The sequence below is a fragment of the Arthrobacter sp. JB02-1C genome, from assembly GCF_057748045.1.
The window spans coordinates 2,992,583-3,048,459 of the sequence record NZ_CM173235.1; the positions used below are offsets into that span (position 1 = coordinate 2,992,583).

Sequence of the window (55,877 nt, forward strand, 5' to 3'; positions counted from 1 at the left end):
TCTCCATTTTCATCTTTTTCGGGCTAACGTGAAGTCATGAGCATCGATCCGCGTGTCGCGCTTCAGTCCCTCACTTCTGCCCTGGAGGAGCACTTGGCTGCTGCCGCAACCCGGCGGGGAGACGGGGATCCCGCGGTGGAAGCAGCCTTTTTTGCCGTTGCCGATGCCTTTGAAGTCTACGACGATTCCCTTTACGACGCCTACGGCGAAGTGACGCCGCTTGAAGTCATCGACGACGATGAGGACGACGAAAGCGAAGACGTCGACGATGAGGAAGACCTCGAACTCTTGCAGGACTAGGCCCGGAATCGGGAGGCTGCTGCCTTCCATCCCGGGCAGGATCGGCACCTCCACACTGCCTGACTGACGTCGGCCTGACCGCTGCGAAGGTGCCTGCCGTCCGTCCCTTCCGTCTCCGGCAGCGGGCGCTTCCCGTCCCCGGCAACGGCTCGGGAAGAATGTCACACCCCCTTGGGAGACTGAGGGTATGGGAATCGGTGCAGCTCTCATCGTTCGTCCGGCTGGTGGGCCGGGCGGTGATGCGGGCCGGGTTCCGGCGCTGGCGGGGGTTCGTCCCGCCGGTGGGCCGGGCGGGGTCCCGGCGCTGGAGGACGTGCTGGGGTTGTTACGGGAAGTGTCGGCCTCGGCGGTCGCGGAGACGGCGTTGCTGGGTTTCGCGGACGCGGCCGTGTTCGCTGGCCGGGTCGAGGAGATCTCCCGGGCCGTGGAATACCTGCAGGTCGTCGCGGCCGCAGCCGTGGACCGGTCCCGGAAGGAAGCCCCGGACGCGCTGCCGGCCGCCGGGGACGGCTACCGCAAGACCGGGGAGTTCCTGCGGGACCGGTTGCAGATCACCGCCGCCGAGGCCCACCGGCGCCTGTCCCTGACCCGGGCCGTGCTGCCACGCACCGGGTTCACCGGTGAACCGCTGCCGCCGGCGCATGAGGAACTCGCCGCGGCCCTCGCCGCCGGGACCGTCCCGTCCCGGTCCGCGACCATCATCACCCTGGCCCTGGACCGCGTCCGGCCGCTCTGCGACCCGGACACCCGTGCCCGGATGGAACACACCCTGACCAGCACCGCCATCGAACACGACCCCGACTTCCTGGCCCGGATCGCCCGGCGCTGGACCGACGCCATCGACCAGGACGGCGCCGAACCGGCCGAAGAGGCCCTCCGCCAACGCCAGGGCGCATTCCTCCGCCGCCCCCGCCACGGGCTCCAGCACCTGGAAATCTTCGCCACCACCGAACAATTCGAACACCTCCTGACCGTGATGAACACCGCCACCAACCCCCGCACCACCCCTGCCCCGGGTGGGGCCACGGGTGCGGCCGCGGGTGCGGCGGCGGGTGCGGCCGGCACGGTGTCACCGGACGCGGCCCCGGGCGGGGCCGCGGGTGGGGCCGGAAGCAGCGGCAGCGGGAACGACTCCGTCGGCGCGGTCGCCGGGTCCCTGGACTGGCGGTCACGGCCGCAGCGGCTCCTCGACGGCCTGATCGGTGCCTGCAAAGTCGCCCTGGCCTCCGGCGGGCTGCCCGCCACCGGCGGCCTCCGGCCCCAGATCATGGTCACCATCGACTACCGCGACCTCCTGGCCCGCCTCGACCGCGACCACAGCACCACCAGCACCACCCCTGGCCTCTTCCCCGGCCCCGCCACCGCGTCAGGTGACCGCGACCGCGGGACCGGGCCCGGACTAGGTTTCACCGGCACCGGGACCCTGGCGTTCACCGGCCCCGTCACCGCCGCCACCATCCGCAAAATCGCCTGCGACGCCGACATCATCCCCGTCCTGCTCGGCACCGACAGCCGGATCCTGGACATCGGCCGCACCAGCCGCCTCTTCCCACCCCACCTCCGCAAAGCCATCACCGCCCGCGACCAGGGCTGCGCCTTCCCCGGCTGCCCCATCCCCGCCCCCTGGTGCGAAGCCCACCACATCACCTACTGGTCCCGCGGCGGACCCACGTCCGCCGAGAACGGAGTCCTGCTCTGCTCCCACCACCACCATCTGATCCACAAGGAAGCCTGGACCATCCAACCCTGCGCCGGCATCCCCTGGTTCATCCCGCCACCCCACCTCGACCCCCGCCAACACCCCCAACGAAACCACTACTTCAGATCGTGAACTGGGGTTAACCTCTGTTGGTGGACACCTGAAGTAGCGGGATCCTCGGATTCTGCGGGAAGGTGTTCTTGTGAGCACGACAAGACGTAAATTCACTCCGGAGTATCGACGGGAGGCGGCGCGGCTCGTTATTGATACCGACAGAGCGATCGCGCCGGTGGCCAGGGAACTCGGGCTGGGAGAGCAGTTACTGGGCCGGTGGGTTGCGCAGGAGCGGGCCCGGCTGGCGGCCCCCGAGGAATTCGCAGCGGCCGAGACGGACAAATCGGAGCTGGAGCGTTTGCGCCGGGAAAACGCGCAGTTGAGGATGGACAACGAGTTCCTGGGAAAAGCCGCAGCCTTCTTCGCCTCCAAGCAGCAGAATCGGAATGTTTCGAGCTGATGGAGGCTGAGAAGGCTAACTATCCCGTCCAGCGTATGGCCCGGCTTTTGCGGGTTTCCCGGTCCGGGTTCTACGCCTGGCTTCGACGTTCCCGGTCAGAGCCCTCGGCGCGGAGTGCGGAGCGAGCGAAGCTGGATGTGAGGGTCCGGGACGCTCACACGAGGTCGTACGGGACCTACGGGGCGCCGCGGATCCACGCCGAACTGCCCCGCAACGGGGCCGGTGTTGACCGGAAGACCGTGGCCGCGTCCCTGCGCCGGCAAAGCCTGGAAGGGATCTCCCCGCGGCGGTTCCGGCCGGTAGCGCCGATCGGTGAGGCCCGGGTCCATTCGATCCCGGATCTGGTGGCAAGGAAGTGGGATACAGGGACCCTGGACGCAGTGTGGATCTCGGACATCACGTATCTTCGCACCGGCGAGGGGTGGCTGTATTTGTGTGCGGTCAGGGACGGCTGCTCGCGGCGGGTGATCGGCTGGGCGATGGACTCGATCCAGACGGCCAGCCTGGTCGAACGCGCGCTCCGCATGGCCCACATCCTGCGCGGCGGAGGCCCGGAGGGGGTCGTGTTCCACGCCGATCGCGGCACCCAATTCACTTCCACCCAGCTCAACGACGTCTGCGCCGGCCTGGGCATCCGCCAATCCGTCGGACGCACCGGGGTCTGCTGGGATAACGCCATGCAGGAATCATTCTGGTCCACTCTCAAGACCGAGTTCTACGACCGCCGCCGCTGGGCAACCAGACACGAGGCAATCCGCGCGACCGGCCGCTGGATCGAGGAGTTCTACAACCGTGCCCGGCTCCATTCAGCACTCGGCTACACCGCACCCGTGGAACACGAACGATTCCTCACCACAACAAAACCTCAGCCGGCACAAGCCGCCTGACCAACTGTCCACGATTTGCGGGCAACCCCAGAACCCCGCAGCGTGGAGGGGGAGTGCGCCTGGGGAAGGGGATTGAGCCCCGGGCCGGCAGCGGGGGCACCGGGGGATCAGCAAGCGCGGTCGCAGCAACACCGGGGAAGTTGGGGAGCCTGAAGCTGGAATCGCCCTACCCGGCGCCAGGGGTGGCGGCCGGATGGTTGGCCCGGGCCCGACTGGTGATTCCGGTCAGGCCGGGTTGGAGACGTCTTCCAAGGCCGAGGCGATCTCCGGCGGCAGCGCGGTCTGTGCCGCATCCATGATTTCTTTGAGTTGCACCGGTGTCCTGGCGCCGACCACCGCGGTGGCAACGCCGTGCTGCGAAAGCAGCCAGCTAAGGGACACGTCCAGGGCGGTACGGCCCAGGCCCTTGGCGGCGATCGCCACCGCTTCGACGACGCTGGAGGCGGCACCTTCGAGGTACGGTTCCACGTAGCTGGCCAGCCGTTGGTGCGCGGCCCGCGAATCAGCGGGCACGTGCCCCCGGTACTTGCCGGTCAGCACGCCGCGGCCCAGGGGCGCCCAGGCCATCAGGCCCAAGCCGGCGTCCTCGAGCGCGGGAATCAGCTCAGCCTCGGGCTGGCGCCGCACCAGCGAGTACTCGGCCTGGCATGCCACCAGCGGGAAGCCCGCGAGTGCGGCTGCCTTTGCCGTTTGCCAGCCGTTGAAATTGGACACACCGGCATAGCGCGCCCGCCCGGAGCGTACCGCGAGGTCGAGGGCGGACAGGGTTTCCTCCAGCGGGACGTTCGGGTCCCAGGCCTGCGCGAACCAGATATCGACATAGTCCGTGCCCAGCCGAGCCAGGCTGGCATCGAGGCCGCCGAGCATGCCGCTGCGGGAAGTATCCACGCTGTGCCGTCCGCCCGACGTCGTCACGCCCGCCTTCGTCGAGATCACCACCTCGGAACGCGCGACGACGTCGCCCAGCATGTCCCCGAGCATCGCCTCCGCCCGTCCGCCCGCGTATGACGCGGCAGTATCGATCAGGGTGCCGCCGCCGTCGACAAACGCGTGGAGCAGGGCCGCAGCATCCTGCTCGTCGGTCTCACCGGCCCACGACATGGTGCCAAGGGACAAGGACGAGACTCGCAACCCACTGTTGCCGACATAACGCTGCTGCATGCCAGCAAGCTTACGGTGCTGGGGAAACTTCATAACGTAGGGTCTATAAACGTGAACTGGATAGAAGCGGCCTTTCTGGGCCTTGTGCAAGGGCTGACCGAATTCCTCCCGATCTCCTCAAGCGCGCACCTGCGGATCGTCGGAGCCTTCCTCCCGGACGCAGCGGACCCCGGGGCGGCCTTCACCGCGATCACCCAGCTCGGCACCGAAACGGCCGTGATCGTCTATTTCTGGCGTGACATCGTCCGGATCGTCAAAGCCTGGTTCGGTTCGCTGACCGGCAGGGTGTCACGGCAGGATCCGGACGCCCGGATGGGATGGCTGGTGATCCTGGGCAGCCTCCCGATCATCATCCTCGGCCTGCTGTTCCAGGACCAGATCGAATCGGTGCTCCGCAGCCTCTGGGTCGTCGCCACCACCCTGATCGTGTTCGGCATGATCCTGGCGGTGGCCGACGCGATCGGCCGGCAGGAACGGGACCTGACCCGACTCACGTACAAGCACGGCATCTACTTTGGCCTCGCCCAGGCCATGGCGCTCATACCGGGAGTATCCCGCTCCGGCGGCACGATCACCGCCGGCCTGCTCATGGGCTACACCCGGGAGGCCGCAGCACGCTATTCCTTCCTGCTGGCGATCCCCGCGGTCTTCGGCAGCGGCCTCTACCAGCTCTACAAGGTTGTTTCCAAGGAGGGCATCACCGGCCCGTACGGGCTGCCGGAGACCGCCCTCGCCACCGTGATCGCGTTCGTGGTGGGCTACATCATCATCGGCTGGTTCCTCCGTTACGTCTCCACCCGCAGTTACCGGCTCTTCGTCTGGTACCGCATCTTCCTGGGTCTCGCGCTGTACCTGTTGCTCGGTTTCAATGTCGTCAGCGCCTAGCACTAGGCTTGACCTGTGAAATCCTGGACCTCCCGCCCCGTTCCCCAACTCCCGGGCAGCATGCCTGCGCTGCGCCTCTTCGACAGCGTCCGGCGCGACTTCGTTACCGTGGAAGCAACCGGGAACCAGTCAATGTATGTCTGCGGCATCACCCCGTACGACGCCACGCACATGGGGCACGCGGCCAGTTACGTCGCCTTCGACCTGCTCAACCGGGCCTGGCGCGACGGCCGCCAGCAGGTCGCCTACGTCCAGAACGTCACCGACGTCGATGACCCGCTGCTGGAGCGCGCGACGGCCACGGGCGTGGATTGGCGGGACCTCGCGGCCAGCCAGATCGAACTTTTCCAGACGGATATGGAAGCGTTGAACGTCCTGGCGCCGGACCACTACGTCGGCGCGGTGGAGGAAATCCCGCGGATCGTGCCGGCGATTGAACTGCTACTCCAGCGCGGGCTCGCGTACGCCGTTGCCGGCACCGGCGGGGAGCCCGACGGCGACATCTACTACGACGTCGAAGCGGCCGGCAAGCACTCCGCCGACGCCCGCGATGCCTGGACCCTGGGGTCCATTTCCGGGCTCTCCGACGCCGAAATGCTCGAGCTGTTCGCCGAGCGCGGCGGCGATCCGGGCCGCGCCGGTAAACGCCAGGCCCTCGACCCGCTGCTGTGGCGGGTCGCCCGGGCGGGTGAACCGAGCTGGCCGGGCGGCGAACTCGGCGACGGCCGGCCCGGCTGGCACATCGAGTGCACCGTCATCGCCCAGCAGTACCTGCCCGCGCCCTTCACGGTGCAGGGCGGCGGCTCCGACCTCATCTTCCCGCACCACGAGATGGGCGCCGGACATGCGTACTCCCTCGCCGGAAAGCCGCTGGCCAAATACTTCGCGCACGCCGGCATGGTGGGCCTGGACGGCGAAAAAATGAGCAAGTCCAAGGGCAACCTGGTGCTGGTCTCGAAACTGCGGGCCGCCGGGGAAGAACCGGCTGCCATTCGGCTGGCCATCCTGGCCAACCATTATCGCAGCGACTGGTCCTGGACCGAGGAGGGCTTCGCCGCGGCCAAGGAACGCCTCCGCACCTGGCGCACGGCCGTGGACCGCGCCCCGGAAGGCTCGGCGGCTCGGCTGCTGGAACAGTTGCGGGCTGCCCTCTCCGCCGATCTCGATGCCCCGGCCGCCATCGCAGCCGTGGACGCCTGGGCGGCCGCAGCGCTGGCATCCGGGCAGTCCGCCGGTTCCGCCGCGGACTCGGCCCTGGTGAGCGACGCCGTCGACGCCCTGCTCGGCGTCGAACTCTAGCGCACTACCGGCCACCGGAACACCCGGAATCGTCCCGGCGCCGGCCCCGCAGCCGGGCGCCGGGACGCTCCCTTAAGGCTTGTCCTTGCCCCGGCGCTTGAGGTAGCGCTCGAATTCCCGCGCAATCGATTCGCCGCTGGCCTCGGGCAGGTCGGCGGTGTCCTTGGCTTCCTCCAGCTGCCGCACATAGGCCGCTATTTCGGGGTCCTCGGTGGCGAGCTCATCCACGCCCCGCTCCCAGGCATCCGCGTCCTCGACCAGTTCCTGGGTGTCCAGCGGCACCTGCAGCAACTCCTCGATCCGGTGCAGCAAAGCCAGCTGCGCCTTTGGCGAGGGCGCCTGGGCAACGTAGTGCGGCACGGCGGCCCACAGGGAGATCGTGGGCAGCCCGGCCAGCAGGGCCACCTCGCCGAGGACGCCGACGATCCCCACCGGACCTTCATACTGCGAAGCTTCCAGATCCATCCGCTCCCGCAACGCAACGTCGTCCGTGGAGGCGCTGACCGGGATAGGGCGGCTGTGCGGCACGTCGGCCAGCAGCGCACCCACCAGGATGACGTAGTCCACCTTCAGGGCCTCGGCATGGACCAGCAGTTCCGCCGTGTACGCACGCCACTTATAGGACGGCTCGGTGCCCTGCACGATGATGACGTCGACATTCGAGCCTGGGACGCTCGCCTTGTAGATCCGGGTGGAGGGCCACTTGATCTTCCGCTCACCCGAGGCGGTGCGGCGGATCGTGGGCCGGGTGAACTGGAAGTCGTAATACTCGTCGGCATCGATCGAACCGGCCTTCTTGCCGCCCCACAGCTTGTTCAGGTAGCGCAGGGCATCGCTGGCGGCCTCGCCGGCGTCGTTCCACCCCTCGAACGCACCAAGCATCACCGTCACGCGTTGGCCTTCCGCGACGGGCTGCAATAACCGCTCGGGCTCGAGCGTGGCGCCCGTTTCCGTGGAGTCTGACTCGAAGCTGTTCATGAGTTCACCCTACGTCCAAGTCCCGGGGGAGCGCAGGCAGGGAACCGCAGCAAGTCCCCGGAAATTCGCCGACGGCGTAGCGCACGCCGGACAGTTCGGGCCACACCGTAGACTGGGACGCATGCGATCCCCAGCCTCCCAGCCCCTGCTTAAAGCCGCACTCTGGGACATGGACGGCACCATCGTGGACACCGAGCCGTACTGGATCGAAGCCGAGTATGCCCTGGTGGCCGCCCACGGCGGTAACTGGTCCGAGCAGCAGTCCCTGCAGCTTGTCGGGCAGTCCTTGGTCTACTCGGCCGGCATCCTGCAGGAAACCGGCGTGGACCTGGGAACCCGGGAAATCATTGACACGCTCACGGCCCACGTTGTCCACCGCGTCCGTGAGTCGGTGCCCTGGCGGCCCGGCGCCCGGGAGTTGCTGGACGAACTTCATGCCGCCGGCGTCCGCTGCGCCCTCGTGACCATGTCCGAGGCGCCTTTGGCCCGCGAGATCGTCAGCAGCCTGCCCCGACCGTATTTTGAATTCGTAGTCACCGGCGACACCGTCACGCAGGGCAAGCCGCATCCCGAGGCCTACCTGACGGCTGTTGAGCTGTTACAGCAGCAGGATCCGGAACTCGACGTACGGCATTGCGTGGCGCTGGAGGACTCCGCCCCCGGCGTGGCTGCCGCGGTGGCTTCCGGCGTTCCGACGGTGGCGATCCCGCACATTGCCCCGCTGCCGGACGACCCGCGCCGCGCCACCTGGGTCACGCTTGCCGGACGCACGGTCGCCGACCTTCAAGACGTCATCACCGGCAGGTACGAAGCCGCCAACGCGGGTGAACTGGAACCCGCCGGCGAGCTCGAACCCGCCGGCGAGCTCGAAGCCGCCAGCGTCGGAAGCCGCAACCTTGGCTGACCGGCAGGGTCCCGAGCCGGCCGGGGAGGAGCGTCCCTTTTCGCTGCGCGGCGGGATCCCGCTGGGCCGGATCGCCGGCATTCCGGTGGTGCTCGCCTATTCGTGGTTCGCGATCGCCGCCTTCACGGTGGTGGTCTACGGGCCGGTGCTGGCGCACAACAGTCCGCGGCTGGGCGGCGCTGCCTATCTCGTGGCCTTTGCCTATGCCGTGCTGTTGCTGATCTCGGTGCTGGTCCATGAGCTGGCCCATGCCCTCAGCGCACGGTTCTATCGCTGGCCCACCCGCAAAATCGTCCTTAATCTCTGGGGCGGCCACACCCAGTTCGAAGATTTCACCGCTTCGCCGGGCCGCTCCGTGATCGTGGCCCTGGCCGGGCCCGCCGCGAACCTGCTCCTCGCCGCCGCGGGCTGGCTGCTGCTGGCCGGCGGCCAGCTGACCGGAGTGGCGGACACGCTCGCCAACATCTTCGTCTGGGCGAACCTGCTCATCGGCATCTTCAACGTCCTGCCCGGGCTTCCGCTGGACGGCGGCCGGCTGGTCGAATCCGCGGTGTGGAAGGCCACCGGAAACCGCGAGAAGGGCACCATCGCCGCGGGCTGGGCCGGCAGGGTCATCGTGATCGCGATCGCCGTGTGGTTTGTGGCGCTGCCCCTGCTCAGCGGCAACCGGCCGGACACCTCGCTCATGCTCATTACGGTGATGGTGGGCGGCTTCCTCTGGCTCGGGGCAACCGCCTCCATCCAGCAGGCCCGGTACCGCAGCCGGCTGCACCTGGTCGACGCGGCTGCCCTGGCGGAGCCCGCGCTCGGCCTCCCGGCGTCGGCGACCGTGGCCGACGTCTTGCGGTATTCGCCGGCCGGAGCCCCGGCAGTGGTGCTGTACGGGCCGGACGGGCGGCCGGCCGCCGTCGTTGATCCGACCGCGGCAGCGGCTGTGCCCGCCGCCGTGGCCCCGTCCACGCCGGCGTCGGCCGTCGCCTACCCCCTGACCGCGGGCGCCTACGTCAAGGCAACCGACCGCGGCGCCGAATTGCTGGCCTACCTCGCCCAGCTCGAGGGGTCCGACTATGCGGTCGTCGACGACGCCGGCACGGTCACCGGGCTGCTGCGCCAACTGACCGTGCTAAACGCCCTCACCGGCAAGGGCGCCCGCGGCATGGCCGGGTCCGGGCGCCGGCCGAGCGCCGGAAGCAGGACCTGAACGGGTAGAGTTACCTGCCGGTCGTGATTTATCCGGCCCACGACCACGGGCCGACGCGATTACGCGGGCACCCACGTTTTACAGGAGCGAGGAACTTTCCATGAGCAGCGACACTGCCGCCAGCGCAACCCCCGGCGGCGACGGCTCCGCATCCCCTGACACTGCTGCGCCTGATACCGCTGCGCCTGACACTTCGACGCCGGTCGCCGCGACGCCCGCACCGGTTGGCGCGAACCGCCGCCGCGGCCCGTTCCGGGAGGGCGAACGCGTCCAACTGACCGATGAGCGCGGCCGGATGAACACCATCAGCCTCGAAGCCGGCGGCGCCTTCCATACCCACCGCGGCTTCCTCAATCACGACGACATCATCGGCAAGCCGGACGGTTCGGTGGTGGTGAACAACGTCGGGCAGCAGTACCAGACGTTGCGGCCGCTGCTCTCCGACTTCGTCCTGTCCATGCCCCGCGGCGCCGCGGTGGTGTACCCGAAGGACGCCGCCCAGATTGTCACGATGGCGGACATCTTCCCGGGCGCCCGCGTGGTGGAGGCAGGAGTCGGGTCCGGCGCGCTGTCCATCTCGCTGCTGCGCGCGGTGGGCGACAACGGCTACCTGCACTCCTTCGAACGCCGCGAGGAATTCGCGACCATTGCCCGCGGAAACGTCGAGACGATTTTCGGCGGCCCGCATCCTGCCTGGCGGATCAGCCTGGGCGACTTCCAGGACGAAGTGGTCAGGACCGAGGCGCCGGCCTCCGTGGACCGGGTGGTGCTGGACATGCTGGCCCCCTGGGAGTGCCTCGACGCCGTCGCCACCGTGCTGGCCCCCGGCGGCGTCTGGATCAACTACGTGGCGACCGTGACGCAGCTTTCCCGGACCGCCGAAGCCATCCGCGCCGACGGCCGGTTCACCGAACCGGACGGCTGGGAATCGATGGTCCGCGGCTGGCACCTCGAAGGCCTCGCCGTCCGCCCCGACCACCGGATGGTGGCCCACACAGGGTTCCTCCTGGTGACCCGACGGCTGGCCGACGGCGTCACCGGCATCTCGGTGAAGCGCCGGCCGTCAAAGACGGATTTCGACGCCGAAGACGTCAACGCGTGGACCCCCGGGGCCGTCGGCGAACGGGCCGTCTCCGACAAGAAACTGCGCCGGGCAGCGCGCGACGCCATGGCCGGAACGAACGTCGTGGACAACCCCGAGGTCACGAACTAGTCCGCATTTCGGAAGTCTTCAGCAGTACGCGACATCTTGGGGCTATCGTCTTAATAGAGGTACTGAAGGGGCTGATGCACGATGGAGACTCCGAACAACAACCACGGCCGTACGCCGTCGGAGGACGAGGCGGTGTCGGCACCGTCCGCGAACCGGCCAGGTCGGGCGGAACCGGCCGACGTCGAGCGCTACGCCGACAGTGAGCTGTCCGTGTCCGAACGCCAGGTGAACATCCTGCGCGACAAGCTCCGCCACATCGACCGCCAGCTTTCGGCCGCCACGCAGAACAACTCCAAGCTGGTGGCGATGCTGGAAACCGCCAAGGCGGAGATCCTGCGGCTCAAGACCGCTCTTGAGCAGGAGGGCCAGCCGCCGTACAGCTTCGGCACCGTCCTGCAGCTGAATCCGAAGCGGCAGCCGGCCGCCGGCAGCAGCGGGCAGGCCGCCACGGAGGAATCCGTGGATATCTTCAACGCCGGCCGCAAGATGCGCGTGGGGCTCAGCCCGCTGGTCAACATCAACCAGCTCAGCGCCGGCCAGGAGGTGCTCCTGAACGAGGCGCTCCTGGTGGTCGCCGGGCTCGGCTACGAGCGCGCCGGGGACCTCGTGACCCTCAAGGAACTGCTCGGCGCGGACCGTGCCCTCGTGGTGGGACGCGCGGACGAGGAACGCGTGATCCGGCTTTCCGGGGCCCTGCTCGCGCAGAAGCTGCGGGTCGGCGACGCGCTGTCCATCGATTCCCGCACGGGCTACGCCCTGGAGAAGATTCCGCGCTCCGAAGTCGAAAACCTTGTCCTGGAGGAAGTCCCGGACATCACCTACCAGGACATCGGCGGGCTTGGCCCGCAGATCGAACAGATCCGGGACGCCGTCGAACTGCCGTTCCTGCACCCCGACCTGTACCGGGAGCACGGCCTGAAGGCCCCCAAAGGCATCCTGCTGTACGGCCCCCCGGGCTGCGGCAAGACCCTCATCGCCAAGGCGGTGGCCAACTCCCTGGCCGCCCGTGCCGCGGAGCGTGCCGGCAAGACGGACATGAAGAGCTACTTCCTCAACATCAAGGGCCCGGAGCTGCTGGACAAGTACGTCGGCGAAACCGAACGGCACATCCGCCTGATCTTCGCCCGGGCCCGGGAAAAGGCTTCCCAGGGGAGCCCCGTCGTGGTCTTCTTCGACGAGATGGACTCACTGTTCCGCACCCGTGGCACCGGCATCTCCTCGGACGTCGAAACCACGATCGTTCCGCAGTTGCTGAGCGAGATCGACGGCGTGGAGCGGCTCGAAAACGTGATCGTGATCGGCGCCTCCAACCGCGAGGACATGATCGATCCGGCCATCCTGCGGCCGGGCCGGCTGGACGTGAAGGTCAAAATCCAGCGGCCCGACGCGGAAGCGGCAGCCGACATCTTCAACAAATACATCACCACGGATCTGCCGTTTCACGAGTCGGACATCGCCGAACACGACGGCGACGTGCAGGCGACGGTGGATGCGATGATCCAGCGGACTGTGGAAGCGATGTACTCCACCGAGAAGTCCAACGAATATCTCGAGGTGACCTACGCCAACGGGGACACCGAGATGCTCTACTTCAAGGACTTCAACTCCGGCGCCGTGGTGCAAAACGTGGTGGACCGGGCCAAGAAATCCGCCATCAAGGACCTCCTCACCACCGGGCAAAAGGGGCTGCGGATCGACCACCTGCTGCGCGCCGTGGTCGACGAGTTCCGCGAGCATGAGGACATGCCCAACACCACGAACCCGGACGACTGGGCCCGCATCTCGGGGAAGAAGGGCGAACGCATCACCTACATCCGGACCATCGTCCAGGGCAAAGCCGGCCAGGAACCCGGAAAGGCCATCGAAACCATGCCCAGCACAGGCCAGTACCTATGACCCCGGGCCCGTCAGCAGCATCCGAAGGGCTGCCCGTCGGCGGCGCGATGCGGGTGATGGGCTCCGAAACCGAGTACGGAATCCACGCGCCCTCAGCCCCGGGTGCGAACGCCACGATGATGTCCGCCCGGGTGATCCAGGCCTACGCCCAGGTGACCCGGCAGCGCGCCGCCGGCGGCGCCGAGACCCGCTGGGACTACACGGATGAGGAGCCGTTGCATGATGCCCGCGGCTGGACCCTTGAACGGAGCGCCGCCTCACCCGAACAGCTCACGGACCGGGCGCCGGTGCTGGACGCTGAAGCGGTCGCCCTCGCGTACGGCCGGGCGGAACTGGACCACGACGGCGAGGACGAGTCCGGCACGCTGCTGATGAATATGGTGCTGGGCAACGGGGCACGGCTCTACGTGGACCACGCCCACCCGGAATACTCCAGCCCCGAGGTCACCAACCCGCGCGACGCAGTGGCCTGGGACGCCGCCGGCGACGTCGTGGCCCTCGCGGCGGTCCGCCGGCTGGCTGCCGATCCGGACCTGCCCCCGATCAACCTGTACAAGAACAACACCGACAACAAGTCGGTGTCGTACGGCTCGCACGAGAACTACCTGATGCCCCGCTCGGTGCCGTTCGGTGAAATCGCCCGGGGACTGACGCCGTTCTTCGTGACCCGGCAAATCATGTGCGGCGCCGGCCGCGTCGGCCTGGGCCAGGACAGTTCGCGGCCCGGCTACCAGATCAGCCAGCGCGCTGATTTCTTCGAAACCGAGGTGGGACTGGAGACCACCATCCGCAGGCCGATCATCAACACCAGGGACGAACCGCACGCCACCGCGGACAGGTACCGCCGGCTGCACGTGATCATCGGCGACGCCAACCTCAGCCAGGCCTCGAACTTCCTCAAGTTCGGCAGCACCGCTTTGGTGCTGAGCCTGATCGAGGCCGGGCTGGCGCCCCGGGTGGAACTCCACGAACCGGTGGCGGCACTCCAAACGGTCAGTCACGACACCGCGCTCACCGCGACCCTCCGCCTGCTCGACGGCCGGCTCGTTACTGCCCTGGACCTGCAGTGGATGTACTTCGAGGCCGCCGCGAAGCTCGCGCAGGACACCGGCGTCGCAGACGCTGTCGACGGGGACGGCCACACCCATGCCGTGCTGGAACAGTGGTCCACGACGCTGACCGAGCTGGACAGCGACCGGGCCGCGGCCGCCACCTCGGTGGAGTGGCTGGCCAAACTTTCCCTGTTGGAGGGCTACCGGCAGCGCGACGGGCTGCAATGGTCCGATGCCCGGCTGGGGCTGATAGATCTGCAGTGGGCGGATATCCGCCCCGAAAAGGGCCTGTACTACCGGATGCTGGCCAGGGACCGGATGCAGCGGATTGTCGAGGACGCGGCCATCGAGCGGGCCGTGACCCAGCCGCCGTCGGACACCCGGGCGTACTTCCGCGGGCATTGCGTCAGCCAGTTCGGCACCGACCTGGTCGGGGCCAGCTGGGACTCCGTAATCTTCGACCTGCCCGGCCGCGGCAAGCTCCAACGCGTACCCACCCGTGAGCCGCTGCGGGGGACGGAGGCGCTCACCGGCGCTCTTTTCGCCCGGCACCGCGAGGCGGCACCGTTCCTGGCCGAGCTTCTGGGACCGGCCCCCGGTTCCTAGCCGCAAAGACCAGACGCCGTGGCGCCGGCGTGGCAATATGGCTTTAAGGATGTCCCCTGCAGGATGGGACGGACAGTACTACCAGGAGAAGGAGAAAGCGATGGCAGGCCAGGAGCAGCAGCAGCCGCAGTCCCGGGATACCGAGGTGGAGGAGGACGTCCCGGCCCCGCCCGCAGCGCCCGAGGCCCAGGCCTCTGACGCCACTCAGGGCGTGGATGACCTGCTCGACGAGATCGACGGCGTGCTCGAGTCAAACGCCGAGGAGTTCGTCCGGGCCTTCGTCCAAAAGGGCGGCCAGTAGGCCCACGCCCTGCCGGGGTGCGGAATTACCGGAGGAGAACCGGAACTGAGGAGACTCTGTTTGAGCAGACACAGGCTGAGGGCCGGAAGTCGTTGACCCACTACGTTGAGGGAGTGCATCAGTGCAGGAAACATCAGCCAGCCAGGTAGCAGCGAACGCGACGTCCTCGTTTACCGAGCACCTGCAGCGGTCCCGGCCCGAACTGCTGCCGTACAACGCCCTGCACGCCGGACTGCCGGCCGCCGGTCCCGCCGCGGGGCCGGTCCAGGCGCCCCACGCCACCACCATCGTCGCCATGACGTACGCCGGGGGAGTCCTGATGGCCGGCGACCGCCGCGCGACCATGGGCAACGTCATCGCGAGCCGGCACATCGAAAAGGTTTTCCCCGCGGACCAGTTTTCGGTGCTGGGCATCGCCGGAACTGCCGGGATCGCCCTGGACATCACGCGGCTGTTCCAGGTGGAGCTGGAGCACTACGAAAAGATCGAAGGCACCCAGCTCAGCCTGGACGGCAAGGCCAACCGGCTCGGTGCCATGATTCGTGGAAACCTGCCCATGGCGATGCAGGGACTCGCCGTCGTTCCGCTTTTCGCCGGCTTCGACCGGCCGGCCGGAGTGGGCAGGCTGTTTTCCTATGACGTCACCGGCGGCCGGTACGAGGAACAAGAACACCACACCGTGGGATCCGGCTCGATGTTCGCCCGCGGAGCACTGAAAAAGCTCTGGCGGCCGGGGCTGTCCGACGCCGAAGCCGTCCGGGTCGCCGTGGAAGCACTCTACGACGCCGCCGACGACGACTCCGCCACCGGCGGACCGGACCCGGTCCGGCAGCTGTGGCCGGTGGTCTTTACGGTCAGCCGGGCCGGCGCCGCCCGGGTTCCCGAGCGTGAACTCGCCGCCGTGGCGGGCGCCATCATCGAATCACGGGCCGTAGCCCAGCGGGAGGCCTGAGATGACCCAGCAGTTCTATGTGTCGCCGGAACAGCTGATGAAGGACCGGGCGGACTTCGCCCGGAAAGGCATCGCGCGGGGCCGCTCGGTGGTGGTGGTCAGCTGCCGGGACGGGATCGCCCTGGTCGCGGAGAACCCGTCCCCGTCACTGCATAAGATCGGCGAGATTTACGACAAGATCGCTTTCGCCGCCGTCGGCAAATACAACGAGTTCGAAAGCCTGCGGCAGGCCGGCATCCGCTACGCCGACGTCCGCGGCTACTCCTATGACCGGGAGGACGTCACTGCCCGCGGGCTGGCGAGCGTCTACGCGCAGAGCCTGGGCGCCGTCTTCACCGCGGAGCAGAAGCCGTTTGAAGTTGAACTGGCCGTCACCGAGGTGGGGGACAGGCCGGAAACCGACCACCTGTACCGGCTGACCTTTGACGGCTCGATTGCGGATGAACAAGGGTTCGTGGTGATGGGCGGTCTCGCGGACAAGGTTTCCGAGGCCGTCGCCGCGGGCTGGCGCAGCGACCTGGACTTCGCCGGCGCGATCCGGCTCGCCCTGGCCGGCCTGGTCGCCGACAAGGAATCCGACGCGCTGCCCGCATCGGCCGTGGAAGTCGCCGTGCTGGACCGGGACTCGGAAAGCACCCGCGGCACCCGCCGGGCCTTCCGCCGCCTGGACGACGCCGAGATCGTGGCCCTGCTGGCCGAGGAGAACTGACATGGATAAGCGCATTTTCGGCATCGAAACCGAATTCGGAATTTCCTACTCGAGCCCGGAGTCCCGCCCGCTGGCCCCGGAGGAAGTGGCGCGCTACCTCTTCCGCAAGGTTGTCAGCTGGGGACGGTCCTCCAACGTGTTCCTCACCAACGGCTCCCGGCTGTACCTCGACGTCGGCTCGCACCCGGAATACGCCACCGCCGAATGCGACGACCTGGCCCAGCTCATCGCCCACGACCGGGCGGGGGAGCTGATCCTCGACGACCTCGTGGACGAGGCCCAGGACCGGCTCGCTGCCGAGGGGTTCAACGGCACGGTCTACCTGTTCAAGAACAACACCGACTCCGCCGGGAACTCCTACGGCAGCCACGAGAACTACCTGATTCCGCGCCGCGGCGAGTTTTCCCGGCTGGCTGAAATCCTGATCCCCTTCCTGGTGACCCGGCAGCTGATCGCCGGGGCGGGGAAGATCCTGAAAACCCCGCACGGTGCCACGTTCGCCTTCTCCCAACGCGCAGACCACATCTGGGAAGGCGTTTCCTCGGCCACCACGCGCTCCAGGCCCATCATCAACACCCGCGACGAGCCGCACGCCGACGCCGAGTTCTACCGGCGCCTGCACGTCATCGTCGGGGACTCGAACATGTCCGAAACGACGACCCTGCTGAAAATCGGCACCGTGGACTTGATCCTGCGGATGATCGAGGCCGGCGTGATCATGCGCGACATGCGGATGGAAAATCCGATCCGCAGTATCCGGGAGATATCGCATGACCTGACCGGCCGGGCGCTGGTACGCCTGGCCAACGGCAGGCAGCTGACCGCGCTGGAGATCCAGCGCGAGTACCTGGCCAAGGTTACCGAGTTCGTGGCGGACCGCGGCGCCCACAACCCGCATGTCCCGCTCATCCTGGACCTGTGGGAACGAACGCTCGACGCCATCGAAAGCGGCAACACCGGCACGATCGACACCGAGGTGGACTGGGCCATCAAGAAGAAGCTGATGGACAGTTACCGGGAACGCCAGGGCCTAGAACTCGACGCGCCCCGGATCGCCCAGTTGGACCTGACGTACCACGACATATCGCGCAGCCGCGGCCTGTTCTACCTGCTGCAGTCCCGTGGCCTGGCACGGCGGCTGGTCGACGATACCGCCGTCAAGGATGCCGTTGACGCTCCGCCGCAGACCACCAGGGCAAAACTCCGCGGCGACTTCGTCCGACGGGCGCAGGAATTGGGCCGCGACTACACCGTCGACTGGGTGCATCTGAAGCTCAATGACCGCGCACATCAGACCATCCTGTGCAAGGACCCGTTCCGCAGCGTCGACGACCGGGTGGATGCCCTGCTGGACTCCATGGGCTGATACCCAGCTTTCCGCGTTACGCTGGGGGAGGTGCCGTTTCCCGGCTACCGCATGCTTTGCCGCTGTCAGTTCTCCGGTGAAGCGCCCATCCTGCCCCGACGAAAGTTCTTACGTGCGCCGACTATTAGCAATTCTCCTGCCCGGACTGCTGCTGCTTACCGCCTGCGGCGGCCAGCCTGCTGCCGCTCCGGAACCCACCAGCCAGTCCGCCGGTGAAACCGCGAAACTGGACTCGCTGAAAATCACCGAAAACGGCGATAAGAAGGCTCCCGGCGTTGAGTTCACGAAACCGCTGGATGTCACCCAGCCGACCGTCAAGGTGGTCAACGAGGGCAGCGGCGACCGGCTCAAGGCCAACCAGGTCGCCGAAATCTCGATCGTGGCCTTCAACGGCAAGGACGGTTCCACCGTCGAGGACACCTTTCCCAAGGATCCCGAGAAGCTCGAACTGAACGACGAGCTAAAGACCGGCAGCGCGATCATCTACAACGCGTTCGTCGGCGCCAAGGTCGGTTCGCACCTGGCCCTGGCCGTTCCCGGCCAGGCTGCCAGCGCCCAAGGCGGCGAAGCCCAGCCTTCGCAGCTGCTCGTCATCAAAATCCTGGCCTCCAAGGACGCCGCGCCTGTCCTGGATAAGCCCGAAGGCGACGCCGTTACCCCGCCGGCCGGCCTGCCGACCGTGAAGGACAATGACAAGGGCGTCCCGGAGATCTCCGTCGCCGACGTGGCCGCACCCAAGGCCCTGATCTCGCAGGACCTGATCAAGGGCAAGGGCCAGACTCTCAAGGAAACCGACACCATCACGGTGAACTACGTGGGCGTGGCGCTGGCGACCGGCAAGGTCTTTGACTCCAGCTTCGACAGCGGCAAGAAGGCAACCTTTCCGCTGACCGGCGTGATCAAGGGCTGGACCCAGGGCCTCACAGGCAAGACCGTCGGCTCCCGCGTCCTTCTGGTGGTTCCTAAGGACCTCGCCTACGGCGACCAGGGCCAGGGCGACGCCAAGGGCGACCTCGTTTTCGTCGTGGACATCCTCGGCGTCAAGTAACGTACCCACTCCCAAGCCACCAAACAAAGGAGAAATCATGTCATTTGGACAACGCAACCTCGACCGTGAAAAGCCGGAAATCGACTTCCCCCAGGGCGACGTTCCCACCGAACTGGTCATCACCGACCTGATCGAGGGCGACGGCGCCGAGGCCAAGGCCGGCGACACCGTTTCCACCCACTACGTCGGCGTCGCCTGGTCCACCGGCGAGGAATTCGACGCGTCCTGGGGCCGCGGCGCACCGCTGGACTTCCGGGTCGGCGTCGGACAGGTCATCCAGGGCTGGGACCAGGGCCTGCTGGGCATGAAGGTCGGCGGCCGCCGCCGGCTGGAGATCCCCTCCGAACTCGCCTACGGTTCGCGCGGCGCCGGTGGAGCGATCGGCCCGAACGAGGCCCTGATCTTCGTCGTCGATTTGGTCGCGGTGCGTTAATCCCCACCGGCTCCCTGCCCTCACCGGCGTGGGGTCACCCACCGAAGCGCGGTAACAATTGGAACCCTGTTCCAGCTGTTGCCGCGCTTTCGCCGTTTCCGCCCGGGACTTTAGTACCCTAGCGGAGTGTCCGCCTCACGTACTGAACGCCTCCTGAACCTCCTCATCGCGCTGCTCAACACCAAGTACGGCCTGCGCCGCAGCGAACTGCGCCAGAAGGTCTACCGCGACACCACTAGCTCCGAGGCCGCGTTCGGCCGGATGTTCGAGCGGGACAAGGGCGAGCTGCGCGCGTTCGGCTTCGAGGTCGAGACGGTCACGGACAAGGGCTGGGGCTCGGATGATCCGGCCACCACCCGGTACCGGGTCGGGAAGGAATCCAACCGGCTTCCCGACGTCAGCCTCACCCCGGCCGAGTGCACCGTCCTGATCCTCGCCGCACAGCTGTGGGAACAGGCAGCCCTGGGTTCCGCCGCCCGCAACGCCGTACGGAAGCTGCAGGCCGGCGGACTGGCCGACGCCGAACTTCCCCCCGGAGTCCAGCCCCGGATCCGGCCCGCCGGCCAGGCCTTCGAGGACCTCGTGGCCGCCATCCACTCCCAGCACCCGGTGACCTTCAGCTACCTGGCCGGCAGCACCGGGCAGGAGGAACTGCGCACGGTCGAGCCGTGGGGTTTGGGCAGCCGCTTCGGCCAGTGGTACCTCGTCGGCCACGACCGCGCCCGGGCCGCCAAACGGTACTTCCGGCTCTCCCGCTTCACCTCCGCCGTCACCGTGCTCGACCGGGAAACGTTTGCGCCGCCGTCGGCCTTCAACGTCCGGGAACAGCTGGCCGTCCTGCCCGAACTCCCGGTGCGGCACGCCGTCATTGAGGTGGCCCCCGGCGCGCTGCTGGGACTGCGCAAACGCGCCGAGCCTTTCCGCACCGGTGACGACGCAGCGGACGACGCCGGTACGCCAGCGGCGGCCGGAACGGCCCCCGTTCCCCTCGGGCAGGACCTGGACCGGCTCACGATCCCGTACCGGGACGCCGAGACGTTCGCCGAAGAACTGGCCTCCTACGGACCCAAGGCCGTCGTCGTAGCCCCGCCCGCGCTGCGTGCCGCCGTCCGGCGGCGGCTGGCGGCCGCCGCCGCCTTCGCCGCAGCCCCCGTTCCCGCGGTCGACTTTCCGCGGCCGGGTCCGGCCACCCGGCCCCGCCCCCGCACCTCCGAAGACCAACTCAAGCGGATGCTGCAATTGGTCCCCTTCCTGGTCCACCACCAGGGCCTGCACATCAGTGAGGTCGCCGCGCGGTTCGGCGTCAGCCGCGAAGAGCTCGAAGCCGATCTCCGCATCCTGATCTGCTCCGGGCTGCCCGAGGGCTACCCGGACGACCTCCTGGACATCCGCTGGGACGACGACCACGTCTTCATCATCCAGGACCTCGACCTGAACCGCCCGGTCAGGTTCACGGTGGACGAGGCCTGCGCGCTGCTGACCGGCCTGGAAGCCCTCAACGGTCTGCCCGGCATAGCCGAGGGGGGCACCCTGGAGTCAGTGACCCTCAAACTGATGGCAGCCGCCGGGGAAGAGGGCCTCAAGGCCGCCGCGGTGTCCGGCCCCGAAGTGGCCCCGGAAGACTCCGCCGCCCTCGAAACGGCCCGCGACGCCATCCGCGACGGCGCCCAGCTGCGGCTCCACTACCTCGCCCCGCAGCGCGACGCCGTCACCGAGCGGGACATCGACCCGCACCGGCTCTATTCGCTGGACAACACCTGGTACCTGGAGGCCTACTGCCACTCGGCGCAGGGCCTGCGGAACTTCCGGCTGGACCGGATCCAGTCCTTGGTACCAAACGGACATCCGGTGGCCTCCACTTCCAGGCCAGCCGACGGGTTCCCGGTGAAGCTGTTTACCCCCAACGACGACGACGCCGTCGTGGTCGTGGAACTGACCAGGCAGGGCGCCGGCCTGGCGGATGAGTACTACGCCGAGCGGACCGCCGCCCTGCCGGACGGGAACCTGCTGGCCGAAGTCCGCTTCGGCAGTCCGGACTGGCTGCCCGGGTTCGCCGCGCAGCACGGCGGCGCTGTCCGAATCCTGCGCCCCGCCGAACTGGCCGAAGCCAGCCGCGTCTGGCTGGCCGCAGCCCTGTCCCGGTACGAGGACCCGGCGGCGCGGCAGCTAGACTGATCAGCATGCCTTGGTGGTCCTGGATCGTAATCTGGATAGCGCTCATCGCGCTGTCGGCCTTGTTCGTCGGCGTGCTTGGCGTCCGGCTGTTCCGCCAGTTCATGGCCACGGCCCGGGAACTTGGGGAGGCTGGGGAGCGGTTTTCGAACTTCGCGTCTGCGCCGCTCACCTCCGGTTCAACGGCTGTTCATGTGGCCCACGTAGGCTCAGGCGTCGATAGCGGGAGCGTCGAAGCGGGACCCGGCAAGGCGCCCGGCTCCGCCGTTTTTGCCGACCCGGGAGCGATGCGACATGATTATGACGCATCCAAAGCGGCCCGGCAGGAAGCCCGGCGGCTGCGTCGGATCCGGCGCAAGGCCGAGCGCGGACAGCGTCAGGCGCTGCGCGACATCGATCTCCCGTAGACGTAGGATGTACTCAAACGAAAGGACCACCCGGCATGAGGCTTGAAGGCTGGCATCTCATCATCATCATCGTCCTGGCCCTGGTGCTTTTTGCTGCACCGAAGCTGCCGGGAATGGCCCGCAGCCTGGGCCAGTCGATGCGGATTTTCAAATCCGAGGTCCGCGAAATGAAGAAGGACGGCAGTCCCGAGGCGAAAGAAGACCCGGACGCCGTCGAGGGTAAGGTAGTGAACCACCCCCGGACCGCAGGCACCGAAAGCCGTCCGAGCGAGGAAACTGACGTCCCGCCGCCGAACCGCGCCTAGAACTACATGGCAGTGACCATGAGCCGCCGATCGAACCCCGAAGGCCGGATGGCCCTCCTCGATCACTTCAAGGAACTTCGCAACAGACTCTTCAAGTCTGCGATTGCCGTCGTCCTCGGAACCGTGGTGGGCTTCCTCGTCTACCAGCCCATGCTGGCGGCGTTGATCAAACCGATCCGCGACCTGAACGAGCATCAGGGCCGGCAAGCTTCGCTGAACTTCGACGGGGTCGCGAGCTCCTTCGACCTGATGATCCAGGTGTCCGTGTTCCTCGGCCTGATCGTCGCAAGCCCGGTGTGGCTGTACCAGCTGTGGGCGTTCATTGTGCCGGGACTCCACAAGAAGGAGCGGCGGCTGGCACTGTCCTTCGTGGCGGCCGCCGTGCCGCTGTTCGTCGGCGGCGTCCTTCTCGCCTGGCTGGTACTGCCCAACGCGGTGCGGGTCCTCACGGACTTCACCCCGTCGGGCGGCTCCAACTACATCAGCGCCCAGGTCTACCTTTCCTTCGTGCTGCGCCTGCTCCTTGCCTTCGGTATCGCGTTCCTGCTGCCGGTCGTGCTGTTCGGCCTGAACCTCGCCGGCTTGATCAAGGGCCGTCAGCTGCTCAAAAGCTGGCGGATCACGGTTTTCCTGGTCTGCCTCTTCGCTGCGATGGCTGCCCCGGGCGCCGATGCGATGAGCATGTTCTACCTCGCCGTACCGATGCTGCTGCTGTTCTTCGCGGCGATCGGTCTGTGCCTGCTTAACGACCGCCGCCGGGAGAAGCGTGCCGTGAAGGTGGCCGCCGAAACCGAGGCCACCGCAGACCTGGCCACCCCCAGCTCCGAACTGGAAAATCTCTAGCCCCCGGCGCACTAGGCTGGAAGCATGTCCTCGATACCCGGGCCGGAGTCGCCGTCCGAACGCTACCGCGCCAGCGCCGAGCGTGCCGCTGAAGCCAAGACCTATCTGGGCGGCTTTACCCGCACCCTTGCGTTTGACCTCGACCCGTTCCAGCGCGAGGCGTGCCTCTCGCTGCAGGCGGGCCGGGGCGTGCTGGTGGCCGCTCCGACCGGCGCCGGCAAGACGATCGTGGGGGAGTTTGCCATCTACCTGGCCCTTCAGCGCGGGCTGAAGGCCTTTTACACCACACCGATCAAGGCGTTGAGCAACCAGAAATACACCGAGCTGGCGGAGAAGTACGGCGCGGCCCAGGTGGGTCTGCTGACCGGCGACACCAGCATCAACGGGGAAGCCCCGGTGGTAGTGATGACCACCGAAGTCCTCCGCAACATGTTGTACGCCGGCTCCGGAACCCTGGACGATCTGGGCTATGTGGTGATGGATGAGGTGCATTATCTGGCGGACCGGTTCCGCGGCGCCGTCTGGGAAGAGGTCATCATCCACCTGCCCAGTGAGGTACAGGTGGCGTCGCTGAGCGCCACCGTGTCGAACGCCGAGGAGTTCGGCGCCTGGCTGGACACCGTGCGCGGCCAGACCGACGTCATCGTCTCCGAACACCGGCCGGTCCCGCTCTGGCAGCATGTCATGGTGGGCCGCAAGATCGTTGACCTCTTCGCCGGGGACACCACCTTCGACGAGATCGCGCCGGCCGGCGAAGACAACGCTGCCAGCACAGCGGCCAGCACGCCTGGCAGCATAGCTGCCGGTACTGCGGCCAGCACCGCTGCCGGTACCGTCTCCGAACGGGCCGGCTATGAAGTCAACCCGGAACTGCTGTCGATGGCCCGGGCCGAGAGCCAGATGAACTTCCGCGGCCGCTTTGGCCACGGCGGCCGAAACCAGCGGCGGCAAAACCACCAGCGCAGCCAGCGGGACGAAGCTCCGCAGAGCGGGCCGCGCAGCCCGGTCCGCAAGGCCAGCCGCCCGCAGGTCATCGCAAGCCTGGACCGGATGGATCTGCTGCCCGCCATCACCTTCATTTTCTCCCGGGCCGGCTGTGACGCCGCCGTGGCGCAGTGTGTCTCCGCCGGGCTCTGGTTGACCACCGAGCAGGAGCAGCTCATCATCGCGCGCCGGGTCGACGAGGCGGCCCAGGAAATCCCGGCCGATGACCTGGACGTGCTCGGCTTTTGGGGCTGGCGCGACGGGCTACTCCGCGGCCTCGCCGCGCACCATGCCGGCATGCTCCCCACCTTCAAGGAGGTGGTGGAAAAGCTTTTTGTGGACGGATTGGTCAAGGCTGTCTTCGCCACCGAGACCCTGGCACTGGGCGTCAACATGCCCGCCCGCTGTGTGGTGCTGGAAAAGCTCGACAAGTTCAACGGCGAGGCGCACGTGAACATCACGGCGGGGGAGTACACCCAGCTGACGGGACGGGCGGGCCGCCGCGGGATCGACGTCGAGGGCCACGCCGTGGTGCTGTGGCAGCCGGGGACCGACCCGGCGGCCGTCGCGGGCCTCGCCTCCCGGCGGACCTATCCGCTGAACTCCAGCTTCCGGCCCACGTACAACATGTCGATCAACCTGGTAGCCCAGTTCGGCCGGCCGCGGGCCCGCGAGATCCTGGAATCGTCGTTCGCCCAGTTCCAGGCGGACCGTTCCGTGGTGGGGCTGGCCAAACAGGTCCGCAGCAGGGAAGAGTCGCTCGTCGGCTTCAGCAAGGCCATGACCTGCCATCTGGGCGACTTCACCGAGTACGCAAGGCTGCGCCGGGCCTTGTCCGACGCGGAGCACAACGCCGCCAAGGGGACCTCCCGGGCCCGGAAGTCGCTGACCGAGGACTCCCTGAGCAGGCTGCTGCCCGGCGACGTCGTGGACGTGCCGTCCGGGCGGGCGCCGGGCCTCGCCGTCGTCCTCAGCTCCGATCACCACTCCCGTGAACCGCGCCCGGCCGTGATGACCCTGGACAATCAACTGCGCCGCATCGGCCTGCACGACGTCGAAGGCCCCATTGCCCCGGTTACCCGGATCCGGATCCCGAAGTCCTTCAACGCGAAGGTCCCCAAATCCCGCCGGGACCTCGCTTCGTCGGTCCGGAACGCCATGCGGGACGGCCGCCCGCCCGCTCCACCGAGCCGAAACGAGGACTTCGGCAGGGCCGCCGCGCTGCCTAACCAGGAGAAAAAGATTGCCGACCTGCGCCGTCAGCTCCGCGCACACCCCTGCCATGGCTGCAGCGACCGAGAGGAACACGTCCGCTGGTCGGAGCGCTGGTGGAAACTGCGGCTGGAGACCGACAACCTGATCCGCCAGATCCAGGGCCGCACCAACACGATCGCGAAAACGTTTGACCGGGTCTGCGGCGTGCTCTCCAGCTACGGCTACCTCGAAACCACTGAGTCGGGGGCGCTCACCATCAGCCCGGACGGCCAGCGGCTGCGCCGGATCTACGGCGAAAAGGACTTGCTGATTTCGCAATCGCTGCGTCTGGGGGCGTTCAGCGACCTCGACGCCGCCGAGGTCGCCGCGTTGGCCAGCGTGCTGGTCTACCAGGCCAAGCGCGAGGAGCGCGGTCTCCGGCCCAAAATGCCCAGCGTTTCGCTGGAATCCGCCGTCGACACGGTGGTGCGCGAATGGTCGGCGCTGGAGGACGTGGAAGAGGCGAACAAACTGCCGCTGACCGGCGAACCGGAGCTGGGCATCGTCTGGCCGATCTTCAAATGGGCCAAGGGCAGGCACCTGCAGGAGGTGCTCAGCGGCACGGACCTGGCCGCCGGGGACTTCGTCCGCTGGGTCAAACAGGTCATCGACCTGTTGGATCAGCTGGCCAAAATCCCCGAGCTGGAACCCCGCATCAGCCGGCTTTGTGCCGACGCGATACGCCTGATCAAACGCGGCGTCGTCGCCTACTCGGCTGTCGCCTGAGCCCGCACTGACCGGCGGCCACCCGCCAAACCCCGCCCGCACGGGCCCACCCGTACGGGCCCACCCGCACCGACCCGCGGCCGTCCCACACCGCAAGGAGTTCCCATCATGACTGCTTCCCCGTCCCAGCCGCCGCGCAAGGTGACCCTCTACCGCAACGGCTCCGTCTACACCGCCGCGGACCCGTTCGCGACGGCCATGCTGATTGACGGCGACACGGTCGCCTGGGTCGGCTCGGAACACGCCGCCACCTCGATCGCCGACTCCACCATGGAGGTCATCGACCTGCAGGGCGGCCTGTTGACGCCCGGCTTCGTCGACTCCCACGCGCACCTGACGGAAACCGGCATCGCACTGAACTCGCTGCAGCTGGCGGAGGTCCACTCCGCTGCGGAGCTGCTCGACGCCGTGGCCCGCTACTGCGCCGCCGGTTCCGGCGACGGCGGCACCGTGCTAGGACACGGGTGGGACGAGACCCGGTGGAACAACCCTGCGCTGCCGAGCCGGGATGAGCTGGAACGGGCGGCGGGCGGCCGCCAGGTCTACCTGTCCCGGGTGGACGTGCATTCCGCTCTGGTTTCGGCCTCGCTGGCGGCCGGCGCCGGACTCCAGGACCTTGACGGCTACGGCCCGGACGGCCAGGTGAAGCGGGCAGCCCACGCCGCCGCCCGGCAGTCCGCCCGCCGGCTGCCGGCTGAGTCGTTGCGCGGCTACCAGCGGGCGGCATTGACCGAGGCGGCCCAAAACGGCTACGTCGCGCTGGCGGAAATGGCAGCCCCGGACATCGGCGGCATCGATGACCTGCGCTGCGCTGCCGCGTGGAACTCCGGGGACCGCGGCGAGGCGGTGGCGGAGATCCTGCCCTACTGGGGCCAGCTGGCCGGATCGGCGGAAGAAGCGCAAGCCATCCTGGACAACCTGGGCGTCCCGGTGCTGGGCCTGGCCGGGGACCTGAACATGGACGGTTCGATCGGTTCACGCACCGCAGCGCTGCGCGGCGACTACACCGATGCGCCGGGGGAGCGCGGCAGCCAGTATCTCTCCGTGGACGAGGCGGCCGCCCACCTCGCGGCCTGCTCGGTGCTGGGCCTCCAGGCGGGTTTCCACGTGATCGGCGACGCCGGGCTCGACGCTGCGCTGGCCGCCCTCGACATTGCCGCCGCCGCGGTCGGGGAACAGCGGATCCGGGCCGCGGGCCACCGGCTGGAACACGTCGAACTCGCCGACGCCGACGCCATCGGCCGGCTGGCCAAGTACGCGGTAACCGTCAGCGCGCAGCCCGTCTTCGACGCGCTCTGGGGCGGCCCGGACAGTCTCTACGCCCGGCGCCTCGGGTCCCGCCAGGCCGCCATGAACCCCTTCGGCTCGTTCTACTCGGCCGGGGTTCCGGTGTGCTTCGGCAGCGACACCCCGGTCACGCCGCTCCGCCCGTGGTCCAGCGTCCGGGCCTGCCTGGAGCACCACAACCCGGCGGAACGAATCTCCGCCCGGGCCGCCTTCCTGGGCCATACGAGGGCCGGCTGGCGGGCCGCCCGCTACCGCAACCCGATGGCGGGACAGCTCGTGCCGGGCGCACCTGCCAGCTTCGCGGTCTGGGAAGTCGAAGAGCTGATGGTCCAGGTGGCCGACGGCCGCGTCCAGTCCTGGAGCACCGATCCCCGGGCGCGTACACCGCTGCTGCCGGCGCTGGACACCGGCAAGGATCCGGTCTGCCTCCAGACGGTCCGGGACGGCGTCGAACTCTTCTCCAACGGCTCGCTGGGACACTAGCCCGCCGGGTGCCGGTGCCTGACTGGCTATACTGGGAAGCTGTGCCTGTCATCGGCTAATGCCGCGTTGCCCGGCCCTTCGACCGCCCCCTTCAAGGAAAGGCCTCGCTGTGCGTGTCCTCACGATCATCCCGACCTATAACGAGCTGGAATCGCTGCCCAAGACCCTTGGGCGACTGCGCAGTGCCGTCCCCGCCTCCGACGTGCTGGTGGTTGACGACAACAGCCCGGACGGCACGGGAGCGCTGGCGGACAGCATCGCAGCGGAGGACAGCCAGGTCCACGTCCTGCACCGCGAAGGCAAGGCCGGCCTGGGTGCGGCCTACATTGCCGGGTTCAAGTGGGGCCTCGAAGCCGGGTACGACATCCTCGTCGAGATGGATGCCGACGGCTCCCACAAGCCGGAACAGTTGCCGCAGCTGATCGAGGCGGTCGAACAAGGTGCCGACCTGGCCATGGGTTCCCGTTGGGTTCCGGGCGGCAGCGTCGTGAACTGGCCGCTGTACCGCCAGGCGATCTCCCGCGTCGGCAGCACCTACGCGCGGATGATGCTGGGCGTCAAGATCAAGGACGTCACCGGTGGATTCCGGGCTTTCCGCCGGAGCACGCTCGAGAAGCTCAACCTCGATTCCGTGGATTCGGTGGGTTACGGCTTCCAGGTGGACCTCGCCTGGCGTGTGGCCAAGCTGGGACTGAACATCGTGGAGCGTCCGATCACCTTCGTCGAGCGCGAACTCGGGGCGTCGAAAATGAGCGGCAACATTGTGGTCGAAGCGATGATCAACGTCACCAGGTGGGGGCTCGCCGCCCGCTGGAACACCCTCAGCCGCAAACTGGGACGGAAATAGCGCCCGCCCGGGCCTAGCAATCTACGACTAAACCGGACAGCAAAGGGCCGGGCCGGCATACCCCTTTAGGGAATGCCGGCCCGGCCCTGGTGCGTCGGTGGGTTCCCGGTGCCTAGGCGGAGCGCCGCTCGCCGCGGCGTTCGCGCAGAATCGTGAGCCGGTCCTCGAGGATCTGCTCCAGCTCCGGCAGCGAACGGCGTTCCAGCAGCATGTCCCAGTGCGTTCGCACTGCCTTTTCGTTGCTGACCGGGCGTTCGCCGTCGACCAGCAGGGCTTCCTTGCCCGTTTTCGAAACCCAGACCGGGGGGATCTCCGCCTCGGAGGAGAACGTCACGAATACCTGCTCGCCGTCGGCGCAACGGTACTCAACCCGCTGGCGGGGAGCCGGTTCGACGCCGGACTCGGTCTCCATGCTCTGTGCGCCAAGGCGCATACCCCGCAGGCTGCGATCGCTCATCTTTTCTCCCTCATGATCGGTTCGCAGGGCCAGGCCCTGCGCTAGCCGGGGGCCTCTGGGACCTCGCCGGACTACTGTGTGCTTTGCGTTTCCCCCACTGCTGAATCGGCACTGGGTATAACGCGCAGCGAAGCGTAATTGTTCCGGCGGCCTAAACCGACCGGACAAATACTCAACTATACGCGGCGTAAGCGCTCAACGTAAAGCCGGCCGCCGGCGAGACCGGTCAAAGTCCGGCAACAGAGGAGGGGAGGCCCCCGCAGACTGATCTGCGGAGGCCTCCCCCCGGAAAGACCTGCGGCTGCTAGCCGACCGGCTGTCCGGGAAGGTTCCCGGCGTCGTCGGTGCGCGGGTCGGGGTTCGTCCCGCCCAGCACGTTGCCGATACCCTTGAGCGCCTCACCCACCTCGCTGGGGATAATCCACAGCTTGTTGGACGTACCCTCGGCGAGCTTGGGCAGGGTCTGCAGGTACTGGTAGGCAAGAAGCTTCTGGTCCGGGTTGCCCTTGTGGATGGCATCGAAGACCTTTTGGATAGCCTGGGCCTCGCCGTCGGCGCGCAGGATCGCGGCCTGGGCGTCGCCTTCGGCCTTGAGGATGGAGGACTGGCGCTGGCCTTCGGCGGTGAGGATGGCCGACTGCTTGGTGCCCTCAGCGGTGAGGATCGCGGCGCGCCGGTCCCGCTCGGCCCGCATCTGCTTCTCCATCGAGTCCTGGATGGAGTGCGGCGGATCGATCGCCTTGAGCTCCACGCGGGAGACGCGGATGCCCCAGCGGCCGGTGGCCTCATCAAGCACCCCGCGCAGCTGGCCGTTGATCTGGTCCCGGGAGGTCAGGGCCTCCTCAAGGTTCAGGCCGCCCACCACGTTGCGCAAGGTGGTGGTGGTCAGCTGTTCGACGGCCTGGATGTAGTTGGCAATCTCATAGGTCGCGGCGCGCGCGTCCGTCACCTGGAAGTAGACCACGGTGTCGATCGAGACGACCAGGTTGTCCTCGGTAATGACCGGCTGCGGCGGGAAAGACACGACCTGTTCGCGCAGGTCCAGCAGGGGCAGCAGCCGGTCGACGAAGGGAATCAGGATGGTGAGTCCGGGGTTCAGCGTCCGCTGGTACTTGCCGAGCCGTTCCACCACGCCGGCCCGGGCCTGCGGAACGATCCGGACCGAACGGACCAGCACGATTATTACGAACGCAACGAGTACCAGCAGCACTATTGCGACTGCGATATCCATACATCACCTTTTCCCCAGTTGTGTGGTTCTACTGCTTGCCGGCAGTGAGCCTGCCGCCGCCCTGCCGCCGGCGGCAGCAGGAAAAATGGGTATCCGCTCGGGCAGCCGCTATTGGGCGGTTGCGCCGGGCTGTGTCGCCGCATCGGGCTGCGGTACGACGACGGCGGTGGCGCCGTCGATCGCTTGGACCACCGCATGCTGCCCGGGCGTCAGGACGCCGGCATCCGAGCGGGCGCTCCAGACATCGCCGCCGATCTTGACCAGGCCGCCGTTGGCATTGACCGGCTCCACCACCAGGGCGGATTCACCGATCAGGCGTTCGATGTTGCTGCGCTGGTCCGCCGGGCTGCTGCGCAGGTGCCGGAGCGCGACGGGCCGGACGAACCCGATCATCAGCAGCGAGACCACGCTGAACACGACGATCTGAAGCCACAGGTCGGCGCCGGCCAAAGCGGAGATCAACCCGGCAAGGGTGCCGCCGCCGAGCATGATGAAGAACAGGTCAAGGGTCAGCATCTCCACCACGGCAAACACCAGGAACAGGGTGAGCCACAGTGCCCACCAGTTGTCGGCCAGCCATTCAAACATCGTTTCCCCTTTGATGCGCGGTCCGGAGCGCAGTCGGGCCCCGCGACGTGTTTCCATCCTAAGCCGGGTGGCGGGGGTGTGGGCTGGCTGCCGGAGCCCTCAGCGGAACGTGGCCAAGTCGTTACTTTGCGCCGGGCCGGCTGGCTTCGTCGGGCCCGCTCGCTTCGACAGGCAGCGGCTCGAACACGCTGATCCGGAACCGGGCCGAGACCGCGGCAGGGGTCGGCAGCGCCGCCGCCTTGGCGGCCAGGGCACCGCGGTCCAGGTGGTGCCCGGCCGGGCCCATCAGGGCGAGGTTGACGACGTCGGCGGCCCCCAGGCTGAGGGTGAGGTCCAGTTCCTGGCCGGGGTGGGGGCGGAAGTGCGGGGCGAGGGCGGCGGCCAGGCGTTCGTCCTTGGCCGGTTCGATGCCGAGCATTCCGGTTTGCCCGGCGACCTCCGCGAGGTGCCCCGGACGGGGTGTGACGACCAGCAGCCGGCCGCCCGGGCGCAGTACCCGGGCGAACTCCGCGGCGTTGCGCGGGGCGAAGACGACGGTGACGACGTCGGCGGTGCGGTCCGCCAGGGGCAGCTGCTGCCAGACGTCACAGACCAGGTTGATGGCTTCGGGGTTCAGGCCGGCGGCGCGGCGCAGCGCGTACTTCGATATGTCGAGGCCGACGGCTGCCGCCGGCACCCGGTCCAGCAAGGCCCGGAGGTAGTGCCCGGTGCCGGTGCCGGCTTCCAGCACGACAGATTCCGGGCCGGTGAGGAACGGTGCGGCGACGGCGGCGAGCGCATCCGCCAACGGCCGGTAATGGCCGGCGGCCAGAAAGTCGAAGCGGGCCGCAACCATGTCCGCGGTGTCCGCCTCGAAGACCGTGCCTTTCCCAGTCAGCAGATTGAAGTAGCCCTGCTTGGCGGCGTCGAAGCTGTGCCCGGACCGGCAGCTCAGGGTGCGGCCGCCGGCGCCTGACTGCAGCGGGCTCCGGCAGACCGGGCAGAGGAGGGCAGCAAGGGCGGCGTCGAGCATAGGGTCCATCGTAGGCCCGCAAGGCTCCGGCGCCGGCCCAACGGCCCCGCGCCGGCCGGGCCGCCGGGGGCAGGCGCGGGCAGGCGCCACCACGGGCAGGCGCGGGGCGCGCCGTGCAAGTGTGAGCTGCCTCACCGGCTGCCCGGCAGCGGCTAGGCTCGCACTCGTGAAACCAGAACACCTTCCGCTGCTCAAGTCTGTCTCCGCCCCCGCCGTGCACCCCGACGGCACGCGCGCCGTTGTCTCGGTGCTCCGCCCCGACTTCGACGCCGACGCTTACGTGGGCCAGCTGTGGGAGGTGCCGGTCGCGGCAGGTCTGCAGCCGCGGCTGCTGACCCGGGGCTTCCGTGACACCGCCCCGGCATTTTCCCCGGACGGCCGGGTCCTGGCGTTTCTCCGGGCCGAGCCTGGCGGAAAACCCCAGCTGCACATCGTCGAGGGTTCCGGCGGTGAACCCGTCGCGGTGACGGATGCGCCGCTGGGGGTCGGGGAGTTCACCTGGTCGCCCGATTCGGGCAGTCTTGCCTATTGCGCCCGCACGCCCGAAGCGGGCCGGTACGGCACCCTCGACGGGGTCGGCGCGGGGGCCGAGGACGCGCGGCTGATCACCGACTACCAGTACCGGATGAACGGCGTCGGGTACACCGCGGACAAACCCCAGCAGCTCTACGTCGTCGCCGTCCCGGGACTCGACGAGGAACCCGGGGTGCGGCCGGCCGGGCGGGCCCGCCAAACAGACGGAAACGCCGACGCCGCCAACCACGCCCGTGCCGGCCGGCTGCCGGAAGCGCGGCAACTGACCACGGCAGCCACCGACCATTCCAGCCCCAGCTTCGGGACCGACGGCCGCACGCTGCTGTTCGTTGCGGCCCTGCACGCCGGCAGTGACAGCGACCTGGCCACCGGCATCCACCGGATCCGCCTTGGGGCACACGCCGGCACGGTCGAGGAGGGGACCGGGCCCGAGGACGTGACGCCTGCCAACGTCGGTACGCTGTCGGTTTCGCACCTGCGGCACAGCCGGGACGGCCGGTGGGTGTATTTTGCCGCCCAGGAGATCGGCGCATCGGGGCGGGACTTCGTGGCCCGGAACACGGCCCTGTACGTGATGCCGGTCGACGGCGGTGACGCCGTCCGGCTGAGCGACCCCGAGAGCATGGACCTTGGCGGGAACCCGCTGGAGGCCACCGGCACCGACGGGGTGCTGGCCTTGAACAACGCCCGGGGCGCCGTGCAGTTGCTGGAGTTCGGTCCCGCCGGGTTGCGCGCTGTCCTGCTCGACGGCGACCGGGTGGTCACCGGCGCCGCGGAAAACGGCGGGACCATCCTGTTGAGCTTCACCGATGCGCAGACCTCCGGGGACGTGGCCGTGCTCGAAGCCGGCCGCTTCCGGACACTCAGTGATTTCTCCGCTCCACTGCGCGCCGAGGCGGGGGTCTTCGCCGCCGAGGAGCTCACCTTCCCGTCGGCTGACGGCTACCCGGTTCACGGCTGGCTGGTACGGCCCGCCGGCGAAGGACCGTACCCCGTGCTGCTGAACATCCACGGCGGGCCGTTCGCCCAGTACACCGGCGCACTCTTTGACGAAGCCCAGGTCTATGCGGCCGCGGGCTACGCCGTGCTGATGTGCAATCCGCGCGGCTCCGCCGGCTACGGCCAGGCGCACGGCCGCGCGATCAAGGAACGGATGGGAACGGTGGACCTGCAGGATGTCCTCGCCTTCCTTGACGGGGCGCTGGACAAGTTCGAGGAACTCGATGCCGACGCCCTCGGCATCATGGGCGGCTCCTACGGCGGCTACTTGACGGCGTGGACCATCAGCCACGATCACCGCTTCAAGGCGTCCATCGTGGAACGTGGCTTCCTTGATCCGGTCAGTTTCACGGGCTCCTCGGACATCGGCTGGTTCTTCGGCGGCGAATACACCGGGGCGGCCGCGGAGCAGATGACCGCCCAAAGCCCGATGGCCAAGGTGGACCAGGTCCGCACCCCAACCCTGGTCATCCACAGCGAGGAGGACCTGCGCTGCCCACTGGAGCAGGGCCAGCGGTATTACACCGCGCTCAAACAGCTTGGCGTCGAGGCTGCCTTCCTGGTCTTCCCGGGGGAGAACCACGAACTGTCCCGCTCCGGCACCCCGCACCACCGCAAGCAACGCTTCGACCATATCCTTCAGTGGTGGTCGCGGCATCTTCCGACCGCCGACAACCCCGCCCCCGCAGGGTAGCTCGACGCTGCCGGGCGCGCTTCCCCGCGGCTGCGGCTCAACCGGCCACGAAACCCAGTTCCTGGCCGGCATGGCTGGTGTCCGGCTGGGCCCAGCGGGAGGAGTATTCGGCGTTGCTGCTCAGCGAACGCAGTTCGGCCCGGTCCAGGTAGAGGATGCCGTGCAGGTGATCGGTCTCATGCTGCACGATGCGCGCCTGCCAGCCGGTAAAGTCGCGGTGCTGGGCGGTGCCGTCGATCCCGGTGAAATCCAACCGGACGGCTTCCGGCCGGAGCACGGCTGCCTGTAAGCCATTCAGTGACAGGCAGCCCTCGTAAAAGATCTTCCGGGCGGCGCCCAGCGTCTCGTACCGCGGATTGAACATGGTAAAGAAGGGCAGCGGTTCGCGGCCGCGGACCGCGGCAACCTCGGCGTCCACCTCGAACCTGTCTTCGAGCACGGCGATCTGCAGCGGAATCCCCAGCTGGGGCGCCGCGAGCCCGACGCCGGGCGCCTTGTGCATGACGCGGCGCATCAGATCGATCAGGCGGCCAAGATCGGCGTCGTCGAGCTGGCCGGCGTAGGGCAGCGCCTGCTGGCGCAGCACCGGGTGGCCGGCCTGCACGATCGGCGGCAGGACACCGGCGGTCAGGATCTGCTCCACGGTTTCCCGGATGGTGGTTACGCTCATGGCGGCGGTAGGGGCTCGGCGGGCGGCGTCGCTGCTGTCGGAGGACATGGGTCCAGACTACTGGCGTCCGCACGCGGAGGTGACAAAGGTGTAGATCGTGCCGCGCAGCTGCGCGCCCGCGTCGACCTTCAGCTCACCGTCCCGGCCGGCGACCGTGACGCGCAGCGGGATCAGGGTGCCGACCTTGTCGTCCGCGACCGCGTGCGCGTCGCAGCGAGCTGGCCTGATGCCCAGCCGCACCTCGCGTTCGGGGCCGGTGGCATCGATGCGGAGCCCATGCGGCCATGCCGCCGCAGGGTCCTCTTCCAGCAGCGGCGTCCCGCCCACACTGTCGATTGTCAGGAATCCGGCAGGCCCAGTCGGGTTCCTGGGGCTGATGACGAGGTTCAGGAAGGCGGTCCGTCCGTCGGCAGAAACGTCGAGTCCGGGACGGAACCGCAGGTCAGCGATCCGGGCCACCGACTGTGCCACACAGAGCTCGGCGTTGTTGCGCGGCAGGACGCCGAAAGGGTCCGCTGCCGGCACCGTGACCGGGGCGGCGCCGCCTGCCCCGGGTGCGAGCCGGACTTCGACGGCGGCTGCCGGCCCGGCTGCGGGCTCCCCTGACGCGGGCTCCCCGGACCCTGCCGTGGCACCTGCAGTGTCGGCGCCGGCGGTGTCGGCGGTGCTGTCACAGGACGCGGCGGGCAGCGCGGCGGGAAGGCTCTTGGCCTGGCCCGGCGGCAGGTCGGTTCCGCCGCCGGGGGAGGCCCAGCCGGCTCCAGCGGCAAAGAACGGACTCGTCAGTCGGGCCGCCAGGACCGTGACCGTTCCGCCGGTCGTGTTGGTCAGCTGGATCTCGATGATGTGCTTGCTGTAGTTGTCGCGGAACTGGTTGATCTGCGCAGTTACCGGCCCCGGCGTGCCGGTTTCCGGCGCCGGCGACCCGGCCGGGGGAACGGTGCCGCCGGGTTCCGGACTGTGGCTGCCGGGCCCGGAGCTGCAGCCGGCTGCCGCCAGCAGCAGGACCAGCACCACCGCGGACCTGCGAAGGTGCGGAAAACGGCTCGGGACCGGGCTGCCCATGCGGTCAGTCTAAGCCGCGGGCCCGGGCGCAGGAACGGCCGGCACCGACGCCCGGTGGTTCGACTACGCTGAGGTCCATGACGTCACCCACGCCCCTGGACCGTGTCCTGGGCCTGCTCCGGGCCATTGAATCCGGCGGCGGCGCCGAGGTTCTGAGCCCTTTCTTCGCCGAGGACTACGTCCTGGTTGAGGCGCCGCACCTGCTGGCCCCGGAAGGCGCGACCCGCTCCCGGGCCGAGGTCCTTGCCGGCGCCGAGCACAGCAGCGAGATCGTTTCCGGGCAACGTTTCGAGGTGCGGCGCAGCACGTGCGAGGGTACCCGGGTGGTCCTGGAAGCCGAGTGGTCGGCAACCGTGCAGATGGACCTGCCGTATTGGAACAGGGGAGAGAGCATCCGGGCCCTGACCGCGTCAGTCTTCGAGCTGCGGGACGGTCTGATCACGAGCCAGCACAACTACGACTGCTACCTAACTCCTCCGACTGCTACTCAACGTTAACGCCGCGCCAGGCGTAACCCCGCTGCTGGTCCGTGCTGAAGCTACTGCATCGTGAAGCGGCGGGCTATCAACCCGTTGACGCCGGGGATCGACGCTGCTGCGGCCACGGCGCCGTTGCGGGCGGCCAGCATCCTCCCGTTGAGCGGCCGGCCCAACGCCATATTGACTTCCGACTGCCGCACCGCCCGCACCGCCTCCCGGCGCCGGGCGCGGTCGAAGTCTGCCAGGCCGGCCCGGTTCCCGGCGATGACCGCCGGCACCAGTGGCGCCAGTGCAAGCGCATCCAGCCAGCCCAGGTTCATGCCCTGGCCGCCGATCGGGCTGATCTCGTGCGCCGCGTCCCCGATCAGGACGCCCCGGCCGGTCACCATCCGCCGGGCCAGCCGGGAACGCACGCCGAAGCCGCTGAGCATGGTGTTGCTGTCGACGTCGAGGCGATGACCGGTCCGGCGCCGGACCTCGCCGGCCAGCCAGGCCGCGGTCCCGTCCTGGCTTGCCGGACCGAGCCGAACCACCCAGCGGCGCCGGCGCTCCGGCAGCGGGAACGACTCCACGATCCCGGCGCCGGCCAAAAAGAGCGCGGCGACCGGTCCGAAACCGCTGCCGTCGGCGAAATCGCCCATCAGATACCGGTCCGGGTAGTCCTTGCGGCGCAGTGCCGGGCCAAGCGCGGCGCGGGCCACGGACCGCACACCGTCGGCGGCAATCACCAGGGCCGCAGCCGTGCTCACCGTCCGCCCTCCCCGGCGGGAGTGGACCGTCATCCGGGCGCCCTCGTCGAGCAGTCCCGTCACCCGGACACCACGCTGCAGGGCGGTCGGGTCCAACTCGCGAACCCGGCGCTCCAGGACGGCTTCGGTGCAAGCCTGGGGCAGCGACAGCACGAACGGGTACCGCCTCGAGACCCGGGCAAAGGACAGTTCGGCCACCGCAGCACCGCCGCTGACGGCCACGCCGCGCCGGATCGGGACGCCGAGGCGCACCAGCTCCTGATCCACTCCGATCCGCCGCAGGGCTTCGAGGGCCGGCGGGTGAATGCCGATCGCCCGTGAGTGCGGCGCCGGTGCCGCACGCTGTTCGAGCACCGCAACCTCGACTCCCTGTTGCAGCAGCAAAGCGGCCATGTAGAGCCCCACCGGGCCGCCGCCAATGATGACGACGTCGGTCATCCGCCGGCCCCGGTCCGGGGTTGGACCGGTCCGCCGCCAGTGGGGAGCGGCGCCTTCTCCAGCACGAGCAGGTTGCGGAAGGGCCGTCCGGGCAGCACGGTCCAGCCCGGGGGAGCGGCGCCGCGCAGTTCCGCGGTGGTGTAGCTGCGCCGGATCGAGGTCAGCCCGTCCTGCCGGATGTACGAGCCGCGGAACGGCAGCGCCACGGCGCTAAACAAGGCATAGGCCGCTGCGCTGCGCCGGAGGTCGTTGTGGATGACAGTGCCGGTGCTCAGCGCAGCAGACTCGCTAAGGAAGCCGGTCAGCTCTTCGGGGGCCAGGTGGTGCAGCACATGATTGGACACCACGACGTCGAACGTCGCGCCGGCGGCCAGCAGTTCCGCTGCGGCCTGCCGCCGGAAGGTGACCCCGGCGCCGTCCCGCCGGGTGGCAGCGAACGCGGCTGCCCGGGGGTCAGGGTCGATGGCCGTGACCGTCAGGTGCAGTCCGTCGCGTCTCGCCCAGCGGGCCAGCAACACCGGGACGTCACCGCCGCCGCACCCGACGTCGAGCAGGGTTCCGGAACCGGCCGAGGCAAGCAAGGGCCGCAACCGCCGGCGGTAGACGCCCCGCCAGCCGGCCACGGCACGGTTGACGACGGCGAACTGGGCATAGGTCCTGGCCAGCCGGGCCGGGTCACAATCAGGCCGGTCCATCTCTTCGACGGCGGTCACCGCCCGGCTTGCCAGCACGAACGTCGCCGCGCTCAGGCCAGTGCAGTTTCCGGCCGGGGCACGCGGCCCGGCCGCGCAGCGCCGCCTTTGGCGCCGGCCGGGGCCGCGACCTTGGTGAGCAGTGCGGTCTCGACGGTCAGGCCCGGCCCGAACGCCATCGAGCAGATCCGCTCTGGACCGCCGCTGCCGGGGGCCGCGGCGGCCGGGAGGTCAAGGATGTGCCGGAGCACGAACAGGACGGTCGCGCTGCTCATGTTGCCGTAGTTGCGCAGCGTCTCGCGGGCCGGCAGGAGTTGTTCGTCACTGAGTTCCAGCCGTGCCTGGACCTTGTCCAGGATGCTGCGGCCGCCGGGGTGGATGGCCCAGTGCCTGATGTCCCGGTAGGGCACGCCGGCGAGCGCGGGGTCCCTGGACAGCAGCGGTTCGAGGGCGCCCACGACGTGGTCGTCGATGATGTGCGGGACGTAGGTGCCGAGCACCATTTCAAAGCCTGCATCACCGATGTTCCAGGCCATGGCTTCTTCGCCGACCGGAGTCAGGACCGTCTCGAAGTGGTCGAGGCGCAGCAAGGCGGGCTGGTCCGGGAACTCCCGGGCGCTGATCACGGCGGCGGCAGCCCCGTCGGCGAACAGCGCCGATCCCATGATGGTGTCGGGGTTGTTGGACGTCCGGACGTGGAGCGAGCAGAGTTCCGCGCAGACGACAAGGACCACCGCGTCCGGGTCGGCGTCGCAGAACGACTTGGCCGCCCGCAGCGCCGGGAACGCGGCGTAGCAACCCATGAAGCCCAGGTGGTAGCGCTGGACGGCGGGGTCCAGGCCGAGCGCCCGCACAATCTTGTAGTCCGGTCCGGGGTTGAAGAACCCGGTGCAGGACACCGTGACCAGATGGGTGATGTTTTCCGGAACGAGGCTAGCGCACGCCGCCACGGCCCGCTCTGCTGCCTCGATGAACAGCTTGCTGGCCTCGGTGGCGAAGATGTCGTTGCGGACCTTGGTGCTGGGGCTGAGCAGCAGGCCGGTGCCGGCGTCGAAGAACCGGGGATTCTCGGTGCGGGTCCGCGTCGTCAGCTCATCAAGGGCCGTATATCGGGAGTCGATGGCGGCCGAGTCGAAGCAGGTCTGCACCAGCCGGGCGCCGAGCCGGCCCAGCCCCGGCTGGGCGGCGAAGACGTCCCGGGCCTCGGCCTGGATCAGCACGGTGGGCGGGACAGCAGTTTCCAGGGAGCTCAGGTAGACCGTCATGGTTCATTCTCAGCGAGGCAGGCGCGGATGACAATGGAAGGCCGCGCCGCACGGCGGCGTCCGTGGCCACGGCCGTACCGGGGCGGGGTTCATCTAAGCTGGTCACAGCCGCCGCAACAGAGGGAGTCACGATGAGCATGCCCACCGGGGTGCCGACGGAAGCCGCGCCGCAGGCGCCTGCACTGCATGTGGCCGACACCCACGAACTGATCCGGGTGCAGGGCGCGCGGGAGAACAACCTCAAGGACATCAGCGTTGAAATCCCCAAACGCAGGCTGACCGTGTTCACCGGGGTCTCCGGCTCCGGCAAGAGCTCGCTCGTCTTCGCCACGATTGCCGCCGAGTCGCAGCGCATGATCAATGAAACCTACAGCGCCTTTGTGCAGGGATTCATGCCGACGCTGTCCCGGCCGGACGTCGACCTGCTCGAGGGACTGACGACGGCGATCATCGTGGACCAGGAACGCATGGGTGCCAACCCCCGGTCCACTGTCGGCACCGCGACCGACGCGAACGCGATGCTGCGCATCCTCTTCAGCCGGCTCGGTTCCCCGCACATCGGTTCGCCCAATGCCTACTCCTTCAACGTTCCATCCGTGAAGGCCAGCGGCGCAATCACCGTCGAACGCGGCGCGGGCAAGACGAAAACCGAGAAGGCAACCTTCAACCGCCTGGGCGGCATGTGTCCACGCTGCGAGGGCATGGGTTCGGTGACGGACTTTGATCTGACGGCCCTGTACGACAGCAGCAAATCGCTGTCCGCCGGCGGCCTCACCATCCCCGGCTACAGCATGGACGGGTGGTACGGCCGCATCTTCAGCGGCGCAGGCTTCGACATGGACAAGCCGATTGGGAAATTCAGCAAGAAGGAAATGCACGACCTGCTCTACAAGGAGCCGACCAAAATCAAGGTCGAGGGCATCAACCTCACCTACGAGGGCGTGATCCCGAGGATTCAGAAGTCCATGCTGTCGAAGGACCCGGACGCCATGCAGCCGCACATCCGCGCCTTCGTGGACCGGGCCATCACGTTCACCAGCTGCCCGGAATGCGGCGGCACCCGGCTCAGCCAGGAGGCGCTGTCCTCCAGTATCAAAGGCAAGAACATCGCCGACCTGTGCGCGATGCAAATCAGCGACCTTGCCGTCTGGGTGCGCGAACTGCACGAACCTTCGGTGGCGCCGCTGCTGCGCGGGTTGCAGCACCTGCTTGACTCCTTCGCCGCCATCGGGCTCGGGTACCTGTCCCTCGACCGGCCCGCCGGCACTCTCTCGGGCGGTGAGGCGCAGCGGACGAAGATGATCCGCCATCTGGGTTCCTCGCTCACGGACATCACCTACGTGTTCGATGAACCGACGATTGGCCTGCATCCGCATGACATCGAGCGGATGAACGGCCTGTTGCTGCAGTTGCGGGACAAAGGCAACACGGTGCTGGTCGTCGAACACAAACCCGAGACCATCGCGATCGCCGACCACGTCGTGGACCTGGGGCCCGGCGCCGGGTCCGGCGGCGGGGAAGTGGTGTTCGAAGGTACCGTCGAAGATCTCCGCGGCAGCGGCACCAGCACCGGCCGGCACCTGGACGACCGGGCCGCCCTGAAAGACGCGGTGCGGTCTTCCGCCGGCGCGCTGGAGGTCCGCCACGCCTCCACGCACAACCTCCGCGACGTCGACGTCGATATCCCGCTGGGCGTGCTGTGCGTGCTCACGGGCGTGGCCGGTTCGGGGAAGAGCTCGCTGATCAACGGCTCCGTGGTGGGCCGTGAGGGCGTCGTGGTGGTTGACCAGGGCGCAATCCGGGGATCGCGGCGCAGCAATCCGGCCACCTACAGCGGGCTGCTGGAGCCGATACGGAAGGCCTTCGCGAAGGCCAACGGCGTCAAGCCGGCGCTGTTCAGCTCCAATTCCGAGGGCGCGTGCCCCACCTGCAACGGCGCCGGGGTGATCTACACCGATCTTGGGGTGATGGCCACGGTGGAATCGACCTGCGAGGAATGCGACGGCAAACGGTTCCAGGCGTCGGTGCTCGGCTACCTGCTGGGCGGCCGGAACATCGCAGAGGTGCTTGCCATGTCGGTGACGGAGGCCGAGGAGTTCTTCAGCGGCGCGGAGGCGAAGACCCCGGCCGCGCACAAGGTCCTGGCCCGGCTTGCCGACGTCGGACTCGGCTACCTCACCCTCGGCCAGCCGCTGACGACTCTCTCCGGCGGCGAACGCCAGCGGCTCAAACTGGCCACCCAGATGGCCGAAAAAGGCGACGTGTATGTCCTGGACGAGCCCACCACCGGCCTGCACCTCGCCGACGTCGCCCAGCTGCTCGCGCTGCTGGACCGACTCGTCGACGCGGGCAAGTCGGTCATCGTCATCGAGCACCACCAGGCGGTGATGGCCCATGCGGACTGGATCATCGACCTGGGGCCCGGCGCCGGCCACGAAGGCGGCCGGATCGTGTTTGAGGGCACGCCCCGGGAGCTGGTCGCTTCCCGGTCGACCCTCACCGGCCAACACCTGGCGGCTTACGTCGGGGGCCCTGACGGGATGTCCCGGTGGTGACGGTTCCGCCGTCGATCCCTGCAGCGCTGCGCTCCTGTGCAACGTTCAAACTTTCCGAGGAAGCAACTATTAGGGGAGACTGATGCCCATGGATGCAGCCGACCTTTTTGCACCAATTCCGAAACCTTCGAGCCGGGAAGTTGAAGCGGTGATGCGGGCCGCCGATACCCTTTTAGGTGTCGTTGCCCGCTCTGTAGCCGAGGTCGAGGACGTGGTGAACACCCCGCAACTGCGGGTTCTGGTTCTCATCCACACCCGCGGGCCGCAGAACCTCGGGGGAGTAGCCGGCGAACTCGGGGTCCATGCCTCCAACGCAACCCGGATCTGCGACCGGCTGGTGGCTGCTGAACTGCTGGAGCGGCGGGAGGACCCGGCAGACCGGCGGTATGTCAGGCTCGAGTTGAGCGCGAAAGGAAGAGCGCTCGTTGACTCCGTGCTGGACCACCGGCGGCAGGCCATCGCCGAGGTCATTTCCAGGATGCCAACGGGCCGGCGCCCCGCATTGGCTGCGGCACTCGAGGCGTTCGCGGCAGCCGCCGGCGGCCAGGGCACCGCCGACGGTCGCTTCACGTTGGGAGCCAAAGCCTGAAGTGAACGGAATCCGCCGCAGCAGACGCTGTCTTCGGCGACCTCCACAGCTTGCGCATACGCAATAGTTACTCGTCATCTTATGGTGCCTTTTGCCGGAGCCGAATGACGGGCTGCATGCGTTCACAGCGGCGTGATGCCCCACTCGCCGGTATGCGACTGTCCGGGCTCAAGGGTGATGAGGTTCTCGCCGGAGTTGAACGCATCAGGGGCGCAGGTCATCGGTTCAACTCCAAGGCCAGTGCGTCGGCGCTCTGACTGGGGGAGGGTGTCCCCGGTGAAGATCTCCAAATATGGGTAGGACCCGTCCACCCAGAGTTCAACTCCTCCCGACTGGTCCGGGCGCAGCAGCCTTACCCGGGCACGACCATCCTCGTCACGGACCAGGTCGGTAAAAGCAACATCGATCTGGCGGCCTCCCAGCTGCTGCAGCTCCCGCAAGTCGTATTCCGTACCGTCCACCCGCTGATGTCCGGTGGGGATGCCGCGCCCGTCAACCGGCAGGAACACCCGACCCGGCACCTGGACCAGTGCGGCGTCAATCGCCCCTGGACTCCGTACTCCGGTGCTGAGGTAGGGATGCGCCCCGGTTCCTAACGGGCAGGGTGAGGTGCCTCGATTCACCACCGTGGTCCGGACGGTCAATCCGCTTGTATCCAGTTGGTAGTGCAAGCTGCACTGAAGGACCCAGGACCACCCCTGACAGGGGTGCAAGGTGTACGTGAACCGCGCAGCATCTGTGGACTGCTCCAGGACATCCCAGTTCCGCCAGCGCGTCAGCCCGTGGATGGCGCCGCCCTTGTCCGGCTCGCTCAGGTCAACCTGCAGCCGTTGTCCGCGCCATTCATAACTGCCGCCCTTGATCCGGTTCGGCCAGGGGATCAAGGACTGTCCCCGCGCGCCCGTGCACATCTCATCCGGTCCGTAGCCGTCCAGCAGTGGGCGACCGTCTACCAGGTAGTCCCGGAGAGCGCCGCCGACTTCGGTCAGCAGCACCTTTTGCGGGCCTGAGGAAATTTCGTACTGCTGGCCCGACGGGAGGCCGCGGACGGTCCCCGCGTCCCCGTAATCCGGCCCGTCACTCATGGCTGTGGCTCCCGCCGGTACTGGCGGCGAGGTCGAGGACGACTTTGACATCATCCGGGCGGCCCTTGAAGGCCTCGCCGAAGTCCGCCAGCGGTACGCGGCGGCTGATGAGCCGCCCGAGCCAGGCAGGGTCCGCCTTGGCAAGTGCCTGGGCGCCGGCGTCGTAATGGCGACGGTTCGCGTTGACGCTGCCAAACACCACGCCGTTCATGAGGACTTGTTCGCGGTTGAGTGCGCCGACATCGACGGAGGTCTGCTTTCCAGTTCCGGAGACGCCGGTCAGGCACGTAATCGCGTCCTGGGCCCTGCACTTGAGTGCGTCCAGGACCACCGGTGTGATTCCGGTGCATTCAACCAGTACGTCGGGTTTGATACCTGAGTCGGGAAGGGCCTCACTGTGGTAGGTGGCGCCCAGGTCCTTGACGAGCTGGGGCTTGGGGCCGTCCTTGACAATGTCAAAGACGTGGACGTCCAGGCCCTGCTGAACTCCGAGCAGGGCCGCGAGCAGGCCGACCGGACCGGCCCCGGTAACGACGGCGGTATGGGGGTCAAAAAATGCGCGTTGCCCGATCCGGTTAATTTGTTCCCAGGCCTTGGCGACGATGGTGGTTGGCTCCAGCAGAACGCCTACATCCTCCAGTGCCGGGTCGAGTTTGACCATTGCATGTGTGTCTGCCCGCCAGCGCTCCCGCGCGAAGCCATCACGACCCTTGATCCCGTGTTCCGTATAGTTCCCGTTGAGGCACATGTCCCATTCACCAGCCGCGCACGCCTTGCAGGGCTCAGGGTCCGGCCTGCGGACGATACCCACCACCAGGTCACCTTTCGCGAGTCCCGATCCGGCGGGGGCCTCCAGCACCCTGCCGAGGTTCTCGTGCCCCAGCACCAGGTACTCCTGGCCCGGCGGCGCTTCCCCATACTCCGCGGCGATGATCTCACTGTCGGTTCCACAAAGGCCCACTGCGAGTGCCTCCACCAGCACCTCTCCCTCGCCGGCCTGCGGGTCCTGAACATCCCGCAGCTGGAGTGAGTCCCTTTTCCCCGGTGTAACGACCAGAGCGCGCATCGTGCCTCCCTTTAGTCATGGTCACCTTTGGCCAGTCTCCCGCCTTATTTGCGTACGCGCAACGGTGCTTAAGGCTGCGGCGGCAGTGAGAGAGTCGGTGGTCAGGTTGCGCCGGCAGGAGTAGCAGAAGCTTCTCCGGCGGGACCGGATGCACCGGGCCGGTCGCCTCGGTCAGGAGCACCATGCCGTTGCGACTATGCAAGAGAGTCATCATGTGTTTGGATCCGGGATGACCGCCGCCAGCCATACGCCGTCCTCCGCGCAATGACAGGGGCCGGGGGAGCGGTGGTAGCCGCATGCACCATCGGCTTGCCGGAGAGTGCCGAGCAGAAGAGAAATTACGACTACCGCTAAGAGTGGAGCTCCGCAATCTGGACCCGGGGGTGCGAAAAAGGAACCTGGGGTCGATCGTGGAACTTGAAACTGACCCGTGCCCCAAAGGATGCAAGAAGCTGGCCGGTGAACTAAACGCCTGGCGGATCCGGACCGGGGATTTCCGCGTGCTCGACGAGATTCAGGACCCCATACTGACCGTCACCGTCGTGCGCGTCGCGCACCGCCGCGAGGTCTACAAAAAATGATCCGCAGCCGAGCCCTGCGGCGAGGCTAAAGACAAGCCGGAAACCCGTCGCCATACGGACAACACGCAACCGAAAAATCAGCTGTCCAAGAGCGGTTCCAAAGCGCCGATAATCTACATTATGTCAAGTAGGACTCTGAGGAACGCCTCAGATCAGCGACACCGGCCCCCTATTGTGAGCGATGGCGCGTTGTTGTCGTCGCCGACGGTCCCGCCCGCGGCGACGAACCGGGTGCCGGTGCTGACGTCTTCGACGAGCTAACGCGCGGGCAGTCCCTGGGCAAGTTTGCGCCAGTTGGTCAGCTTGGCCTCGGCGATCTGTTCGCCCGTGAGTATGTCCATAGCCGGAGAGCCTACCCAGGTCAGGCCAATGTGGATACGGCCGCGTCCCGCTCGGGGCTGGCTGGGCGTGGCCGCAATGGGTCCAGGAGGAAATATGCGGCGGTGGCAAAGACCGAACCGCCGATGCACAGCAGCGTCACCAGGATGGGCCCGGCGAATCCCGGGAGCAAGGAACTCACGTTCACGACGACCGGGAACCACAGCGCAGCCCAGAGCACGACGCTGATCCAGCAGGCCCAGCGCCCGCCCTTGCGGAGCAGGAGGAAGGCGCAGGCACCAAGAACGGCGGCGAGCAGGCCGGCCGATATTCCGATGACCGGGCCCCGCAGCACGTCGCCATCAATCGTTTGCCCGTGGGCTCTGAGAGTCGCCGCCGTTTGGGCAAAGCGGACCGAACCCGCAATCACGATGGCGGAACCGCCCAGGAAGAACATTAGATGGAGCGTCTGCATGGCCCCGTACAGCGCGGCACTGCTCCCCCGCCTCCGATCCCCCGTCATGCTCCGACAGTACGCCGCCACAGCTCGACCGTCGATCATCCGGGCGGCGGCGCCGCGTCGGCCTACTTCCCCCTGTGCCCCAGCGCGCGTGGTTGATGGCGCCACGTTCGACCACTAGCGTTGCGTGACGTGGACACGACCTTCAGTGCTGAGTTGTTCGTGGCGTGGCCCTGCGCCCTTCTACTGGTTGGCCCTGCCCGCGGACGTCGGTGACTACGTCCGCGCCGAGGCCGCGATGGCCAGCTACGGCTGGGGCGCCATCCCGGTCTCCGTCCGCATCGGCGGCACCGAATGGGAGACCTCACTGCTGCCGCGCAACGGAGAGTACGTGCTGCCGGTCAAGAAGGACGTCCGCACGCGGGAGCGGTTCGGCGACGGTGACACGGTGACGGTCGCCATGAGTGTGGCTCCCCGTGGCGGGCGGGCGGCCAACGGCACCGGCCCGACCGTATAAGGCGTGAATACCGCCGCCCCTAACCGTCGAACGCCACCTCCGATGTCTTGACGACCGCCGCGGTCCGCCCGGGAGCCGCCTGGCTCTCCCAGTAGAGGTTGGTGTGCGCAATCACCAGCTCCGGCGGCGGCGCACCCCAGGCCGTGAGGTCCTCGGTGCTGTGGGCGTCGGCCACGAGGGTGACATCGTAGCCGCGCACAAACGCGCCGTGGATCGTAGACCGGATGCATTCGTCCGTCTGCGCCCCTGCGACCAGGAGGCGCCCCACGCCCGCGGCGGCAAGGACCTCTTCAAGGTCGGTAGCCTCAAAGGAGTCGCCGTAGGACTTGTGCACCAGCGGTTCCGGTTCCTGCCGGGCCAGCTCCGGGACGTACTCCCACGCCTCACTCCCCCGTTCCAACTGGGTGTCGGAATGCTGGACCCAGACAATCGGCACCGCGGCGCCGCGGGCCTTGTCCACCAGCTCGGCGATGTTTGCGATCACCGCGTCGCGCCGGTGCACTCCCTCCACCACACCGCGCTGCACATCGATCACCATCAAGGCGGTGTTGGGCCGACCGGACAACGTTGTCATGGGCCTCTCCTCAGGCTCGCGGCTTGTGTGTTCCGCGCCTCATGGTAGACCGCAATGCCGCCCGGCTCCATGCCTTGCGGAAGCTAGGCTGGAAGCATGCCAGCCACCACTCCCCCGCTGCCCCATCCGCCGTCGAGCACCCGCAGAGCAGTCCTGGCGGCGGCCGCCGACGCCCTCCTGATCCTGCTCTTCGCAGCGATCGGACGGGACGCCCACCAGCGCGGTGAGATCATTACCGGTGTCCTGGCGACGGCGTGGCCGTTTCTGGCCGGCGGCGCCGTGGCCTGGCTTGCGCTCCGCCTGTGGCGGGCGCCGCTCGTGCTGTGGCCGGCCGGCGTCGCCGTCTGGATCGGCACGGTGGCCGTAGGCATGCTGCTCCGGGCGCTCACCGGGCAGACGGTGGTCCTGCCGTTCGTGCTGGTGGCACTGCTGAGCCTGGCGGTGTTCCTGCTCGGCTACCGGCTGGTAATCGCGGCCGTCGGGCGGGCCGGGTCCCGCCGTCGTCGGCGCTGATGGACTAGGCTTGCAAGCACATCGCCGCTCCTCGCTTCGGCAGTACGGCAGGCGCCGGCGCAACCGATCCCGAAAGGTATTCACGTGGTCACCGCTATCGTCCTGATCAAAACTGAAGCTTCGCGCATCCCGGAAACCGCGGAGGAAATCTCCGCCATCCAGGGCATCAGCGAGGTTTACTCCGTGACCGGTGAATGGGACCTGATCGCCATCGCGCGTGTGGCCAAGCACGAAGACCTGGCAGACATCATAGCGGACAAGCTGTCCAAGGTACCGGCGGTGGTCCACACCACCACCCAGATCGCCTTCCGGGCCTATTCACAGCACGACCTGGATGCGGCTTTCGCGCTCGGCTTCGAATAGCAGCGAACTGCAGCAGCGGGGCCCGGCATTTGCCGGGCCCCGCTGTCGTACCGCCTGCCGGATCCGCGCCGGCACCATGCCGGCCGGGTTACTCCCGGGTCAGCGCGACCCACCGGTCCAGCACGGCAGCGGCGGCTCCGGAGGCGATGGACTCTTCCGCGCGGGTCATCGCGGCCGCCATCCGCTCCGTCAGTGCACCGGCCGCGTCGAGGTCAAACGCCACCAAACCGGCGGCGGCGTTCAGCAGCGCGGCATCCCGTGCCGGTCCCGGTTCGCCGGCCAGGACCTCCCGGACGACGGCGGCGTTGTCCACCGCTGCGCCCCCGCGCAACTCCGCCAGCGTGGCCTGCCTTATCCCCAGCTCGCGGGGATCGAACGTTGATTCGGTGACCTCGCCGCCCCGGATCTCCCACACATGGGAGGGTCCCGTGGTGGTCAGCTCATCGAGCCCGTCGTTGCCGCGGAACACCAGTCCCCGGCTGCCGCGCTTGGCGAGGACTCCCGCCACCAGCGGCGCCATCTGCTCGTTGGCCACCCCGACGGCGGATGCCTGCACGTTGGCGGGATTGATCATCGGGCCCAGGAAGTTAAAGGCCGTTGGCACGCCGAGCTCACGGCGGGCGACGGCGGCATGCCGCATCGACGGGTGAAACACCTGGGCGAAGCAGAAGGTAATGCCGGCGTCCTCGGCGTTGCGGGCCACCCGGGGAATAGGGAGGTCCAGCCGCACGCCCAGGGCCTCCAGCACATCGGCCGAACCGGACGTGGAGGACGCTGCACGGTTGCCGTGCTTGACCACCTTGGCCCCGGCGCCCGCGCTGATCAGGGCCGCCATCGTGGAGATATTGACGGTGTTCTGCTGGTCACCGCCGGTCCCCACGATATCGAGCTTCTCGCCAGCAATCTCGATGGGGTTCGCATTGGCGATCATCGCCTCGACGAGTCCTGACAGCTCATCCACGGTTTCACCCTTGGAACGGAGCGCCACCAGGAATCCCGCCACCTGGGCAGGGCTTGCCTCACCCGCCATGATCGATGCCATGGCCCACTGGGTGTCCTCGGCACTGAGGTTCGTGCCGTTGATCAGGGCGCCGATGAGGCGCGGCCACGTCTTTCCTACCGCCTGTGCAGATGCCTGAGAAGTCACCTTCCGATGCTATCGAGGCGCGGGCTGCATTGCCCAATGCGAAGCCCCCCGGGAACTTTTCCGCGCGATTTCGCGTCTTTGTAGAAAAAGTCCCCTGAAAAGGCGGTTTGCGTTGGGCAGCACGGACTTTTACAGACATAATGTCTATGTGACATCTGCGACCCATGCCCCCAGTACCCCGGCGCACCCGACGCTGAACCGCCCAAACATGGTTTCTGTTGGAACCGTTGTGTGGCTGTCCAGTGAGTTGATGTTCTTCGCCGGTCTCTTTGCCATGTACTTCACACTCCGTTCGACCTCCGGACAGATGTGGGCCGAAGAGACAGCCAAGCTCAACTTCCCCTTTGCGCTCGTAAACACCATCGTCCTCGTGGCAAGTTCCTTCACTTGCCAGATGGGCGTCTTCGCCGCCGAACGGCTCCAGCCGCGCAGGCTTGGCGGGCCCCTGAGCTTCACCCGCTGGGGAATGAACGAGTGGTTCACACTCACATTCATCATGGGTGCGTTCTTCGTGGCCGGCCAGACGACCGAGTACGCCCTGCTCGTCTCCGAGCACGTCTCGCTTTCCTCCAATGCCTACGGCTCGGCGTTCTACATGACCACCGGTTTCCACGGCCTGCACGTCATCGGCGGCCTGGTTGCCTTCCTGCTCATCATTGGACGGTCCTTCGCGGCGAAGAAGTTCGGACACTTCGAGGCCACCTCGGCGATCGTCACCTCTTACTACTGGCACTTCGTCGACGTCGTGTGGATCGGCCTCTTCCTGGTCATCTACGTCCTCAAGTAGCCACGCCTTGACTCTTTTTCTACAAGAGGCAGAATTTCAAGAAGCGGCTCCCGGAGCCAACGCAGGATCGAATAAAGGAACCACCACGTGAAGGCACTTTCGCAGAAGCGACGTCATCCACTAGCAGCAGTTGCGTTGATGCTGATGGGACTCCTCATCACTGGTGGGCTATACGCCGTCGCCACCACCGTCAACCAGGCCAAGGCCGACACCACCAGCTTCAGTGCAAGTGACACAGAGGAGGGCGGCAAGCTCTTCGCCGCCAACTGCGCCACCTGCCACGGCATGGGCGCCAGCGGCTCCCCTGCCGGACCGTCGCTTGTTGGCGTCGGCGCCGCCGCCGTTGACTTCCAGGTCGGCACCGGACGTATGCCCATGCAGATGAACGGCCCGCAGGCCTACAAGAAGCCTGCCCAGTTCAACGACGAGCAGACCCACCAGCTCGCCGCCTACGTTGCTTCGCTCGGCCCCGGCCCGTCCATCCCTGAGGCAGGTGTCCTCGACGAGAAGGGTGACGCCGCCAAGGGTGGCGAACTGTTCCGCGTGAACTGTGCCATGTGCCACAACGCCGCTGCCGCCGGTGGTGCGCTGACCCGCGGTAAGTTTGCTCCGGCCCTCGCGGATGTCTCGGGCAAGCACATCTACGAGGCCATGGTGAGCGGCCCGCAGAACATGCCGGTCTTCTCCGACGCAAACGTTTCCCCCGAGGGCAAGCGCGACATCATCACCTTCCTGAAGCAGATCGAAGCCAACGGCTCCCCCGGCGGCAACGACCTGGGCTCGCTGGGCCCGGTGTCCGAAGGCCTGTTTGTTTGGATCGCCGGACTGGGCGTCATCATCGCCTTCACCATCTGGCTGACTTCGCGGACGTCCTAGGACACCCGCGGCACTTGTAAGAATTGTCTGCTGACACGTCAGCAGGTCGAATTGAAACCTAACTCGACACTGGTCGAGACGAGAGAAGGATGAGGCGAATTATGGGCAACCATAGTGACGGCAGTCCGAACCACTCGGGCACCGTAGCTACGGCTGGTCAGAATGAGGTGGAGAAGTTCCAGGATCCTGGAATTCCCCCGCATCGTTTGCGCCTGGCTGACACGGACCCGAGAGCCGCAAAACGAGCGGAACGGCAGGTGGCCGTTTTGTTCGGTGTCTCGGTCGTGGGCACCCTGATATTCCTGGTGGCGTACTTCGCCATTGATCTGGGACCTGACTCCTCGATCACCACCATCCGGCTGCAGAACACGCTGCTGGGCCTCGGCACCGCCTTTGCCATGCTCGGCATCGGCACCGGCATTGTGCACTGGGCCAAGGCCCTCATGCCGGACCACGAAGTTTCGGAGGAACGCCACGCGCTCCGCACCGAAGAGGACCGGCTGGCCGCCGTCCGGATCGTCGACGACATTGTCGAGGAAACCGGCATCAAGCGCCGTCCGCTGATCCGCAACACGCTGCTCGGCGCCGTCGCACTTGCCCCGCTGCCCGCCCTCGCCATCTTCGGCGACCTGGGCCCGCGGCCGGACAAGACGCTGGCCCACACCATGTGGGCTCCCGTTGACGGCAAGCACAAGCGGCTCACCCGGGACCCTGATGGCACGCCCATCAAGGCTTCTGACGTCACTATCGGTTCTGCCTTCCACGTGATCCCGGAAGGCCTGAACGAACTGCACGAGGGCAAGCTGAACGAAAAGGCCAAGGCCGTCGTTCTCCTGATGCGCCTCAACCCCGACTCCCTCCACCCGTCCGCGGGCCGGGAGGACTGGAGCTACAACGGCATCGTTGCGTACTCCAAGATCTGCACCCACGTTGGCTGCCCTGTTGCCCTCTACGAACAGCAGACGCACCACCTGCTCTGCCCGTGCCACCAGTCCACCTTCGACCTGACCCAGGAATGCAAGGTTATCTTTGGCCCGGCCAGCCGGCCGCTCCCGCAGCTGCCCATCGCCGTCGACGACGAGGGCTACCTCTACGCGACGAGCGACTTCAAAGAACCTGTTGGACCTAGCTACTGGGAGCGTGATGAGCATGAGCGCAACGTCAACAGCTAACACCCCCACCTTCGTCGCCAAGACCAAGGGCGGCCGCATTACCGATTTCGTTGACCAGCGCGTGGGCGGATCGGGCATCCTCCGCGAGTTCGGCCGCAAAGTCTTCCCGGACCACTGGTCGTTCATGTTCGGTGAAGTGGCGCTGTACTCCTTCGTCATCCTGTTGCTCTCGGGCACCTTCCTGACGTTCTTCTTCGACCCGTCCATGGCGGAAACCCGCTACCAGGGTTCGTACCTGCCACTGAACAACGTCGAAATGTCGGTCGCCTACGACTCGACGCTGAACATCTCCTTCGATGTCCGCGGCGGCCTGTTCATGCGTCAGGTCCACCACTGGTCCGCGCTGTTGTTCGTCGCTTCGGTGTCCGTGCACATGCTGCGCGTATTCTTCACCGGCGCGTTCCGCAAGCCACGTGAAATGAACTGGGTGGTGGGCAGCGTGCTGCTCATCCTCGCGATGGCTGCCGGCTTCACCGGCTACTCGCTCCCCGATGACCTCCTTTCCGGCAACGGGCTGCGCATCATCGACGGCGTCATCAAGGCCATTCCGGTGATCGGCACCTACATCTCGTTCTTCCTCTTCGGCGGAGAATTCCCGGGCACGGCCGTCATCGGCCGGCTGTACATGCTCCACATCCTGCTGGTGCCGGCACTCATCCTGCTGATGATCGCGGTGCACCTCTTTATGGTGGTCGTGCACAAGCACACCCAGTACCCCGGGCCGGGCCGCAATGACGGCAACGTCGTCGGCTATCCCCTGGGCCCGGTCTACGCGGCCAAGGCCGGCGGGTTCTTCTTCATCGTGTTCGGCGTCATCGCCCTGATGGCCGGCTTCTTCACGATCAACCCGATCTGGAACTACGGTCCCTACGACCCGTCCCCCGTCTCGGCCGGCACCCAGCCTGACTGGTACATCGGCTTCGTTGACGGTGCGCTGCGCCTGATGCCGGGCACCTTCGGCAACTGGCACGTCGAGCAGGTCTGGTTCGGCCATGTCTTCAGCTTCAACGTGCTGCTGCCGGCCCTGGTCCCCGCGGGCATCCTGTTCGCCGTCATGTTCACCTACCCGTGGATTGAGCGCTGGATCACCAAGGACGACCGCGAGCACCACGTCCTCGACCGTCCCCGCAACGCCCCGACCCGCACGGGCATCGGCGTCGCAGGCTTCATCTGGTACTGCGTGATGTGGGCTGCGGCCAGCTCCGACCTGATCGCCACGCACTTCCACGTGTCCCTCAATGACGTGACCTACTGGCTCCGGGCACTGTTCTTCATTGGCCCGGTCATCGGGTTCATCGTGGCGAAGCGGGTGGCCCTGGCCCTGCAGCGCAAGGACCGGGAGATTGCCCTGCACGGCCGTGAAACCGGCCGGATCGTACGGTTGCCGCACGGCGAGTTCATCGAGGTGCACGCCCCGCTGGACGAGTACAAGCGCTACAAGCTGGTGGGCTTCGAATCCCCGATGGTCATCCCCGCCCAGCCGAACAGCAACGGCGTCGTGGACAGCAAGGAGAAGCGCCGCGCGATGCTCTCCAAGTGGTTCTTCGAGGACCGGGTGGCCCCGGCGACCCCGTCCGAGCTGGCGGCGGCGCACAGCCACCACGGCGAGCACGAATCGATCGAAGCGGCTCCGGAGCAGAAGAGCCTCAGCCGCTAAGCACCGCCATAGTCAGCGAAAAGGCCCGGTCCACCAGGACCGGGCCTTTTCGTCTCCTCCCCCGCTGCCGCCGGGTCAGGGCCGGTAGCCGGTGACGTAGTTGCGGGTTGGCCGCACCCCCGGACGCTGCAGGGGCACCCACAGCTTGTACCGGTCGGCACGGTAATACGAGACGGAGTAGTCCACCATGGCCCGTGCGACGAAGGCATGCCGCTGGATCTTCAACAGCGGCGAACCGATCTCCACGTTCAGGAGCCGCGCGGTCGACGGCGAGGCCGCGGTCGCCTCGATCATGTCCTCCCCCCATTCCATCACCAGGCCGTAGCGTTCGCTCAGCACGTTATAGAGCGACGTCGGCGGCGCCCCGTCGAGCAGTCCGGGCACGCGGTGCGCCGGAATGAAGTTCTCATCAACGCTCATGGGTTCGCTGTCGGCCAGCAGCAGGCGCCGGAAGCGGACGAGCTGCGTCCCCTCCTCGAGCTGCAGTTCCCTGGCCAGGAAGGCGCTGGCACCGATCTGCTCAAAGCTCAGCACCTTCGCCGCCGGAACCATGCCGCGGCGCTGCATTTCCTCGCTGTAGGAGGTGAGCTTGACCTGCAGGTCCAGCTTGGGCTTCCGCACGAAGGTGCCGAGCCCGACAACGCGCTCAATGACTTCCTCGCCGACCAGGGCGTCAATGGCCTGGCGCACGGTCATCCTCGCCAGTCCGAAGCGTTCCGAGAGGTCACGCTCCGACGGAAGGGCCGACCCGGGAGGGCACGCGCTGGCGATATGCGCGCGGAGGATCTCCCGCAGTTGAACATAGATGGGGACGCCGCTGGTCCGGTCAATCTCGCCGGGCATCCTGGCCGCGTTAGACCCCACCACTGCACCAGCCATAATCGTTCATACCTCAAGCCTAGGGCACCGGCGGCACAGGTCTAGACCAGCGGGCGGCCCCGGTTCGCGCGGGCTCCTCCCCCGGGCTAGGCTGGTATGGCCCTTCCCGCGGCGGCTCCCCCGCCGCTGACGTACGGCCCCCACGCATTCGTCGCAGCCTTCCGGGCGCGCCATCACGAGGAGCATCCTTGCCAACACTCAAGGCGGTCGTCCAAGCCTCCATCGGACTGCATGCCCGGCCCGCCGCGGCCTTTGTCCGTGCGGTCACCAGAAGCGGGCTGCCGGTCACCATCAGCAAGGACGGCAGGCCCGGCGTCGACGCCCGTTCCCTGTTGGAGGTCATGATGGAGGACTTCGGCTGCGGCTGCGAAGTTGAACTCGAGATCCGCCCGGAGGCCATCCCGGAAGGTTCGAGCACGGCCGACGCCGAGCGGGTCCTGGCCGGTCTCGGCGCACTGCTCGCTGCCCAGGCCGGCTGAGCGCCCCGCGGCGAACGGCTCCACGGAGCGGCCCCCACGCAACGCAAACGACGGCGGGCCCCACCAAATTGGTGGGGCCCGCCGTCGTCGTTCTCAGCGTGCGCGGAACCTAGTGGGCGTGGTCGCCGCGGCTGTATTCGTAGACCCAGCCAATCAACGCGACGATAGCCAGGCCACCGGCGATGAAGGTGATCCAGAAGCCAATGGCAATCCCCAGGAAGCCACCGGCGCAGGCCAGACCGAGGACCAGCGGCCACCAGCTCCACGGGCTGAAGTGGCCCTGTTCGCCGGCCCCCTCGTGGATTTCAGCGTCGCTGCGGTCCTCGGGACGCAGACCGACACGCCGTCCGGTGAAGCCCAGGTAGGCGCCGACCATGCCGGCGAGGCCGCCAAGCAGCAGGACGCCGAGGATGCCAACCCATTCCGACCAGCCGGTCAGGAAACCGTAGATGACGGAGACCGGGATGAAAAAGAAGACTCCGAGTCCAAAAATCCGTGATTCGATCTTCACTGGGCTTGATCCTTCTGGTCGGCGTTACCGAGCGTCGCTGCTGCCGGGGCAGGAGTGTCGATCGTGTAGTTCTGGGCGAGCTCGGGGTGGTGCAGGTCCAGGGCCGGACGTTCCGAGCGGATCCGCGGCAGCGAGGTGAAGTTGTGCCGCGGCGGCGGGCAGG

Annotated in this window: 55 protein-coding genes (1 of these 55 cut by a window edge); 36 read left to right on the forward strand and 19 right to left on the reverse strand. The window is 67.7% G+C overall.

From position 1 onward, the window contains the following. Positions 1-36 precede the first annotated feature (36 nt). The 3 genes from AC3ANP_RS14030 to AC3ANP_RS14040 all read left to right on the forward strand — a co-directional run bounded on the left by AC3ANP_RS14030 (position 37) and on the right by AC3ANP_RS14040 (position 3,400). Positions 37-300, forward strand: a complete 264-nt coding sequence (locus AC3ANP_RS14030; protein ID WP_488330762.1) for a hypothetical protein — start codon at positions 37-39, stop codon at positions 298-300. A gap of 187 nt (positions 301-487) precedes the next feature. Next, positions 488-2,131 (forward strand): HNH endonuclease signature motif containing protein, encoded by a 1,644-nt coding sequence (locus AC3ANP_RS14035; protein WP_488330763.1) that lies wholly within the window; start codon positions 488-490, stop codon positions 2,129-2,131. Between the two features lie 70 nt (positions 2,132-2,201). Then, a protein-coding gene (locus tag AC3ANP_RS14040) for an IS3 family transposase (protein WP_488330764.1) occupies positions 2,202-3,400 on the forward strand; the annotation gives its coding sequence in 2 pieces (ribosomal slippage) (positions 2,202-2,469 and positions 2,469-3,400; 1,200 coding nt in all). 225 nt (positions 3,401-3,625) lie between these two features. On the opposite strand, the gene AC3ANP_RS14045 is transcribed toward AC3ANP_RS14040, so the two are convergent. Then, a complete protein-coding gene (locus AC3ANP_RS14045) occupies positions 3,626-4,561 on the reverse strand; it encodes an aldo/keto reductase (RefSeq protein WP_488330765.1) in 936 nt (311 codons plus the stop codon). 51 nt (positions 4,562-4,612) lie between these two features. Between AC3ANP_RS14045 and AC3ANP_RS14050 the strand changes: the two genes are divergently transcribed. Together AC3ANP_RS14050 and mshC are read left to right on the forward strand one after the other, a co-directional pair. After that, the gene (locus AC3ANP_RS14050; RefSeq protein WP_488330766.1) at positions 4,613-5,446 is read left to right on the forward strand and encodes an undecaprenyl-diphosphate phosphatase; all 834 of its coding nucleotides are present in this window, start codon (positions 4,613-4,615) and stop codon (positions 5,444-5,446) included. Positions 5,447-5,461: 15 nt separating this feature from the next. After that, positions 5,462-6,745 carry a cysteine--1-D-myo-inosityl 2-amino-2-deoxy-alpha-D-glucopyranoside ligase gene (mshC, locus tag AC3ANP_RS14055; RefSeq protein WP_488330767.1) on the forward strand — a complete coding sequence of 428 codons (1,284 nt, stop codon included), beginning with the start codon at positions 5,462-5,464 and terminating at the stop codon, positions 6,743-6,745. 72 nt (positions 6,746-6,817) lie between these two features. Here the strand turns inward: mshC and AC3ANP_RS14060 are convergent, their stop codons facing one another. Continuing rightward, positions 6,818-7,723 (reverse strand): PAC2 family protein, encoded by a 906-nt coding sequence (locus tag AC3ANP_RS14060; RefSeq protein WP_488330768.1) that lies wholly within the window; start codon positions 7,721-7,723, stop codon positions 6,818-6,820. A gap of 121 nt (positions 7,724-7,844) precedes the next feature. Between AC3ANP_RS14060 and AC3ANP_RS14065 the strand changes: the two genes are divergently transcribed. The 18 genes from AC3ANP_RS14065 to AC3ANP_RS14150 all read left to right on the forward strand — a co-directional run bounded on the left by AC3ANP_RS14065 (position 7,845) and on the right by AC3ANP_RS14150 (position 28,712). Continuing rightward, positions 7,845-8,627, forward strand: coding sequence for an HAD family hydrolase (locus AC3ANP_RS14065; protein WP_488330769.1), 783 nt, complete (start codon positions 7,845-7,847; stop codon positions 8,625-8,627). After that, positions 8,620-9,828, forward strand: a complete 1,209-nt coding sequence (locus tag AC3ANP_RS14070) for a site-2 protease family protein (protein WP_488330770.1) — start codon at positions 8,620-8,622, stop codon at positions 9,826-9,828. The genes AC3ANP_RS14065 and AC3ANP_RS14070 overlap by 8 nt, the downstream gene beginning before the upstream one ends. 100 nt (positions 9,829-9,928) lie before the next feature. Further along, positions 9,929-11,041 carry a tRNA (adenine-N1)-methyltransferase gene (locus AC3ANP_RS14075; RefSeq protein ID WP_488330771.1) on the forward strand — a complete coding sequence of 371 codons (1,113 nt, stop codon included), beginning with the start codon at positions 9,929-9,931 and terminating at the stop codon, positions 11,039-11,041. 81 nt (positions 11,042-11,122) lie between these two features. After that, positions 11,123-12,937, forward strand: a complete 1,815-nt coding sequence (gene arc / locus AC3ANP_RS14080; protein ID WP_488330772.1) for a proteasome ATPase — start codon at positions 11,123-11,125, stop codon at positions 12,935-12,937. Beyond that, complete coding sequence (gene dop, locus AC3ANP_RS14085; RefSeq protein ID WP_488330773.1) at positions 12,934-14,595, forward strand: depupylase/deamidase Dop; 1,662 nt, start codon at positions 12,934-12,936, stop codon at positions 14,593-14,595. The genes arc and dop overlap by 4 nt, the downstream gene beginning before the upstream one ends. 100 nt (positions 14,596-14,695) lie before the next feature. Continuing rightward, on the forward strand, positions 14,696-14,896 hold the full coding sequence (locus AC3ANP_RS14090) for a ubiquitin-like protein Pup (RefSeq protein ID WP_488333068.1): 201 nt from the start codon (positions 14,696-14,698) through the stop codon (positions 14,894-14,896). Positions 14,897-15,017: 121 nt separating this feature from the next. Next, positions 15,018-15,848 carry a proteasome subunit beta gene (prcB, locus tag AC3ANP_RS14095; RefSeq protein ID WP_488330774.1) on the forward strand — a complete coding sequence of 277 codons (831 nt, stop codon included), beginning with the start codon at positions 15,018-15,020 and terminating at the stop codon, positions 15,846-15,848. 1 nt (position 15,849) lies between these two features. Continuing rightward, positions 15,850-16,557: a proteasome subunit alpha gene (gene prcA, locus AC3ANP_RS14100; protein WP_488330775.1), complete on the forward strand. Its 708-nt coding sequence runs from the start codon at positions 15,850-15,852 to the stop codon at positions 16,555-16,557. A gap of 1 nt (position 16,558) precedes the next feature. Continuing rightward, positions 16,559-17,923, forward strand: coding sequence for a Pup--protein ligase (gene pafA / locus AC3ANP_RS14105; RefSeq protein ID WP_488330776.1), 1,365 nt, complete (start codon positions 16,559-16,561; stop codon positions 17,921-17,923). 112 nt (positions 17,924-18,035) lie between these two features. Further along, complete coding sequence (locus AC3ANP_RS14110; RefSeq protein ID WP_488330777.1) at positions 18,036-18,971, forward strand: FKBP-type peptidyl-prolyl cis-trans isomerase; 936 nt, start codon at positions 18,036-18,038, stop codon at positions 18,969-18,971. 37 nt (positions 18,972-19,008) lie between these two features. Beyond that, positions 19,009-19,404, forward strand: a complete 396-nt coding sequence (locus tag AC3ANP_RS14115) for an FKBP-type peptidyl-prolyl cis-trans isomerase (RefSeq protein ID WP_091254229.1) — start codon at positions 19,009-19,011, stop codon at positions 19,402-19,404. A 126-nt stretch (positions 19,405-19,530) separates the two neighbouring features. Next, positions 19,531-21,579, forward strand: a complete 2,049-nt coding sequence (locus AC3ANP_RS14120) for a helix-turn-helix transcriptional regulator (protein WP_488330778.1) — start codon at positions 19,531-19,533, stop codon at positions 21,577-21,579. Positions 21,580-21,584: 5 nt separating this feature from the next. Then, positions 21,585-21,983: a hypothetical protein gene (locus AC3ANP_RS14125; RefSeq protein WP_488330779.1), complete on the forward strand. Its 399-nt coding sequence runs from the start codon at positions 21,585-21,587 to the stop codon at positions 21,981-21,983. A 35-nt stretch (positions 21,984-22,018) separates the two neighbouring features. Then, complete coding sequence (gene tatA / locus AC3ANP_RS14130; RefSeq protein ID WP_488330780.1) at positions 22,019-22,288, forward strand: Sec-independent protein translocase subunit TatA; 270 nt, start codon at positions 22,019-22,021, stop codon at positions 22,286-22,288. Between the two features lie 48 nt (positions 22,289-22,336). Further along, entirely contained in the window at positions 22,337-23,131 is a 795-nt protein-coding gene (tatC, locus tag AC3ANP_RS14135) for a twin-arginine translocase subunit TatC (RefSeq protein ID WP_488333069.1), read from the forward strand. Between the two features lie 24 nt (positions 23,132-23,155). Beyond that, positions 23,156-26,095 (forward strand): DEAD/DEAH box helicase, encoded by a 2,940-nt coding sequence (locus tag AC3ANP_RS14140; protein ID WP_488330781.1) that lies wholly within the window; start codon positions 23,156-23,158, stop codon positions 26,093-26,095. A gap of 108 nt (positions 26,096-26,203) precedes the next feature. Continuing rightward, positions 26,204-27,865 (forward strand): amidohydrolase, encoded by a 1,662-nt coding sequence (locus tag AC3ANP_RS14145; RefSeq protein ID WP_488330782.1) that lies wholly within the window; start codon positions 26,204-26,206, stop codon positions 27,863-27,865. A gap of 109 nt (positions 27,866-27,974) precedes the next feature. Next, positions 27,975-28,712 carry a polyprenol monophosphomannose synthase gene (locus tag AC3ANP_RS14150; RefSeq protein WP_488330783.1) on the forward strand — a complete coding sequence of 246 codons (738 nt, stop codon included), beginning with the start codon at positions 27,975-27,977 and terminating at the stop codon, positions 28,710-28,712. A gap of 112 nt (positions 28,713-28,824) precedes the next feature. Here the strand turns inward: AC3ANP_RS14150 and AC3ANP_RS14155 are convergent, their stop codons facing one another. The 4 genes from AC3ANP_RS14155 to AC3ANP_RS14170 all read right to left on the reverse strand — a co-directional run bounded on the left by AC3ANP_RS14155 (position 28,825) and on the right by AC3ANP_RS14170 (position 32,000). Next, positions 28,825-29,169, reverse strand: a complete 345-nt coding sequence (locus tag AC3ANP_RS14155) for an RNA polymerase-binding protein RbpA (protein ID WP_488330784.1) — start codon at positions 29,167-29,169, stop codon at positions 28,825-28,827. A 304-nt stretch (positions 29,170-29,473) separates the two neighbouring features. Beyond that, positions 29,474-30,400: an SPFH domain-containing protein gene (locus AC3ANP_RS14160; RefSeq protein WP_488330785.1), complete on the reverse strand. Its 927-nt coding sequence runs from the start codon at positions 30,398-30,400 to the stop codon at positions 29,474-29,476. Positions 30,401-30,508: 108 nt separating this feature from the next. Continuing rightward, a complete protein-coding gene (locus tag AC3ANP_RS14165; RefSeq protein WP_488330786.1) occupies positions 30,509-30,988 on the reverse strand; it encodes an NfeD family protein in 480 nt (159 codons plus the stop codon). 121 nt (positions 30,989-31,109) lie between these two features. Continuing rightward, positions 31,110-32,000, reverse strand: coding sequence for a methyltransferase domain-containing protein (locus AC3ANP_RS14170; RefSeq protein ID WP_488330787.1), 891 nt, complete (start codon positions 31,998-32,000; stop codon positions 31,110-31,112). A 166-nt stretch (positions 32,001-32,166) separates the two neighbouring features. On the opposite strand from AC3ANP_RS14170, the gene AC3ANP_RS14175 reads away from it, so the two are divergent. Then, positions 32,167-34,227, forward strand: coding sequence for a S9 family peptidase (locus tag AC3ANP_RS14175; RefSeq protein WP_488330788.1), 2,061 nt, complete (start codon positions 32,167-32,169; stop codon positions 34,225-34,227). Between the two features lie 37 nt (positions 34,228-34,264). Here AC3ANP_RS14175 and AC3ANP_RS14180 read toward each other — a convergent pair whose 3' ends face one another. Continuing rightward, positions 34,265-34,945, reverse strand: a complete 681-nt coding sequence (locus AC3ANP_RS14180) for a peptide deformylase (protein WP_488330789.1) — start codon at positions 34,943-34,945, stop codon at positions 34,265-34,267. A gap of 9 nt (positions 34,946-34,954) precedes the next feature. Next, complete coding sequence (locus AC3ANP_RS14185; RefSeq protein ID WP_488330790.1) at positions 34,955-35,962, reverse strand: hypothetical protein; 1,008 nt, start codon at positions 35,960-35,962, stop codon at positions 34,955-34,957. A gap of 77 nt (positions 35,963-36,039) precedes the next feature. Between AC3ANP_RS14185 and AC3ANP_RS14190 the strand changes: the two genes are divergently transcribed. Next, on the forward strand, positions 36,040-36,459 hold the full coding sequence (locus tag AC3ANP_RS14190; protein WP_488330791.1) for a nuclear transport factor 2 family protein: 420 nt from the start codon (positions 36,040-36,042) through the stop codon (positions 36,457-36,459). A gap of 41 nt (positions 36,460-36,500) precedes the next feature. Here AC3ANP_RS14190 and AC3ANP_RS14195 read toward each other — a convergent pair whose 3' ends face one another. Genes AC3ANP_RS14195 through AC3ANP_RS14205 form a run of 3 tightly spaced genes read right to left on the reverse strand, consistent with a single transcriptional unit; the run spans position 36,501 to position 39,585 of the window. Next, positions 36,501-37,628, reverse strand: a complete 1,128-nt coding sequence (locus AC3ANP_RS14195; protein ID WP_488330792.1) for an FAD-dependent oxidoreductase — start codon at positions 37,626-37,628, stop codon at positions 36,501-36,503. Beyond that, entirely contained in the window at positions 37,625-38,323 is a 699-nt protein-coding gene (locus AC3ANP_RS14200) for a methyltransferase domain-containing protein (RefSeq protein WP_488333070.1), read from the reverse strand. The genes AC3ANP_RS14195 and AC3ANP_RS14200 overlap by 4 nt, the downstream gene beginning before the upstream one ends. Before the next feature lie 50 nt (positions 38,324-38,373). After that, positions 38,374-39,585: a type III polyketide synthase gene (locus AC3ANP_RS14205; RefSeq protein WP_488330793.1), complete on the reverse strand. Its 1,212-nt coding sequence runs from the start codon at positions 39,583-39,585 to the stop codon at positions 38,374-38,376. Between the two features lie 131 nt (positions 39,586-39,716). On the opposite strand from AC3ANP_RS14205, the gene AC3ANP_RS14210 reads away from it, so the two are divergent. After that, positions 39,717-42,140, forward strand: coding sequence for an ATP-binding cassette domain-containing protein (locus AC3ANP_RS14210; protein ID WP_488330794.1), 2,424 nt, complete (start codon positions 39,717-39,719; stop codon positions 42,138-42,140). Positions 42,141-42,228: 88 nt separating this feature from the next. Next, on the forward strand, positions 42,229-42,729 hold the full coding sequence (locus AC3ANP_RS14215) for a MarR family transcriptional regulator (RefSeq protein ID WP_488330795.1): 501 nt from the start codon (positions 42,229-42,231) through the stop codon (positions 42,727-42,729). Positions 42,730-42,851: 122 nt separating this feature from the next. Here the strand turns inward: AC3ANP_RS14215 and AC3ANP_RS14220 are convergent, their stop codons facing one another. After that, entirely contained in the window at positions 42,852-43,814 is a 963-nt protein-coding gene (locus tag AC3ANP_RS14220) for an aldose 1-epimerase family protein (RefSeq protein WP_488330796.1), read from the reverse strand. Next, positions 43,807-44,880 carry a glucose 1-dehydrogenase gene (locus AC3ANP_RS14225; protein ID WP_488330797.1) on the reverse strand — a complete coding sequence of 358 codons (1,074 nt, stop codon included), beginning with the start codon at positions 44,878-44,880 and terminating at the stop codon, positions 43,807-43,809. Before AC3ANP_RS14225 ends, AC3ANP_RS14220 begins: the two co-directional genes overlap by 8 nt. Before the next feature lie 410 nt (positions 44,881-45,290). On the opposite strand from AC3ANP_RS14225, the gene AC3ANP_RS14230 reads away from it, so the two are divergent. Continuing rightward, positions 45,291-45,461, forward strand: a complete 171-nt coding sequence (locus AC3ANP_RS14230) for a type II toxin-antitoxin system RelE family toxin (protein WP_488330798.1) — start codon at positions 45,291-45,293, stop codon at positions 45,459-45,461. A 361-nt stretch (positions 45,462-45,822) separates the two neighbouring features. Here the strand turns inward: AC3ANP_RS14230 and AC3ANP_RS14235 are convergent, their stop codons facing one another. Continuing rightward, positions 45,823-46,302, reverse strand: a complete 480-nt coding sequence (locus tag AC3ANP_RS14235) for a hypothetical protein (RefSeq protein WP_488330799.1) — start codon at positions 46,300-46,302, stop codon at positions 45,823-45,825. Between the two features lie 145 nt (positions 46,303-46,447). On the opposite strand from AC3ANP_RS14235, the gene AC3ANP_RS14240 reads away from it, so the two are divergent. Further along, a complete protein-coding gene (locus AC3ANP_RS14240; RefSeq protein ID WP_488330800.1) occupies positions 46,448-46,756 on the forward strand; it encodes a DUF1905 domain-containing protein in 309 nt (102 codons plus the stop codon). Positions 46,757-46,775: 19 nt separating this feature from the next. Here the strand turns inward: AC3ANP_RS14240 and AC3ANP_RS14245 are convergent, their stop codons facing one another. Next, complete coding sequence (locus tag AC3ANP_RS14245; RefSeq protein ID WP_488330801.1) at positions 46,776-47,330, reverse strand: cysteine hydrolase family protein; 555 nt, start codon at positions 47,328-47,330, stop codon at positions 46,776-46,778. 96 nt (positions 47,331-47,426) lie between these two features. On the opposite strand from AC3ANP_RS14245, the gene AC3ANP_RS14250 reads away from it, so the two are divergent. Both AC3ANP_RS14250 and AC3ANP_RS14255 read left to right on the forward strand, forming a co-directional pair. After that, positions 47,427-47,843 (forward strand): DUF3054 domain-containing protein, encoded by a 417-nt coding sequence (locus AC3ANP_RS14250; RefSeq protein ID WP_488330802.1) that lies wholly within the window; start codon positions 47,427-47,429, stop codon positions 47,841-47,843. A gap of 84 nt (positions 47,844-47,927) precedes the next feature. Further along, on the forward strand, positions 47,928-48,206 hold the full coding sequence (locus tag AC3ANP_RS14255) for an Lrp/AsnC family transcriptional regulator (protein WP_488330803.1): 279 nt from the start codon (positions 47,928-47,930) through the stop codon (positions 48,204-48,206). A gap of 88 nt (positions 48,207-48,294) precedes the next feature. On the opposite strand, the gene trpD is transcribed toward AC3ANP_RS14255, so the two are convergent. After that, the gene (gene trpD, locus AC3ANP_RS14260; protein WP_488330804.1) at positions 48,295-49,353 is read right to left on the reverse strand and encodes an anthranilate phosphoribosyltransferase; all 1,059 of its coding nucleotides are present in this window, start codon (positions 49,351-49,353) and stop codon (positions 48,295-48,297) included. A 112-nt stretch (positions 49,354-49,465) separates the two neighbouring features. Between trpD and ctaE the strand changes: the two genes are divergently transcribed. From ctaE to qcrB, 4 genes are all read left to right on the forward strand, one after another. After that, positions 49,466-50,140, forward strand: coding sequence for an aa3-type cytochrome oxidase subunit III (gene ctaE, locus AC3ANP_RS14265; protein ID WP_488330805.1), 675 nt, complete (start codon positions 49,466-49,468; stop codon positions 50,138-50,140). A gap of 87 nt (positions 50,141-50,227) precedes the next feature. Beyond that, positions 50,228-51,016, forward strand: coding sequence for a cytochrome bc1 complex diheme cytochrome c subunit (gene qcrC, locus AC3ANP_RS14270; protein WP_488330806.1), 789 nt, complete (start codon positions 50,228-50,230; stop codon positions 51,014-51,016). Between the two features lie 101 nt (positions 51,017-51,117). Continuing rightward, the gene (gene qcrA, locus AC3ANP_RS14275; protein ID WP_488330807.1) at positions 51,118-52,188 is read left to right on the forward strand and encodes a cytochrome bc1 complex Rieske iron-sulfur subunit; all 1,071 of its coding nucleotides are present in this window, start codon (positions 51,118-51,120) and stop codon (positions 52,186-52,188) included. Then, positions 52,166-53,845 (forward strand): cytochrome bc1 complex cytochrome b subunit, encoded by a 1,680-nt coding sequence (qcrB, locus tag AC3ANP_RS14280; RefSeq protein ID WP_488330808.1) that lies wholly within the window; start codon positions 52,166-52,168, stop codon positions 53,843-53,845. The genes qcrA and qcrB overlap by 23 nt, the downstream gene beginning before the upstream one ends. 75 nt (positions 53,846-53,920) lie before the next feature. Here the strand turns inward: qcrB and AC3ANP_RS14285 are convergent, their stop codons facing one another. Next, positions 53,921-54,688, reverse strand: coding sequence for a GntR family transcriptional regulator (locus tag AC3ANP_RS14285; protein WP_488333071.1), 768 nt, complete (start codon positions 54,686-54,688; stop codon positions 53,921-53,923). 224 nt (positions 54,689-54,912) lie between these two features. Here AC3ANP_RS14285 and AC3ANP_RS14290 point away from each other — a divergent pair, with 224 nt between their 5' ends. Continuing rightward, positions 54,913-55,203, forward strand: a complete 291-nt coding sequence (locus tag AC3ANP_RS14290; RefSeq protein ID WP_488330809.1) for an HPr family phosphocarrier protein — start codon at positions 54,913-54,915, stop codon at positions 55,201-55,203. 109 nt (positions 55,204-55,312) lie between these two features. Here AC3ANP_RS14290 and AC3ANP_RS14295 read toward each other — a convergent pair whose 3' ends face one another. Continuing rightward, positions 55,313-55,714, reverse strand: a complete 402-nt coding sequence (locus tag AC3ANP_RS14295) for a cytochrome c oxidase subunit 4 (RefSeq protein ID WP_488330810.1) — start codon at positions 55,712-55,714, stop codon at positions 55,313-55,315. Next, positions 55,711-55,877 carry the final stretch of an aa3-type cytochrome oxidase subunit I gene (gene ctaD / locus AC3ANP_RS14300; RefSeq protein WP_488330811.1) on the reverse strand. Its footprint extends 1,558 nt past the window's final position, so only the last 167 of its 1,725 coding nucleotides appear in the window; its start codon lies beyond the right edge, outside the window; the stop codon is at positions 55,711-55,713. Before ctaD ends, AC3ANP_RS14295 begins: the two co-directional genes overlap by 4 nt.

What these genes read in the sequence shown, in the direction of transcription:
- AC3ANP_RS14030 (WP_488330762.1), top strand. Translation starts at nt 37, where the DNA reads ATGAGCATCGATCCGCGTGTCGCGCTTCAGTCCCTCACTTCTGCCCTG.
- AC3ANP_RS14035 (WP_488330763.1), top strand. Translation starts at nt 488, where the DNA reads ATGGGAATCGGTGCAGCTCTCATCGTTCGTCCGGCTGGTGGGCCGGGC.
- AC3ANP_RS14045 (WP_488330765.1), bottom strand. Translation starts at nt 4,561, where the DNA reads ATGCAGCAGCGTTATGTCGGCAACAGTGGGTTGCGAGTCTCGTCCTTG.
- AC3ANP_RS14060 (WP_488330768.1), bottom strand. Translation starts at nt 7,723, where the DNA reads ATGAACAGCTTCGAGTCAGACTCCACGGAAACGGGCGCCACGCTCGAG.
- AC3ANP_RS14065 (WP_488330769.1), top strand. Translation starts at nt 7,845, where the DNA reads ATGCGATCCCCAGCCTCCCAGCCCCTGCTTAAAGCCGCACTCTGGGAC.
- AC3ANP_RS14075 (WP_488330771.1), top strand. Translation starts at nt 9,929, where the DNA reads ATGAGCAGCGACACTGCCGCCAGCGCAACCCCCGGCGGCGACGGCTCC.
- arc (WP_488330772.1), top strand. Translation starts at nt 11,123, where the DNA reads ATGGAGACTCCGAACAACAACCACGGCCGTACGCCGTCGGAGGACGAG.
- dop (WP_488330773.1), top strand. Translation starts at nt 12,934, where the DNA reads ATGACCCCGGGCCCGTCAGCAGCATCCGAAGGGCTGCCCGTCGGCGGC.
- AC3ANP_RS14090 (WP_488333068.1), top strand. Translation starts at nt 14,696, where the DNA reads ATGGCAGGCCAGGAGCAGCAGCAGCCGCAGTCCCGGGATACCGAGGTG.
- prcA (WP_488330775.1), top strand. Translation starts at nt 15,850, where the DNA reads ATGACCCAGCAGTTCTATGTGTCGCCGGAACAGCTGATGAAGGACCGG.
- pafA (WP_488330776.1), top strand. Translation starts at nt 16,559, where the DNA reads ATGGATAAGCGCATTTTCGGCATCGAAACCGAATTCGGAATTTCCTAC.
- AC3ANP_RS14115 (WP_091254229.1), top strand. Translation starts at nt 19,009, where the DNA reads ATGTCATTTGGACAACGCAACCTCGACCGTGAAAAGCCGGAAATCGAC.
- AC3ANP_RS14125 (WP_488330779.1), top strand. Translation starts at nt 21,585, where the DNA reads ATGCCTTGGTGGTCCTGGATCGTAATCTGGATAGCGCTCATCGCGCTG.
- tatA (WP_488330780.1), top strand. Translation starts at nt 22,019, where the DNA reads ATGAGGCTTGAAGGCTGGCATCTCATCATCATCATCGTCCTGGCCCTG.
- tatC (WP_488333069.1), top strand. Translation starts at nt 22,337, where the DNA reads ATGGCCCTCCTCGATCACTTCAAGGAACTTCGCAACAGACTCTTCAAG.
- AC3ANP_RS14140 (WP_488330781.1), top strand. Translation starts at nt 23,156, where the DNA reads ATGTCCTCGATACCCGGGCCGGAGTCGCCGTCCGAACGCTACCGCGCC.
- AC3ANP_RS14145 (WP_488330782.1), top strand. Translation starts at nt 26,204, where the DNA reads ATGACTGCTTCCCCGTCCCAGCCGCCGCGCAAGGTGACCCTCTACCGC.
- AC3ANP_RS14155 (WP_488330784.1), bottom strand. Translation starts at nt 29,169, where the DNA reads ATGAGCGATCGCAGCCTGCGGGGTATGCGCCTTGGCGCACAGAGCATG.
- AC3ANP_RS14160 (WP_488330785.1), bottom strand. Translation starts at nt 30,400, where the DNA reads ATGGATATCGCAGTCGCAATAGTGCTGCTGGTACTCGTTGCGTTCGTA.
- AC3ANP_RS14165 (WP_488330786.1), bottom strand. Translation starts at nt 30,988, where the DNA reads ATGTTTGAATGGCTGGCCGACAACTGGTGGGCACTGTGGCTCACCCTG.
- AC3ANP_RS14170 (WP_488330787.1), bottom strand. Translation starts at nt 32,000, where the DNA reads ATGCTCGACGCCGCCCTTGCTGCCCTCCTCTGCCCGGTCTGCCGGAGC.
- AC3ANP_RS14180 (WP_488330789.1), bottom strand. Translation starts at nt 34,945, where the DNA reads ATGTCCTCCGACAGCAGCGACGCCGCCCGCCGAGCCCCTACCGCCGCC.
- AC3ANP_RS14185 (WP_488330790.1), bottom strand. Translation starts at nt 35,962, where the DNA reads ATGGGCAGCCCGGTCCCGAGCCGTTTTCCGCACCTTCGCAGGTCCGCG.
- AC3ANP_RS14190 (WP_488330791.1), top strand. Translation starts at nt 36,040, where the DNA reads ATGACGTCACCCACGCCCCTGGACCGTGTCCTGGGCCTGCTCCGGGCC.
- AC3ANP_RS14195 (WP_488330792.1), bottom strand. Translation starts at nt 37,628, where the DNA reads ATGACCGACGTCGTCATCATTGGCGGCGGCCCGGTGGGGCTCTACATG.
- AC3ANP_RS14200 (WP_488333070.1), bottom strand. Translation starts at nt 38,323, where the DNA reads ATGGACCGGCCTGATTGTGACCCGGCCCGGCTGGCCAGGACCTATGCC.
- AC3ANP_RS14205 (WP_488330793.1), bottom strand. Translation starts at nt 39,585, where the DNA reads ATGACGGTCTACCTGAGCTCCCTGGAAACTGCTGTCCCGCCCACCGTG.
- AC3ANP_RS14210 (WP_488330794.1), top strand. Translation starts at nt 39,717, where the DNA reads ATGAGCATGCCCACCGGGGTGCCGACGGAAGCCGCGCCGCAGGCGCCT.
- AC3ANP_RS14215 (WP_488330795.1), top strand. Translation starts at nt 42,229, where the DNA reads ATGGATGCAGCCGACCTTTTTGCACCAATTCCGAAACCTTCGAGCCGG.
- AC3ANP_RS14220 (WP_488330796.1), bottom strand. Translation starts at nt 43,814, where the DNA reads ATGAGTGACGGGCCGGATTACGGGGACGCGGGGACCGTCCGCGGCCTC.
- AC3ANP_RS14225 (WP_488330797.1), bottom strand. Translation starts at nt 44,880, where the DNA reads ATGCGCGCTCTGGTCGTTACACCGGGGAAAAGGGACTCACTCCAGCTG.
- AC3ANP_RS14235 (WP_488330799.1), bottom strand. Translation starts at nt 46,302, where the DNA reads ATGACGGGGGATCGGAGGCGGGGGAGCAGTGCCGCGCTGTACGGGGCC.
- AC3ANP_RS14245 (WP_488330801.1), bottom strand. Translation starts at nt 47,330, where the DNA reads ATGACAACGTTGTCCGGTCGGCCCAACACCGCCTTGATGGTGATCGAT.
- AC3ANP_RS14250 (WP_488330802.1), top strand. Translation starts at nt 47,427, where the DNA reads ATGCCAGCCACCACTCCCCCGCTGCCCCATCCGCCGTCGAGCACCCGC.
- qcrA (WP_488330807.1), top strand. Translation starts at nt 51,118, where the DNA reads ATGGGCAACCATAGTGACGGCAGTCCGAACCACTCGGGCACCGTAGCT.
- qcrB (WP_488330808.1), top strand. Translation starts at nt 52,166, where the DNA reads ATGAGCGCAACGTCAACAGCTAACACCCCCACCTTCGTCGCCAAGACC.
- AC3ANP_RS14285 (WP_488333071.1), bottom strand. Translation starts at nt 54,688, where the DNA reads ATGCCCGGCGAGATTGACCGGACCAGCGGCGTCCCCATCTATGTTCAA.